At 52.7% G+C, this 55,736-nt stretch carries 44 protein-coding genes, 1 tRNA gene and 2 pseudogenes; 24 read left to right on the plus strand and 23 right to left on the minus strand.

What is annotated here, in order from left to right; all coding sequences use genetic code 11:
- Positions 1–248 (minus strand): transposase (locus BR04_RS14225; protein WP_496356691.1); only part of this gene is annotated, 248 nt, incomplete at its 3' end.
- 252 nt (positions 249–500) lie between these two features.
- A tRNA-Sec gene (locus tag BR04_RS14230) sits at positions 501–598 on the minus strand.
- 88 nt (positions 599–686) lie between these two features.
- On the opposite strand from BR04_RS14230, the gene BR04_RS14235 reads away from it, so the two are divergent.
- The 3 genes from BR04_RS14235 to BR04_RS14245 are packed head-to-tail and all read left to right on the plus strand — an operon-like array spanning position 687 to position 2,951.
- Positions 687–1,841 (plus strand): M20/M25/M40 family metallo-hydrolase, encoded by a 1,155-nt coding sequence (locus BR04_RS14235; RefSeq protein WP_496356692.1) that lies wholly within the window; start codon positions 687–689, stop codon positions 1,839–1,841.
- Positions 1,838–2,320 (plus strand): phosphatidylglycerophosphatase A family protein, encoded by a 483-nt coding sequence (locus BR04_RS14240; protein WP_496356693.1) that lies wholly within the window; start codon positions 1,838–1,840, stop codon positions 2,318–2,320. The genes BR04_RS14235 and BR04_RS14240 overlap by 4 nt, the downstream gene beginning before the upstream one ends.
- A 34-nt stretch (positions 2,321–2,354) precedes the next feature.
- Entirely contained in the window at positions 2,355–2,951 is a 597-nt protein-coding gene (locus tag BR04_RS14245; RefSeq protein WP_496356694.1) for an NF038143 family protein, read from the plus strand.
- 75 nt (positions 2,952–3,026) lie between these two features.
- Here the strand turns inward: BR04_RS14245 and BR04_RS14250 are convergent, their stop codons facing one another.
- Both BR04_RS14250 and BR04_RS14255 read right to left on the minus strand, forming a co-directional pair.
- On the minus strand, positions 3,027–3,269 hold the full coding sequence (locus tag BR04_RS14250) for a hypothetical protein (RefSeq protein ID WP_496356695.1): 243 nt from the start codon (positions 3,267–3,269) through the stop codon (positions 3,027–3,029).
- A gap of 125 nt (positions 3,270–3,394) precedes the next feature.
- Positions 3,395–5,137, minus strand: a complete 1,743-nt coding sequence (locus tag BR04_RS14255) for a YeiH family protein (RefSeq protein WP_496356696.1) — start codon at positions 5,135–5,137, stop codon at positions 3,395–3,397.
- Between the two features lie 526 nt (positions 5,138–5,663).
- Between BR04_RS14255 and recA the strand changes: the two genes are divergently transcribed.
- The 5 genes from recA to BR04_RS14280 all read left to right on the plus strand — a co-directional run bounded on the left by recA (position 5,664) and on the right by BR04_RS14280 (position 14,331).
- Positions 5,664–6,797 carry a recombinase RecA gene (gene recA, locus BR04_RS14260; RefSeq protein ID WP_496356697.1) on the plus strand — a complete coding sequence of 378 codons (1,134 nt, stop codon included), beginning with the start codon at positions 5,664–5,666 and terminating at the stop codon, positions 6,795–6,797.
- Positions 6,798–6,962: 165 nt separating this feature from the next.
- On the plus strand, positions 6,963–9,593 hold the full coding sequence (alaS, locus tag BR04_RS14265) for an alanine--tRNA ligase (RefSeq protein ID WP_496356731.1): 2,631 nt from the start codon (positions 6,963–6,965) through the stop codon (positions 9,591–9,593).
- 220 nt (positions 9,594–9,813) lie between these two features.
- Positions 9,814–12,465, plus strand: a complete 2,652-nt coding sequence (locus BR04_RS14270) for a TrlF family AAA-like ATPase (protein ID WP_496356698.1) — start codon at positions 9,814–9,816, stop codon at positions 12,463–12,465.
- On the plus strand, positions 12,453–13,607 hold the full coding sequence (locus BR04_RS14275) for an RNA/DNA-binding domain-containing protein (RefSeq protein WP_496356699.1): 1,155 nt from the start codon (positions 12,453–12,455) through the stop codon (positions 13,605–13,607). Before BR04_RS14270 ends, BR04_RS14275 begins: the two co-directional genes overlap by 13 nt.
- Before the next feature lie 91 nt (positions 13,608–13,698).
- Positions 13,699–14,331: a DUF599 domain-containing protein gene (locus BR04_RS14280; RefSeq protein WP_496356700.1), complete on the plus strand. Its 633-nt coding sequence runs from the start codon at positions 13,699–13,701 to the stop codon at positions 14,329–14,331.
- 6 nt (positions 14,332–14,337) lie between these two features.
- Here the strand turns inward: BR04_RS14280 and BR04_RS14285 are convergent, their stop codons facing one another.
- The 5 genes from BR04_RS14285 to BR04_RS14305 form a co-directional block, all read right to left on the minus strand.
- On the minus strand, positions 14,338–17,496 hold the full coding sequence (locus BR04_RS14285; RefSeq protein WP_496356701.1) for a cache domain-containing protein: 3,159 nt from the start codon (positions 17,494–17,496) through the stop codon (positions 14,338–14,340).
- A 21-nt stretch (positions 17,497–17,517) separates the two neighbouring features.
- Positions 17,518–19,305 (minus strand): YgiQ family radical SAM protein, encoded by a 1,788-nt coding sequence (locus BR04_RS14290; RefSeq protein ID WP_496356702.1) that lies wholly within the window; start codon positions 19,303–19,305, stop codon positions 17,518–17,520.
- A gap of 65 nt (positions 19,306–19,370) precedes the next feature.
- The gene (locus BR04_RS14295; RefSeq protein ID WP_496356703.1) at positions 19,371–20,591 is read right to left on the minus strand and encodes a D-alanyl-D-alanine carboxypeptidase; all 1,221 of its coding nucleotides are present in this window, start codon (positions 20,589–20,591) and stop codon (positions 19,371–19,373) included.
- Between the two features lie 355 nt (positions 20,592–20,946).
- Positions 20,947–21,354: a pentapeptide repeat-containing protein gene (locus tag BR04_RS14300; RefSeq protein WP_496356704.1), complete on the minus strand. Its 408-nt coding sequence runs from the start codon at positions 21,352–21,354 to the stop codon at positions 20,947–20,949.
- 69 nt (positions 21,355–21,423) lie between these two features.
- Positions 21,424–22,512 carry a glycerol dehydrogenase gene (locus BR04_RS14305; RefSeq protein WP_496356705.1) on the minus strand — a complete coding sequence of 363 codons (1,089 nt, stop codon included), beginning with the start codon at positions 22,510–22,512 and terminating at the stop codon, positions 21,424–21,426.
- A gap of 608 nt (positions 22,513–23,120) precedes the next feature.
- Between BR04_RS14305 and BR04_RS14310 the strand changes: the two genes are divergently transcribed.
- From BR04_RS14310 to BR04_RS14325, 4 genes are all read left to right on the plus strand, one after another.
- Entirely contained in the window at positions 23,121–24,854 is a 1,734-nt protein-coding gene (locus tag BR04_RS14310) for a uracil-xanthine permease family protein (RefSeq protein WP_496356706.1), read from the plus strand.
- A 340-nt stretch (positions 24,855–25,194) separates the two neighbouring features.
- Positions 25,195–26,472 (plus strand): glycerophosphodiester phosphodiesterase family protein, encoded by a 1,278-nt coding sequence (locus BR04_RS14315; protein WP_496356707.1) that lies wholly within the window; start codon positions 25,195–25,197, stop codon positions 26,470–26,472.
- 157 nt (positions 26,473–26,629) lie between these two features.
- Positions 26,630–26,866, plus strand: coding sequence for an AbrB family transcriptional regulator (locus BR04_RS14320; RefSeq protein ID WP_496356732.1), 237 nt, complete (start codon positions 26,630–26,632; stop codon positions 26,864–26,866).
- A 148-nt stretch (positions 26,867–27,014) separates the two neighbouring features.
- Entirely contained in the window at positions 27,015–28,571 is a 1,557-nt protein-coding gene (locus BR04_RS14325; RefSeq protein ID WP_496356708.1) for an ATP-binding protein, read from the plus strand.
- A 34-nt stretch (positions 28,572–28,605) separates the two neighbouring features.
- Here the strand turns inward: BR04_RS14325 and BR04_RS14330 are convergent, their stop codons facing one another.
- The 5 genes from BR04_RS14330 to BR04_RS14350 all read right to left on the minus strand — a co-directional run bounded on the left by BR04_RS14330 (position 28,606) and on the right by BR04_RS14350 (position 32,842).
- Complete coding sequence (locus BR04_RS14330; protein WP_496356709.1) at positions 28,606–29,508, minus strand: cation diffusion facilitator family transporter; 903 nt, start codon at positions 29,506–29,508, stop codon at positions 28,606–28,608.
- A 284-nt stretch (positions 29,509–29,792) separates the two neighbouring features.
- Complete coding sequence (locus BR04_RS14335; RefSeq protein ID WP_496356710.1) at positions 29,793–31,145, minus strand: SH3 domain-containing protein; 1,353 nt, start codon at positions 31,143–31,145, stop codon at positions 29,793–29,795.
- A gap of 343 nt (positions 31,146–31,488) precedes the next feature.
- Positions 31,489–31,881 (minus strand): hypothetical protein, encoded by a 393-nt coding sequence (locus BR04_RS14340; RefSeq protein ID WP_496356711.1) that lies wholly within the window; start codon positions 31,879–31,881, stop codon positions 31,489–31,491.
- Between the two features lie 46 nt (positions 31,882–31,927).
- Positions 31,928–32,335 carry a hypothetical protein gene (locus BR04_RS14345; protein WP_496356712.1) on the minus strand — a complete coding sequence of 136 codons (408 nt, stop codon included), beginning with the start codon at positions 32,333–32,335 and terminating at the stop codon, positions 31,928–31,930.
- Positions 32,336–32,461: 126 nt separating this feature from the next.
- Positions 32,462–32,842 carry a hypothetical protein gene (locus BR04_RS14350; protein WP_496356713.1) on the minus strand — a complete coding sequence of 127 codons (381 nt, stop codon included), beginning with the start codon at positions 32,840–32,842 and terminating at the stop codon, positions 32,462–32,464.
- A 714-nt stretch (positions 32,843–33,556) separates the two neighbouring features.
- On the opposite strand from BR04_RS14350, the gene BR04_RS14355 reads away from it, so the two are divergent.
- Complete coding sequence (locus BR04_RS14355; protein WP_496356714.1) at positions 33,557–34,045, plus strand: Lcl C-terminal domain-containing protein; 489 nt, start codon at positions 33,557–33,559, stop codon at positions 34,043–34,045.
- A gap of 105 nt (positions 34,046–34,150) precedes the next feature.
- Here BR04_RS14355 and BR04_RS14360 read toward each other — a convergent pair whose 3' ends face one another.
- The gene (locus BR04_RS14360) at positions 34,151–34,522 is read right to left on the minus strand and encodes a hypothetical protein (protein WP_496356715.1); all 372 of its coding nucleotides are present in this window, start codon (positions 34,520–34,522) and stop codon (positions 34,151–34,153) included.
- A gap of 373 nt (positions 34,523–34,895) precedes the next feature.
- Here BR04_RS14360 and BR04_RS14365 point away from each other — a divergent pair.
- From BR04_RS14365 to BR04_RS14400, 8 genes and pseudogenes are all read left to right on the plus strand, one after another.
- A pseudogene (locus BR04_RS14365) lies at positions 34,896–35,330 on the plus strand (IS3 family transposase); the annotation flags it as partial.
- 158 nt (positions 35,331–35,488) lie between these two features.
- Positions 35,489–36,853 carry a PP2C family protein-serine/threonine phosphatase gene (locus BR04_RS14370; RefSeq protein WP_496356716.1) on the plus strand — a complete coding sequence of 455 codons (1,365 nt, stop codon included), beginning with the start codon at positions 35,489–35,491 and terminating at the stop codon, positions 36,851–36,853.
- Between the two features lie 87 nt (positions 36,854–36,940).
- Positions 36,941–38,770 carry an MBL fold metallo-hydrolase gene (locus tag BR04_RS14375; protein ID WP_496356717.1) on the plus strand — a complete coding sequence of 610 codons (1,830 nt, stop codon included), beginning with the start codon at positions 36,941–36,943 and terminating at the stop codon, positions 38,768–38,770.
- A 361-nt stretch (positions 38,771–39,131) separates the two neighbouring features.
- Complete coding sequence (locus tag BR04_RS14380) at positions 39,132–39,650, plus strand: Lcl C-terminal domain-containing protein (RefSeq protein ID WP_496356718.1); 519 nt, start codon at positions 39,132–39,134, stop codon at positions 39,648–39,650.
- 48 nt (positions 39,651–39,698) lie between these two features.
- Positions 39,699–40,217 carry an Lcl C-terminal domain-containing protein gene (locus BR04_RS14385; RefSeq protein WP_496356719.1) on the plus strand — a complete coding sequence of 173 codons (519 nt, stop codon included), beginning with the start codon at positions 39,699–39,701 and terminating at the stop codon, positions 40,215–40,217.
- A 93-nt stretch (positions 40,218–40,310) separates the two neighbouring features.
- A complete protein-coding gene (locus tag BR04_RS14390) occupies positions 40,311–40,595 on the plus strand; it encodes a hypothetical protein (RefSeq protein ID WP_496356734.1) in 285 nt (94 codons plus the stop codon).
- Complete coding sequence (locus tag BR04_RS14395) at positions 40,477–40,779, plus strand: Lcl C-terminal domain-containing protein (RefSeq protein ID WP_496356733.1); 303 nt, start codon at positions 40,477–40,479, stop codon at positions 40,777–40,779. Before BR04_RS14390 ends, BR04_RS14395 begins: the two co-directional genes overlap by 119 nt.
- Positions 40,780–41,187: 408 nt before the next feature.
- Positions 41,188–41,634: an Lcl C-terminal domain-containing protein gene (locus BR04_RS14400; protein ID WP_496356720.1), complete on the plus strand. Its 447-nt coding sequence runs from the start codon at positions 41,188–41,190 to the stop codon at positions 41,632–41,634.
- Positions 41,635–41,919: 285 nt separating this feature from the next.
- Here BR04_RS14400 and BR04_RS14405 read toward each other — a convergent pair whose 3' ends face one another.
- From BR04_RS14405 to BR04_RS14415, 3 genes are read right to left on the minus strand one after another with little or no spacing between them, the layout of a single operon-like run.
- Positions 41,920–42,732: an ABC transporter ATP-binding protein gene (locus BR04_RS14405; protein WP_496356721.1), complete on the minus strand. Its 813-nt coding sequence runs from the start codon at positions 42,730–42,732 to the stop codon at positions 41,920–41,922.
- A complete protein-coding gene (locus BR04_RS14410) occupies positions 42,725–43,663 on the minus strand; it encodes an ABC transporter permease (protein WP_496356722.1) in 939 nt (312 codons plus the stop codon). The genes BR04_RS14405 and BR04_RS14410 overlap by 8 nt, the downstream gene beginning before the upstream one ends.
- On the minus strand, positions 43,660–44,910 hold the full coding sequence (locus tag BR04_RS14415) for an STAS domain-containing protein (protein WP_496356723.1): 1,251 nt from the start codon (positions 44,908–44,910) through the stop codon (positions 43,660–43,662). Before BR04_RS14415 ends, BR04_RS14410 begins: the two co-directional genes overlap by 4 nt.
- A gap of 407 nt (positions 44,911–45,317) precedes the next feature.
- On the opposite strand from BR04_RS14415, the gene BR04_RS14420 reads away from it, so the two are divergent.
- Together BR04_RS14420 and BR04_RS14425 are read left to right on the plus strand one after the other, a co-directional pair.
- A complete protein-coding gene (locus BR04_RS14420) occupies positions 45,318–45,674 on the plus strand; it encodes a hypothetical protein (RefSeq protein ID WP_496356724.1) in 357 nt (118 codons plus the stop codon).
- Positions 45,675–45,813: 139 nt separating this feature from the next.
- Entirely contained in the window at positions 45,814–46,293 is a 480-nt protein-coding gene (locus tag BR04_RS14425; RefSeq protein WP_496356725.1) for an Lcl C-terminal domain-containing protein, read from the plus strand.
- Between the two features lie 104 nt (positions 46,294–46,397).
- Here BR04_RS14425 and BR04_RS14430 read toward each other — a convergent pair whose 3' ends face one another.
- From BR04_RS14430 to lnt, 5 genes are all read right to left on the minus strand, one after another.
- Positions 46,398–47,426: a ParA family protein gene (locus BR04_RS14430; RefSeq protein WP_496356726.1), complete on the minus strand. Its 1,029-nt coding sequence runs from the start codon at positions 47,424–47,426 to the stop codon at positions 46,398–46,400.
- The gene (locus tag BR04_RS14435; RefSeq protein ID WP_496356727.1) at positions 47,423–48,631 is read right to left on the minus strand and encodes an ATP-binding protein; all 1,209 of its coding nucleotides are present in this window, start codon (positions 48,629–48,631) and stop codon (positions 47,423–47,425) included. Before BR04_RS14435 ends, BR04_RS14430 begins: the two co-directional genes overlap by 4 nt.
- Positions 48,628–51,420: a DNA methyltransferase gene (locus tag BR04_RS14440; RefSeq protein WP_496356728.1), complete on the minus strand. Its 2,793-nt coding sequence runs from the start codon at positions 51,418–51,420 to the stop codon at positions 48,628–48,630. Before BR04_RS14440 ends, BR04_RS14435 begins: the two co-directional genes overlap by 4 nt.
- Positions 51,421–51,498: 78 nt before the next feature.
- Positions 51,499–53,478, minus strand: a complete 1,980-nt coding sequence (locus tag BR04_RS14445; RefSeq protein ID WP_496356729.1) for an ABC transporter substrate-binding protein — start codon at positions 53,476–53,478, stop codon at positions 51,499–51,501.
- Positions 53,479–53,607: 129 nt separating this feature from the next.
- Positions 53,608–55,293, minus strand: a complete 1,686-nt coding sequence (gene lnt / locus BR04_RS14450) for an apolipoprotein N-acyltransferase (RefSeq protein ID WP_496356730.1) — start codon at positions 55,291–55,293, stop codon at positions 53,608–53,610.
- A 180-nt stretch (positions 55,294–55,473) separates the two neighbouring features.
- On the opposite strand from lnt, the pseudogene BR04_RS14455 reads away from it, so the two are divergent.
- Positions 55,474–55,736, plus strand: a pseudogene (locus BR04_RS14455) (hypothetical protein); the annotation flags it as partial.

Raw genomic sequence — 55,736 nt, forward strand, 5'->3', positions numbered from 1 at the left:
GCCAGATGCTCGAAAACCTTTTTCCATACTCCGCTTCGGCTCCAGCGCATATGACGGGTATGAATTACGCGGAAGTCACCGAATCGCTCCGGAAGGTCCCGCCACGGGATGCCCGCGCGGTACCGGTAAAGAACCGCCTCCACAAACAAGCGATTATCCCTGGCCGTACACCCGACATGGCCTTCCCGGCCTGGAAGCAAATCCCTGATCCGATCCCACTGATCATCTCTTAATCCATAACGTCTTATCATTGAAGGGTCCTCCCACAGCCCATCAACAGAAAAGCACAAAACCACCTCATTGTGAATCCGGAAAATTCTCAGCCGCACAATTGATGACACACCCTAGCCACTAAAAACCATTTTCCACAAGGCTTTTTTCGGGGTTTTTGCCCTTTTCGGTTATCACCTCAAATATTGCTAAAAATAGCCCAAAAGCCGCGTCAATACTGAGCCGGAAGCAACAAAAAAGGCCCCCCGAAGGAGGCCTTAACTGTTTTGTGGCGGAAGTGCATGGGAATCGAACCCACCCGGGACGTTTTTAGCGCCCCACACCGGATTTGAAGTCCGGGAGCCTCACCAGTAAGCTGCGCACTTCCGAAATACGAGAAGGGATGATATAGAAAAAGGCATTTTTGTCAACCGCTTTTGCGGTATGCCCCTTTACCCTTGCACCGGAGAGCTTTCATGGTTCAGCCCCAGCGCCTCAGTGATACTTTTTTGCAACTGGTTCGTATCGATTCTCCTTCCCGTGAGGAACAGGAGATTGCAGATTTTCTCAAAAACCAGCTTCTGGATCTTGGGGCCGAGGTGGCCTTTGACAAGGCAGATGAGAGTGTCGGTGGGACAGTGGGCAACCTGATTGCCTGGTTTCCGGGAAAGGTGGATGTGGCTCCGCTGCTTCTCTCTGCCCATATGGATACGGTGGAGCCGGGTCGGGGGATACGGCCTGTGTTTGAAGACGGTATTTTCCGGAGCAGCGGGGATACCATTCTCGGTTCTGACGATAAGTCCGGCATTGCCATTATTCTGGAGGTGCTGCGTACCCTCAAGGAGACGGATATTGCCCATGGGCCTGTGGAAGTGGTGTTTTCCGTCTGTGAGGAGATTGGTCTTCTCGGTGCCAAGCATCTCGATAAAAACCGTTTGAAATCCCGTTTCGGCTATGTGCTGGATGCCTGGGATGTTCACGCGGTGGTGACCCGTGCGCCTGCGGCCAATCGTTTCACCTTTGTTGTTCATGGCAAGGAATCCCATGCAGGAGCGGAGCCGGAAAAGGGGATCAATGCCATCGTGCTGGCGGCAAAGGCGATGGCCCGTTGTCCAGATGGCCGGATTGATTCGGAAACCACCTGCAATATTGGAAGGATTGAAGGCGGAGTGGCTACCAACATTGTGCCGGGTTCGGTCACCGTACTGGCCGAAGCCCGCAGCCATAACCCCGAAAAACTGAAAAAACTGACGGGTGAAATGGTTGCAGCCTTTGAAAATGCAGTAGCAGAGGCCGGAGGCGGGGAGGGAATTGCCTTTCCCCGCCTTGAGGTGCATGTGGAAGAGGATTTTCCCCATACCTGCATCCCCGAGGATGCACCAGTGGTGAGTCTTGCCAAAAAAGCAGGAGAGGCCCTTGGCCGGGTTATAACCACCCGTTCTGTTGGTGGTGGATCGGACGCCAATATTTTTTTCAACCATGGTATTGATGCCTGTGCTATCGGTACCGGTATGCGGGAAGTGCATACGGTGCGGGAACATGTGGCTCTGGCGGACATGGTGGATTGTGCAACGCTTTTTGTGGAAATTATCCGGGAGCATGGACAGACTGGAAGAAAGGAGGGGCTGTGATTTCCTTTCCAAAAGATCCTGTTCTCTTTCTGGCGACCATGGCTGGCACGGGAAATGCTTCGAAAGCTCCCGGCACGTTGGGAACTCTGGCGGGGCTTCCCTTCTGTGCCCTGCTTCTGCTTATTCCTGCCAGAATACAGGTGGTGGTGGTTCTGGGTTCCATCCTGATGGGTATTCTCATCTGTGATGCCGCAGCCCGGCGTCTGGGAGAAAAGGATCCTTCTTCTGTGGTTCTGGACGAGGGGGTGGGGCTTGCCGTAACCCTGATGCTTTTTCCTTTATCCCTCCCTACCCTGGTGCTTGGTTTTCTGCTTTTTCGTCTTTTTGATATTGTAAAACCCTGGCCCGTTTCCTTTTTTGACAGGGAAGTTCCCGGAGGTGCCGGGATCATGCTGGATGATGTGGCCGCAGGTTTTTGTGCCCACCTCTGCCTGACCCTTCTGACTTCTTTTTCCTGGATGGGTATGGGCGTTTCCTGAAACTGCAAGAGCTTTTCCAAAGAGGAGCAATGCCTTGACCGTTTCTTTTCATGAAAAATACGAAACGATTCTCAGCAAGGAAAGACAAATGGCCTATGCCCTGGCCAAACAGGTGATTTCCAAGCCGGAAACCTCGGTATGGATGATTTTTCTGCCCGTTCTTTTTGTCCACCATGCCTTTAATATCCAACGGTATAAGAAAAGTATCCATGGCTTTGCGGATTATTACATCCAAATCAAGATAAAGGCCCTGAATTTGGCTTTGAATGCTGTGGAAGAGGGGAGGGGGATCTGCATTGACCTTGAAACCTGCTTTCCTTCCCTGGAGCCTGGAGATGAAAAGAATGCAAAGGTCTGTGAAAAGCAGCTGGGAGAAATCCGTCTGCTTTTTCACCATTATCAGGGCTTGCTGAGAACTCGTGGTAAGACCTGGAAGGAGCTGGTAAAGGAAGCCTATGGTGAGGCTGGAAAATACAGAATTTTTCTCAATGCGCTGGGAAAGGCGGAAAAAGAAGTGACCCGCTATGTGACCCGTGTCTTTGAGACCAGCGAGACAGCCCGGGAGGTGGCTGTGAAGATGGAAAAAATTGTGGATCAGCTTCGGGAAGAGGATGTAAAAGCTGTTTTTTGATGCGATGCATGAGCCTGAAAGCGCCCTCAAGGGAGAAAATTTCCCGGAGGGCGTTTGGTTTTTGGGGAGGGAACTTTATCGGGTTGCCCTTTCCAGACTGTCCCGGACATAGGACTGCGCCATGAAGGTTTCCTCGGACTGGGTGTAAAAGTACTGGTTGGCATCCAGATCTGCCGCGCTGATAATGTCCATTACGGGTCGGATGGCAGGCAGGGTCTGCAACCAGGGCAGAAGAAAGGCCGCAAGAAGCCACAGGCCCAAAAGTCCTGCCAGAAGTTTCCAGATATTTTTTGCCGGATTGAGCCTGTTTTCAGCCATGATTTTACCTTTCGAGCTTTCGGAACCCGGGAGATCCCCGGCATCCCCCTCAGGGGAGTACCGGGGAGTGGGGAAATCAGGTAGACGGCCTCCATATGCTGAAGCCGTTTTTATCCCGCATCGTATCAGAGAGAAGCCGTGATATCGGGGAATACCAGAAAGAACATCACATAGGCCATGAGCAGGGTCAGAATCAGGTTAAAGCTCTGGCCTGTCACATAGAGGATTACCGGTTTACCGCCCTTAAAGTGTTTTGCCATTTCTCTGAAGTTGGATGTAAGTCCGATGGAGGCAAAGGCCAGAATAAAGAACCACTCACGACAGGGACGGCTGAAGCCCCTCAGAACCCCCTGATCCAGCATGACGTCCCCGCGTCCGCCCATGGCTTCGATGAGAATGGAGAAGACGACGGAAGCGGCGATGAAGCCCAGAACAAATTTGGGAAAACGGTACCAGATTTCCATTTTCCTTACGGTCTGACCTGCCACACAGTCCACTTTGGCGCACCAGTAAACCGCCACGCCAAAGGCAATGACACCAATCATGATGTTCTGAATCATCTTGATGGTGGCAGCCACGAACATGCCCGTTTCACCTAAAAAGGCACCTGCCGCCACAACCGCTCCGGTGGAGTCGATGGTGCCGCCGATCCATGCCCCTCCCAGTACGGGATGCATCCCCATGGAGACAATAAAGGTGGGGAGGGCAATCATCATGATGGCCGTAAAGAGCATGGACATGCCGATGGAAATGGTCAGTTCTTCCTTGGTGGCCCGGCAGGCTGCGGCTGTGGCAATGGCCGCTGAAACCCCGCACACGCACATATCGGCCGATACGGTGATGTTCAGGGTTTTGGACTCCATCTTCAGCACTTTCTGGCCGAAGGCGTAGGTGGTAACGAGAACGATGGGGGTCACCACCCAGGCCACAAAGATACCGGGAAGGCCAATGGCCAGAATTTTACCAAAGAGAATTTCTGCACCGAGGAGGACAAGGCCGGTTTTGATGAAGTATTCGGTCTGGGCTGCATCCTTGATAAACTGGGGAGTTCCTACGGTATTGGCAATGAGCATGCCTCCCAGAATGGCCCAGATCAGGGAGCCAAAACCCCACTCACTGAGGGTTTTGTTGCCGCCAATGATTTCGGATACCACGGCCAGAAGAAAGACAAAGCCAAAGCCTTTGATGAAGTTGACCGTGTTGATAGACATCACCGTTGTGGCTGCGGCGAAAAAGAGCATGAAGACCAGGCAGATGCCGATGAGGTAGGGAATTTTGTTGTAGGCCTGGGTTCCAGCCTTGGCTTTGGCTTTGCTTTCCGCATTTTTGGCGGAGCGCCACTGCGCAATGGCATTTTCGGCCTTTTGATTCAGGGTTTCATCCTGAAATCCTGCATTTGCCGCTGCGGCCTGATCCAGTTCTGCCTGGGCCATGGCGGCTTTGGTTTTTTCCTGGGCTCTCGCATAGCCCTCTTTGGCATCTTCACGGATTTTTGCGGCTTGAGACTCCGTAAGAATCAGAGATTCCATGGGGCTGGAAGACCATTTGGAAGGCGTGGCCAGCCATTTGCTGAGGAGTTTGCCAACAGGTTCATTGCGGGCGCGAAGACCGGAGAAGGTGTCATTGGCCTTGTGCCATTCTACGGTATGAAAGGGGGCTTTATCCTGTTCCGCTTTCATGATGGCTTGGGATTGCTGGATTTTTTTATCCATGTCTGCCGGAGGACGGGGAAGAAAAATAATGAGTCCTATGATCAGAATAAGGAAACCCAGCCAGATGGCCCACCAGTCTTCTTTTTTGTACAGTTCAGACCATTCCCATCTAGCCTGATCGACAACGATTTCCGGTTGCTGGCTTTTTACGGACATGTTTAACTCCTTGATCAAAGGGTTTTTGGGTATTGTTTCCATGAATCAACAGGATCCGCCTGCCCGGCCCCGGGCTTCTACTGGGGAGGGCATATTCGGGTACGTTTTTTTCGACACATGGAGGCTTTCCGGATCAATTCATCACGGAACAGCGTGATGGATCGGTAATCCGTTCAGAAGTTAGCAAGATAGGTACCAAGGCTTTTTAAATTTTATTTTTAAAAAATTGTATTGTTTTAAGATGTTTATATATCCTGCTGCTACAGGCGGGGGGTGTCTGCATCTTTCAGGATGCAGTTTTCCGAAAAGGGGGTGCATCCTGAAAGATGCAGGTACCCAGGTATGGCGGGAAGAGTATCTATTATGGTTTTCTTTCGTTCTGGAAAAGGCTATGTATGGCCCTTGATCCGGAGAGCATCCGGAACGTATGAAAGAAAATCCGTTGAAAATTTTATGGAACCTGCTTTCAGTTTTTTAAATGGTTTTGATTTCATCATTACAGATATTCCGGAATAAGGGAGGCTGCATGAGCATTGCAGGGGACAAGGGAAAGGCCATTGAATCGGCCATGGGGCAGATAGAACGCCAGTTCGGTAAAGGGGCCATCATGCGGCTGGGCAGCAAGGAAGTGATCGCTGTTCCGACCATTTCCACCGGTTCTCTGGCCCTGGATCGGGCTTTGGGTATCGGGGGACTGCCTAAAGGACGGGTCATCGAAATATACGGGCCTGAATCTTCGGGGAAGACCACCCTGGCTCTGCACGCTGTGGCCGAATGTCAGAGTGCTGGCGGCATTGCGGCTTTTATTGATGCAGAACACGCCCTGGACACCGCCTATGCCCGAAGGCTCGGAGTCAATGTGGATGAACTGCTGGTCTCTCAGCCGGATACCGGAGAGCAGGCCCTTGAAATTGCCGACATGCTGGTGCGCAGCGGGGCTGTGGATATTCTCGTCATTGATTCCGTGGCCGCCCTTGTACCCCGTGCGGAAATTGAGGGAGAAATGGGAGATGCCCACATGGGGCTTCAGGCCCGTCTCATGAGTCAGGCCCTGCGCAAGCTTACGGCCACCATCGGCAAAACCATGACCACGGTGATCTTCATCAACCAGATCCGCATGAAGCTTGGGGTGGTCTTCGGCAATCCGGAAACCACCACCGGCGGCAATGCCCTTAAATTTTACGCCTCCGTGCGTCTCGATGTCCGCAGGGCCGCAGCCATCAAGGAAGGTCAGGATGTGATGGGCAATCGCACCCGGGTCAAGGTGGTGAAGAACAAACTGGCTCCTCCCTTCAAGGAAGCGGAATTCGACCTCATGTATGGAGAGGGCATTTCCAGGATCGGGGATCTTCTGGATCTTGGGGTGGAAGCGGGGATTATCGAAAAAAGCGGGGCCTGGTATGCCTATGAGGGCGAACGCATCGGGCAGGGCCGGGAGAATGTGAAAAAGTATCTCAAGGAAAACGAGGCGCTTTTTGCCACCCTGTATATGAAGGTCAGGGAAAGCCTTGGTATCGCGGCCCCACCAGTTGCGGAAAAGACGGAGAAGGTGGTGACAAAGGCGGAAAAGCCTGTCCGTGCACCCAGGGAAAAAAAGGGGGAAACCCCTTCCATGTTCGAGGATGAAACCCCGCCCCTCGAAAGCTTTGATGATCAGTAGGTCAGGATGAGAACGGGGCAGAACAGGACGTCGGCAGGCCAAGGTTGTTTTTGGCCGCCAGTTTGAAATAAACGATCTGGAAGCAGGCGGGGCGGAAGATACGCTGCCGCCTGTTTCCGGTCAGCCATAGCGACTTTTACACGCAGGAGAAATGAAGCGATTATGATGACGGGAAGCGAGATCCGGCAGACCTTTCTGGAATACTTTAAAAAACACGGGCATCGTCTGGTGCGCAGCTCCTCCCTCGTGCCCTCCGATGACCCCACCCTGCTCTTTACCAATGCAGGCATGGTGCAGTTCAAGCGCGTTTTCATTGGCGAGGAAAAGCGGGATTATGTGACGGCCACCACCTCCCAGAAGTGCGTGCGTGCGGGCGGCAAGCACAACGACCTGGAGAACGTGGGCTATACGGCGCGGCACCACACCTTCTTTGAAATGCTGGGTAACTTCAGCTTCGGGGATTATTTCAAGGACGAGGCCATCCATTTTGCCTGGGATCTGCTCACCAGGGGCTACGGTCTGCCCGCAGACAAGCTCTGGGTCTCCATTTTCCTGGACGATGACGAGGCCTTTGAAATCTGGAACAGGAAAATCGGGGTTCCCAAGGAGCGCATTGTGCGCCTCGGGGAAAAGGACAATTTCTGGGCCATGGGCGATACCGGCCCCTGCGGTCCCTGTTCCGAAATCCACATCGACCGGGGGATTCCCTGCAGTCTCAACAATCCGGACTGCGGTGTGGACTGCGACTGTGACCGCTTCCTTGAGATCTGGAACCTCGTTTTCATGCAGTTCAACCGCTCCCAGGACGGTACCCTCACGCCGCTGCCCAAGCCCAGCATCGACACAGGTATGGGCCTTGAACGCATCGCCTCGGTGATTCAGGGGGTCAGTACCAACTACGATACCGATCTTTTCCGGCCCATCATGGAAAAGGTGGCGACCATGTCGGGAAAACCCCTCGGACAAAGCCCCGAATCCGATGTGGCCATGAAGGTCATCGCCGACCACAGCCGGGCCGCAGCCTTTCTCGTGGGGGACGGGGTGCTTCCCTCCAACGAGGGCCGGGGCTATGTGCTGCGCCGCATCCTGCGCCGGGCCATCCGCTATGGCCGGAACATCGGTCTGACCCGTCCTTTTCTGAAAGATACGGTGCGGGTGGTTTTTGAGATTATGGAAAGCGCCTATCCGGAGCTGAAAAGCCAGGAAAGCTTCATCACCAATGTTATTGAAAACGAGGAAATCCGGTTCTCCGAAACCCTGGACAACGGTCTTAAACTCCTTGAGGAAACCCTCGAAGGCCTGGCAGCGAGAGGCAGCCGGGAAATCCCCGGCGATGTGATCTTCCGGTTGTACGATACCTATGGTTTTCCTGTGGATATTTTAAGGGATGTGACCAAGGGCAGTGATATCGTTCTCGATATCAAAGGGTTTGAAACCGCCATGGCCGAACGGCGGGAAATGAGCCGCAGCAAGGTGAAGTTTGACGCCATGGGCGAGGCCTACCTCTCCCTCACCAGTGCCGGGGTGCAGACGGTCTTTACGGGCTATGAGCAGACCGAAGATAAGGGGAAGGTGCTGCTTCTTGTGCGGGAGGGCAAGGCCTGCGACCGGGTGGAAGGGGCTGGTGCTCTGGAGCTTGTCACGGACAGAACGTCCTTTTACGCCGAATCCGGTGGTCAGGTGGGCGATACGGGTTTTATCCGCAGCCAGAATTTTGAGATGGAAGTCCTTGAAACCGTAAAAGATCCCACGGGGCTTTTCATTCATAAGGGAAAACTTCTCTCCGGAAGCCCCGGCAAGGGGGATACGGTGCAGCTTCTCGTGAATGCGGCCCGCAGAGCGGATACGGCGAGGAACCATACCGCGACCCATCTGCTGCACGCGGCCCTGAGGGAGGTGGTGGGGGATCATGTGAAGCAGTCCGGCTCCATGGTGAGCGCGGAGCGGCTTCGCTTCGACTTCACCCATTTTTCCGGCATAGACAGGGACAGCCTCAATGCCGTGGAAAGCTGGGTGAATGACAAGATCCGGGAGAACGTGCCCGTCAGTTCGGAAACCATGAGTGCGGAAGCTGCCTTCAAAACCGGGGCTACGGCTCTTTTTGAGGAAAAGTACGGAGACGAGGTGCGGGTCATCACCCTTTCCTCCTTCAGCAAGGAGTTCTGCGGCGGCACCCACACGGCCTATACCGGTGACATCGGTCTTTTTGTTCTTGTCTCCGAGGGCAGTGTTGCGGCAGGTGTGCGCCGCATCGAGGCCCTTACCGGTCAGGCGGCCCTTGGCTTCATGCAGGAGCGCAGCCGTATTCTCCAGCAGGTGGCCGGGCTTCTCAAGGACAAGCCCGACACCCTGGTGAGCCGGGTGGAACGTCTGCTTGGCGATCTGCGAACCCAGGAAAAAACCATTGAATCCCTGAAGAACAGGATGGCGGAAATGAGCGCCGGGGACATCACCGAAGGGGTGGTGGAGATTCAGGGGGTCAAGGTGCTGGCCAAAAAGGTGATGGTGGACAATCCCGCTTCCCTAAGGGACCTTGCTGACCGTATGAAGGACAAACTCGGCTCCGGCCTTGTGCTGCTGGGTACGGAATCCGAAGGCAAGGTGCTGCTTATCTCTGTGGTGAGCAAGGATCTGGTGGGGCGTTTCCATGCGGGGGAAATCGTCAAGGCTGCGGCCAAGGTGGTGGGCGGCGGGGGCGGCGGTCGTCCGGACATGGCTCAGGCGGGGGGAACCCAGCCCGAGAATCTGGATGCGGCTTTAAAAACCCTTCTCGACCGGGTTCAGCAGGGCGCATAGACCGTGAAAGGGCAGGCCCTGGGGCCTGCCCGGCAGGCAGTCCTGCAAAGTGATCTATGGCGTGGGTATTTTTGAGTCATTGGCCTCTTTGAAGTATTGTGAGAGATCTTTTTGGCAGTGTGGGCTATGTCTCTACACTTACCGGATTGATTCCTTGCGAGGTTCTCAATGCAGGCCAGTTCAAAAACTACCTCAACGCGGACGGCCAGGGAGAGCGAATATGCCAACAGAACAAAAAGAATATGAAGTTTTCCGTTCTGGGGCCACGTGGCTCAGGGCTGATTTTCATCTTCACACCAGGGCGGATAAGGAATTCAGGTATTCTGACGGCGAAGATTTCTATTTCTCACACTATGTCGATGGCTTGGAAAAGGCAAAGATCAGACTCGGCATAATTGCCAACCATAACAAGTTTGATGCTTCTGAATTCAAGGCCCTGAAGAAGACAGCTTCCAAAAAGGAAATCTGCCTGCTTCCGGGGGTTGAATTGTCCGTAAATGATGGTTCAAACGGCGTTCATACCGTGATTGTCTTTAGTGATCAATGGCTGGAAAGGGGTAATGACTACATATCTCCTTTCATTACAACCATGTTTCCTGGGAAAGCTGAATCGGAATACCAAAATGAAAATGGCAGAAGTGATAAGAATGTACTTCAGGTTGTTGAAGAGTTGGAAAAAACAGGCCGTGACTACTTTTTGATTTTTGCTCATGTTGAGCAAAAAAGTGGCCTGTGGACTGAAATGGGCGGTGGGAAAATCAGTGATTTTAAAGACAGGCGATATGAAACGGTACGCCGTAAGACTCTTGGATTTCAGAAGGTCAGAACTCACGACACATCCGATAAGGCTTGCAGAACCAAAGTAAAAAGCTTGCTTGGTGGTTGGTATCCGGCCGAAGTAGAAGGTTCCGACTGTAAGTCCATCGCTGACATAGGCAAGGGAAAGTCGTGCTACCTCAAGCTCGGCGCATTCTCCTTTGATGCCGTTAAATTCGCTCTGATGGACAGAAATAACCGGGTATCCGTAGAACCCGTTGAGCATAAACACTCGCATATACGCTCTGTTCGCTTTACGGGTGGTACCCTGAAAGACCAGGAACTGCATTTTTCTCCCGAACTGAATACGCTTATCGGTATCAGAGGCAGCGGAAAATCTTCTGTACTTGAGGTGCTGCGCTATGCTCTGGAGATTCCTTTCGGTGAAAAGGCCGGAGATCAAAAGTATAAACAGGATCTGGTTGGGTTTACGCTTGGAAGCGGCGGTAAGGTAGAAATTGAGGCCATGGATCGTTACGGGCAGCCCTATCTCATACGCAGAGTCTGGAAAGAGAACTGTTCTGAGGTATTGAGTGACGGCAAGTTGCAACCAGGGGTGTCGATTCGGGAAACTGTTTTGCGCAAGCCCATCTATTTTGGGCAAAAAGATTTATCCAGTACTGGGGAAGGTTTTGAAAAAGATCTGGTGGATAAGCTGCTTGGCTCAAAGCTAGATGATGTTCGGATGGGTATATGCCAGCAAAAACAAATAGTTGTTGACGCAGTAGATCGTCTGATGAAGGTAAGCAATGTCCAGGATCAGATTGACGAGCAAAAGCATATTAAACAAGATATTGAACATCATCTGAATTTCTACAGAGAACATGGTGTGGAAGAAAAGCTTCAGAAGCGTCTTGATTTCGACAATGACGTTCGGATGATGCATAAAGGGGTTCAGCTTACTGTAAATTTTGTATCTGACCTGGAGAGTTTGCTCGCGCAGCATGAAGATGACATCAGAAATTTCCGTGGATACCTGTCCAGGCACAACGAGAATTTATTCAAGAAATTCTATCAGCAATATGAATTTTATATATCTTTTGTTAACACGGCAAAGGCATGGCTGACAAACGAGAAAGCTGCAAAACAGGTATTGACTGCCACCCAGACAGAGCTGACTGCTATCCGTAAAGGAATGGTGGAAGAGTTCGCTGAAATTGAACGAAAACTGGCGGCAGAACTGAAAAGCAACGGTACTCAAAACATCAGCTCAGATGAGTTTCTGAATCTGAAAAAGAAATTGACCACTGCAACCCAGCTCATATCCGCACTTGAAAAGCAGATTGGCCAGAAAAATTCACTTCAAAATCAGCTGTTTGTTGAGTTACAGAAATTGAACGCGCTATGGCTTGAGGAATTTACTTTGATCAAGGACGAACTGGACAAGGTTGGGACTGGCAGTTCATCCATATCAATCACTTCTGAGTATAAAGAAGATAAATCATCGTTTTTGTCCTTCATGAAAGACATCTTTAAAGGGAGTGGAATTCGAGAAACAACATACCATGGAATTATTAAGAAATACGTTGACTTCATCGCAATATACAAAGATTTTGAAAATGCACAAAAGCTGTTTGGTAGCAATCCCCATACGTTCGCAGAGCTTTTTATGAAAAACTTAAAGGTATTGCTCACCTATCAGACTCCAAATAAGTTTACGATCTGTTACAGAGGTAAAGAACTTCAGCATCATTCATTGGGTCAACGCGCATCCGCACTGATTCTTTTTATTCTCAGCCAAAAGGAAAATGATGTCATCATCATTGACCAGCCTGAAGATGACCTCGATAACCAGACGATCTACGAAGATGTTATTAAACTGATCCGGCAAATGAAGCCAGAAGTTCAGTTTATTTTTGCCACGCACAATCCTAACATTCCAGTGCTTGGCGATGCTGAGTTTGTGCATGCATGCTCTTTCAAGGATGATAAGATAACGGTTAGCAGTGGCAGTGTTGATAACCAAAATACTCAGAATACAATTATCAATATCATGGAAGGTGGCAAAGAAGCCTTTGATCGTCGTAAGGAAATTTACCAGATATGGAAATCGTAGAGATATTAAAGATCCTTGCCCAGGGTGAAGACAGCCGAAATCAATTCAAGAAAGACATCAATAACGCTGATTCATTGGCTCAGGAACTTATCGCTTTCAGTAATACACTTGGTGGCAGGATTTTTGTTGGTGTCGGCGATGAGGGTTCGATAACAGGGCTACATGCTGAAGACATTCATAGAATCAACCAGCTCCTTTCCAATGTCGCCAGTCAAAATGTGAAACCGTCAATCAACCCGCTGACAGAAATAGTGACATTGGAACAGGGACGAATTCTTGTCATAGATGTAGCTAAGGGAATGAATAAGCCATATCAGGACAAGAATGGAACGATATGGGTGAAGAGTGGTGCAGATAAGAGAAAGGCAACAGCCCGGGAGGAAATTCAGCGTTTATTTCAGGAATCAGGAATGGTTCATGCGGACATCATTCCTGCCCAGGGTATGACAGTTGCGGATCTGGATATGCCATACTTCAGTTCATTTTTTCAGAAAAGATATGGAGAATCATTGGAGCAGCAGCTGTTGCCTCTGGAACAGACCATAAGTAATCTAAATCTGGGGATGAACGGTAATCTGAATATAACAGGCGCAATGCTGTTTGCTCAGAGTCCTTCAAACAGACTGCCGTCTTATATTGTAAAAGCGGCAGCATTTCCGGGAAACTCAATAACTACGGAGTTCTATATTGACAGCCGGGACATCACCGGAAAACTTTCAGATATTTTCCAGCAGACGGTTGGCTTTATACTCGCTAACACGAGGCAGATTCAGGGTGAACAGGGAATAAACAGTATAGGGAAACCAGAGATTCCCAAAATAGTTTTGGAAGAGCTCATTGTAAATGCTTTGGTTCATCGTGACTATTTTATTCTTGCACCAGTACGGGTATTCGTATTCTCCGATCGTATTGAAATTATAAGCCCGGGACATTTGCCTAATAATCTTACTGTTGCCAATATTAAAGCTGGGAATTCGAATACCCGCAACCCTGTTTTAGCTTCTTTTGCTTATCAGATATTACCATATCGTGGATTTGGCTCAGGTATTTTGCGTGCCCTGGAGAACTATCCAGATATTGACTTCATTGATGACCGTGAGGGAAATCTGTTCAAGTGCATTATCAAACGAACAATCCTATGATTGATAAATGCTTTCATGCAGATTTGAAGTCAATCCTTGAAAAAAACCTCATTGCCGTTTTTTTTGATGATGTCTGTCAAAAGGAGGCGAGATGCTGATGCAGGATGGGCTTGTGAGCCTTGGGGCCTTTGGGCTGCTCCTTTTTTACCATCTTTTTCTTGCCTGGAAAATTCGTAAAGATCCCGCTGCCACCTCCCTGGGGCTGGCCCACATCATCCGCAGGGAGTGGGTGCAGGAGATTCTCAAGGAAGGCCGGGATCTTCTGGGGGTCCACACCTTAAGAAATCAGGTCATGGCCTCAAGTTTTCTGGCTTCCACCGCCATCCTTATCAGCCTCGGTGTGCTGGGTCTTGCGGCCAATCCGTCATTTTATACGGGTTTCCTTGTGGTTCTGGGAAAAGGAAGCCCGGACAGCAGCACAGCTCTGGCCAAGCTTGTGCTGATTTCCGCCAATTTTTTCGTGGCTTTTTTCAACTTTACCCTCTGCATTCGTTACTATAACCATGCAAGTTTTGGTGTGGGGCTGAAAAGTTTTGAAAACCTTCCTTTTCCACCGGAGTTCATCCTCACCATCATGGAAAGGGGCAGCCGTCATTACTTCATCGGTATGCGGGGCTACTACCTTTCCGTCCCCCTTCTTCTCTGGATACTGGGGCCCCTATGGCTGCTGTTTGGAACCTTGGGGCTTCTGGTGATTCTTTTTTTTCTGGATCGCATGGTCTGAGACCCTTTACCCTCCGAGGGCTTCCCTTACCCTGGCGGCAAAGGCTTTAAGCTGAAAGGGTTTCTGGATGAAGGCCATATCCTCTTCCAGAACACCATGACGGGCGATGACATTGGCCGTGTATCCGGACATGAAAAGGGTACGCAGATCAGGGAAGCGTTCTTTCAGTTGTGCGGCAAGATCCCTGCCGTTCATCCCAGGCATGATGACATCGGTGATAAGCAGGTGAATGTCGCCATTGTGCCCGCTGACGGCATCCAGAGCCTCCTGGGGCTGGGAGAAGGCCAGTACCTTGTACCCCAGCTCTTTCAGCAGGGTCTGGGCGATTTCCAGAATGGCGGGCTCATCCTCCACCAGCAGAATGCTTTCATGCCCTCCCTTGAGGGACTGGATTCTGGCTGTCTGCTCAGCGGGTTTTTCTTCGTTTTCCCCAAATTTTGGAAAATAGACGGAAAAGGTGCTGCCCCGCCCCGGCTCGGTGTACACATTGATGAAGCCGTTGTTCTGTTTCACAATGCCGTAGATGGTGGCAAGCCCCAGGCCTGTACCTTCGCCTAAGGATTTTGTGGTGAAAAAGGGCTCAAAGATATGGGCCAGGGTGTCCGCATCCATACCGCAGCCATTGTCACTGACGGAAAGTTTTACAAATTCTCCGGGGATAAAGCCGGGGTGGCCGTCACAGTAGCTCTCCTCCAGCCGGATATTTTCCGTTTCCACGGTGAGCATCCCCACACCGCTGATGGCGTCTCTGGCGTTGACGCAGAGATTGGCAAGGATCTGATCCAGCTGGGAAGGATCCATCCGGACGGTCCAGAGAGGGCTTCCCGGTTTCCACACAAGCTCGATATTTTCTCCGATGAGTCTGCGCATCATGTGCAGCATGCCTTCGAGGGAGGCATTGAGATCCAGCACCTCGGGGGAAATGGTCTGTTTTCTGGCAAAGGCCAGAAGCTGGCGGGTCAGGTTCGCGGAACGCATGGCCGCCCTGTGCACTTCTTCCAGTTCCTCGGTAACGGACTGGCCCTTTTCTGCCCTGGCTTTGGCAATTTCCGTATAACCCAGAACAATGCTCAGCATATTATTGAAATCATGGGCAACACCTCCTGCAAGACGGCCCACGGATTCCATTTTCTGGGCCTGCTGCAACTGGGCTTCCAGTTTTTTGTTTTCCTTTTCCGCATACCAGCGTTCTGAGATGTCCTCAAAGATCCCCAAACCTCCAAGAAGACTGCCATTTTTGATGGCTGGGGCAAAAAAGCCCCGTATGGGTGTGGTTTTGTGGCCGGTGACGGAGGTGTAAAGCCCCTCATACAGGCCCTTTTCACCGGAAAGCGCTGTTTTTACGGCCGTCACCACCTCCTGATCCGGAAGAAGGAGCATATTCAGCCCCACAAGAACACGGTGGGAGGAGCCGATGAGCTGAACGAAGTTTTCGTTGCAGTCGAGAATTTTTCCCTGCTCATCAAAATACAGTAGTCCCAGGGGAGAGTTATCAAAGATCAGGTGATATTTTTCTTCACTTTTCTGAAGAGCTTCTTCCGTTTTTTTTCGTTCTGAGATGTCTTCAAACATGCCGATACCGCCCTGAACCTTCCCGTCCTTCAAGACGGGAGCAAGGATGGCCCTCAGCCAGGTCTTTTTGTTGGAGGTGACTGCGGTGTACAGCCCCTCATAGGAGCTGATACTGCCTTTGAGAGCGATCCCGATGGCCAGTGCGGCATGGGAATCCGGAAGCTTTGCCATGTTGAGTCCCTGAAGAACTTCCCTGGAGGCACCTGCAATGCCTACAAATCTGTCATTGCAGGCCATGATGACCCCTCTTTGGTCAAAATAGGCCAGTCCCAGAGGAGAATGTTCAAAGATGAGGCGGTAGCGGTCTTCCGTATCTTTCAGGACGTTTCGGATGGACGCGGTTTCCTTCAGCACTTTGTTCATGTTGAGGGCAAGAAGACGCAGTTCCGAAAAGCCGATATTTTCCGTTTCCATGGGAGTCTGTTCCGAGGCCGCCCGTTTGAAGAAGCCCATGAAGGTGTCAAAGCTTTTCTGGATAGCGTTTACAAGGTTACGGATCCAGAAAAAGGCCAGCAGGGAGAGGAGGGCCAGGAAGGTAAAACTGAATCCTGCCTTGTGCAGCAGCTCCCGGAAGAGGGTCTCTTTTTTTCTGCGGATTTCCTCCTCAATGGTATCGAGATAGACACCTGCCCCCACGATCCAGTGCCACTCGTTAATGGCCGTTACAAAAGAGATCTTCGGCGATGGGTTGGTGCTGTGGGGCTTTCTCCAGGCATAGCGGACAAAGCCGCTGCCCTCCCGCATGGCCACATCCTGATACGCTTCAATGATACGCACGCCGTCCGGATCCGTGAGATCGAGAAGGTTTTTGCCTCCACGGGTAATCTGCCCATTGGTGAAGAGGGGGGCACCGCCCTGTATGCTGCCGAAAAAATACCCTTCTTCTTCAAAGGTGAGGGGCACAATATGGGCAAGAACCTCGTCCTGAAGCCGCAGACGAACATCTTCGAGGTAGGAGCCTGTTCCGATGATCCAGCCCAAGGGTTCAAAGGCACGGACAAAGGCCGTTTTCTGAAAGTCTTTTTCTGCTTTTCCCGGTCGTGTCCAGGTATAGGTGTAAAAGCCTTCCCCCTTTTCCCGGACAAGGGCCAGCATGTCCCGTACCACATACTCTCCTTTGGCCCCCTGAATGGAAAGCATGTTCCGGCCCTCCATTTCAGGTCTGTCCGCAAAGAGGATTTCTTTTCCGTCCATGTCAAAGATGAAATAGTAGCCAAGGCCGTCATCAAAGCGCAGAGGGCGCAGGGCTTCCCGGATCATGGCGGCGATGTCTTCTTTTTTCAGGATTCCCTGATAGGTATGGAAGAGGTGGGAGGCCAGGGCATGGGCCTCATTGACCCTTTTCTGTGCATTGGTTCTGAGGATCTGATCTGTTTTGCGGATTTTGGAATGGATAAAGTCGGAAAGGGCCAGCACCTCCCGCTGCAACATGGCTTTCCGGGAGCTTTCATAGGTCTCCCGGGTCTTTTCCGCATCGTTGAGAAAACTGAGGTAGGCCACAGACATCCACAGAAAAAAGAGCATTCCCGTGGAAAAGACCGCTATGTACATCATGCGTGTCAGTATGGTGGTGCGGAGGCTTTTTGGGGTCATACGTTTTTTCCTGAAAACGCCTTAGGATCTGTTTCGCTGCTTTTTCCCCCCGTCCGGCTGGGGTCTTCGGGGTCTGGAAGGGCCTGGTGCGATTCTGGAACCTCCCGTAAGTACATCCTTTTGTCTTTTTTTTCCAGCTTCTTCTTTTTCCACAAAAAGGGGAGCACCTGTCACGGGATCCCTTTCCGTCCAGTACATGGCGGCCGACCAGGTGGAGGGGGTGGGGGTAAATATCTGTACCTGTTCCGGATGGATTTTCAGCATTTTTTCGGAGAAGGCTGCCAGTTCCTTCATGTCGGTCTGGGTGCAGCCGGGGTGGGCAGCTATGAAATAGTAGGTGAGAAACTGGGCTTTTCCCGCTTCACGGGTCAGGGAAAAGAAAAGATCCCGGAAACGTAAAAGACTTTCCGGGCCGGGCTTGCCCATATGCTTAAGGACAGAGGGAGAGATATGCTCCGGTGCAAGTTTCATCTGGCCGGACACATGGTGGGCCACCAGCTCCTTTAAGTATGCAGGGCCTTCCTTCTGATCCGCCAGCAGAAGATCATGGCGTACACCGGAGGCCACAAAGACCTTGCGTACTCCTTCGAGGCTGCGGATTTTTTTGAGAAGCCGCCGCTGGGGACCATGATCGGGCTTCAGGGCGGGGCAGACTTCCGGGAAGAGGCAGCGCCGGTCAGTACACGGCCCCTTGTTCAGCTTTTTGCGGCATTCAAAGCCATACATATTGGCCGTAGGCCCGCCAACATCGGGAAGAATCCCCTTGAAATCCCTGCGTCGGATGAGGTTTTTTGCCTCTTCCAGAAGGGAGTTTTCGCTGCGGGAGCGTACTGTCCTGCCCTGATGCACGGCAATGGCGCAGAAATTACATTCTCCATAGCAGCCATAGTGGGAGGTGATGCTGTGGCGGATGGTTTCCAGTGCCCGGACAGGGCCTTTTTTCGCATCTTCAGGATGCAGCTCCCGGGTGAAGGGCAGGGCATGGAGGGCATCCAGTTCCGGGGTCTCCGTATAGGGAAAGGGCGGGTTCTGGATGAGAAAACGGTCTCCGTGGGCCTGAGCCAGTCCCTTTGCCGTGAGGGGGTCGTTATTGGCATAAAAGCTTGCAAACATGGATAAAAAGGCATTTTTATCCATGCTCGTCTCCTCAAAGGAGGGCAGTTCCAGATAGCCTTCGGGAATGTCCTTTCCGATGTGGCAGAGACCCCGGATGGCAGAAGGGTCTTTGTTTTCCGCAAGGGCATGGGCAAAGGCCAGTACACTGGATTCCGCCATGCCGTAAAGCAGGTAGTCTGCCTTGGCATCAAAGAGGATGGAACGCCGGATTTTATTGTCCCAGAAATCGTAGTGGCTGACACGGCGGAGACTGGCTTCGATCCCCCCCAGAAGAATGGGCTTTTTTTCCTCTCCCTTGCCGTACCTGCGGATCCGGTTGGCATAGACAATACAGGCCCTGTCCGGTCTGCGGTTGTTGATGCCGCCTGGGGTATAGTCGTCAGACTGCCTCCGTTTTCTGGAGGCCGTGTAATTGGCCACCATGGAGTCCACACTGCCAGCGGAAACTCCCCAGAACAGCCGGGGCTGGCCTAAGCGTGTGAAGTCTTCCGCCTTTTCAGGATCGGGCTGGGCGATGATTCCCACCCGGAAGCCTGCGGCCTCCAGCACCCGTCCGATGATGGCAATGCCCATGGAAGGCGCATCAATGCAGGCATCTCCTGTGATAAGGATGACATCAAGGTTTGCCCATCCCCTGAGAACCATATCTTCAGGGGTGGCAGGGAGAAACGTATTGCGGGCCGAAGGGGGCACGGTCAGACCTCTGTATGATGTTGTTGTGTGGCGAGCCCTTTTCTGGGATCAGGGGCGCAGGCCTGTCACCTGTGCTGGGATTTTACCATTTTTTTCAGAAATTCAAGATGTTTGGGATAAATATCATTTTCCATTTCCGTCATGAGCACATAGGGATACCAGCCTCCTGCACCCTGGAGGTATCCTGCCCGTGTACGAACCTGGGAAAGGGTTCCGGTTTTGTACCAGCCTTCTTTTTCCCTGCGCATGAGACTCATATAGGGCGCAAAGGCATGAAGAATTTTCATCATATCCCGGGGAGAAATATCGTTACGCAGCGATAGCCCTGAGCCTTCCTCAAGGTTCAGGTTCCGGATTTTAAGATGTTTTTCCGCAAAGGCAGAGAGAGCCTTACGGGCTTCTTCCAGGCCTACGGGTTCCAGACTGCTGCGGTTCCGGGATACGGTGAAGAGAAGCAGCTGATTGGCCACCACATTGTTGGAGTAGGCCATGAGCTGATGCACGATGTCTCCGATGGTGAAGGGAGAGGGGATTTCCAGCAGAAGGGTTTCCGAAATTTCCGAAGGGCTTGTTCGCAGGATATGATCCTTTTTTTTGAAAGAAAATCCTGCTTCTTCCAGAAAGTGCCGGGTGAGGGCCGCTGCGTAGTGCATGGGAAAATCTTCTTCCTCGGGCAGGGCGATACGTCCTGAAGCCATACGGGAGGCCTGAATGGGGCCGAGTACCATGGGCAAAAGCGGGGTTTCCTCTTCTCCGGAAACGAGTTTTCCCTTTTCATTTTTAAAGGAAACAGAGTTGAAGTTTACGGCAAAGGCACTCAGGGGCGCATTGTAACTGCGCAGGGAGCTGGAAGACCTGCCATCCACAGGCAGTTTTTTTTCAAAGCGGGAAACATCCACGACAAACCCCGTAAAATTCCTGTGGGGAATTTCATCCGCCAGCCGGGCAACCATGGCCTTCAGGGGAATGGAGGTCAGCAGGGGGTCTGCCTTTGCCGTAAAAACCAGGCAGCCTTCCGCATCCAGAGTCCAGGGAGTGGCAATGCGGTATTCGATCCCCAGGGTTTCCAGAGCATAGAGGGACGTGAGAATTTTTAATATGGAAGCCGGGATCATGTTTTCGTCGGCGTTCAGGGCAGCAAGGATCTTACCGTCCGGATTTTCCAGCAGCCAGGCATGACGTCCCCCGGTCTCCGCAGCAGCGGGGAGGGGCAGCAACAGAAAAAAAAGGCAGCAGACTATTCTGCTCAGGCGCAGGGGAAGGGTGTCCATTTTTTTTCGGTTCATTGGGTTTACCCATCCTTATTTTAAGGGCCGGTAATAAAAAATGGTAAACCCCCGGTTTTGCAGGGGGAGGGACTCTCAGATTCTGACAATTTTGAGGATAAAAAGGAAGTCTCCCCTTAGAACCGCTCAAAGTTCTGCAAAGGGGAGACTTTCATGCACAGCCACCAGAGCCTAAGTCATACGCGCAGGGATTGCAAGCATCACCCTGGTTGGATTCCAGCCAGCCGCAAGTAAAATATTTGCGGCTGACTTCGTTCATTGCCCCGGGGAAAAAATCTGATTCTGTACCTTCCGGAGCGTCCGTTTTTTTCCATTCGTTTTATGCCAGGTGAATCCGGGCGGCATGTTGTGACGGTCAGTAGCATGTGCTTCCAGGGCGACATTCGTCAAAACAGCCTCCTATGGAAGGGGTGGCACATTTCAAATCCGGATTGAACCAGGAATGGGCACCACTGAAATTCGTCCCGTTCAGGATGGCACCATCCAGGGTCGCTCCCCTCAGGTCTGCCTCGACAAAACTGGCATTTATCAGGATGGCATTGTTCAGAAAAGCACCTTTCAGGTTGGCTTTATAAAAGTTGTATCCGCTCAGATTTTTCCCCTTGAGATCGGCACCACTCAGATCACACCGGGGGCAAGCTCTCAACTTCAGCAGTTGATCCAGGTGATTTGGATTCCACGCCTGGGCCTGCCCCATGGAGATCAGGTAAACCAGCGTTGCCATGATTGTGATTCCAGGCAGATGTTTTATCCCTGTCTTCATGATGTGTCTCCTTTTCAGCAAGGCTAATGTGTTGCAGGGAGGGATCTGGCGCAAGGCAGGGGGCAGTGTCTATCCTTTTTTGCGTGTTTCTCCTCTGGCACTTGCGCTCAGCATGGCATGGAGAACCCTTTCCGGCGTGATGAGTCCTGCCTCGTTGTGAATGGACTCTTCCGGAGCGCAGGCCTTTTCCGCTGCCTGCATGAGACGTGTCCGGTCGCAGCTTCCAAGGCCCAGATCCCCGAGGGTGGTGGGCAGGCCCACGTCCTCACAGAAGGCGAAAACGCTTTCCGTTTCTTCCGGTGGTGCGTCCGTGAGAATGAGACCCGTCAGCACGCCAAAGGCCACCTTTTCTCCGTGGTAGAAGGCATGGGTTTCTTCCAGTGCGGTGAGGCCGTTGTGGATGGCGTGGGCAGCGGCCAGCCCTCCGCTTTCAAAGCCGATGCCGCTTAAAAGGATATTGGCCTCCACCACATGCTCCAAAGCTGGTGTGAGGAGTTCTTTTTCTGCGGCAATTCGGGCCATGGGGCCGTACTGCCGGAGAATGTCGTGGCAGAGTCTGGCGATGGCAAGGCCCGCCTGGGTGGCAAGGCCGCCGCAGACATTGGCCGCACGGCTCTGGTGGCAGGACCGGGCCTCAAACCAGGTGGCAAGCCCGTCGCCCATGCCGGCCACAAGAAAGCGGGCAGGTGCCTTCACGATGATTTCCGTGTCCACGAGAACGACGGCGGGGCTGGATTTCTGGTAATGCACGGACTCAAAGACCCCGGCCTCTGAATACACCACGGCGCAGCCGCTGCACGGAGCATCCGTGGAAGCGATGGTGGGGACGATGAGGACGGGAATACCCGCTCGATCTGCTGCAATTTTTGCGGTATCAATGGCTTTTCCGCCACCCATGCCCACCAGTACGTCGGCCTGTTTTTCCTTAAGGATTTCCGCCAGTCGCTGAAGCTCCTTTTCGGAACACTCTCCGGAAAAGGGTTCAATCCAGACATCGGGGAGGTTCGCCATCAGGCCTTTTTCCGTCATAATACGGCGGGCGGATGCGGATGCGAGAACAAACCCCCGTTTTCCTTTGTTCCGGATGAGGAGGGGAAGCTGTTCCAGGGCTTTTGGCCCCTGAATGTACTGGCCGGGAAAAAATGCTTTTTTCAGCATGTAAACTCCTTGTAAAAGGCAGCGGGAGGCCGTCTGCGGATGCGTGTTATCAATCAATCAATGGATGGATGTCCCGGATGCAGGTATCCCCCTCTGGGTTCCTGTGCATGGCAGCCGCTTCCGGACAGGTAATGTTCCAGCCTTCTGCATTGCTTTCCATGCATCGTTTGAGGACAGCGATCTGACTCAGCGTATATCTGAGAGCACCCTGGAGATAACCGGAGCAGGCTCTGATCCGAAAGGCGGCCTGCTCCTCGGTGCTTGCGGATGGGAGAGGCAGAGGTCTGGTGAAAATCATCGTCACTATATCCGGACTTTTTTATAGCTGCAAGGTTATGGTGAGGGCCTGCTGACCAGCCTGGACGGACAGCCCTGCTGTGATTTTTCAATGATGAAGCAAGCCCCCATGAAACGCGGCGAGCAAGGAGTCGTTTCGGTGTGGAACGGGAGCCTTCAGGGAATTCCTGGCAATCCGGGGTAAAATGCCTCATGGAAGAAAAAAGGATTTGATCTGCGGGTCAGGTTCAGACTATCTGGGGTTTCGTTCAGAGGAATGGCCTGATTTTTTTTGTACCGGTATGACAGAAAGCATGAAGGAGAGGTTTGGGATGAAAGGCTTTTGTGAAAGCGGGAAAGACGGCAGTTCAGGAACGGCAGAGCCGGGATGGGCGCTCTCTTTTTTTCTTGGACTCGTTCATGTCTCCCTTATTTTTGACGGCATTATTTTTCTGCCCAACATGATCGGCAAGGCCACCGGAACACCTGCGGATCAGGTGGCCTTTGTCACCTTCGCCACCCTGCTGGTGGCCGCCTTTGGTACCTTTCTTCAGGCCTTCCGGCCGGGCAGTCTGGGCTGCGGTCATGTGCTGTTCATGGGTTCCTACTCCGCCTTTCTCGCCTGCACCCTCATGGCGGTGGACATGGGAGGCCTGCCGCTCCTTGCCACCATGACCCTTCTCTCTGCGCCTGTGGTGTTTCTGTACGCCTATTTTCTGCGTTTTTTGCGTCACATCGTCACACCGGCGGTGGGAGGGGTGCTGATTGTCCTCGTGGCCTTAAGCCTCATGCCCATTGCCATTGAGCTCTGGCAGGGAGGCGATCCCGCCCAGCCCCATTTCGGTTCTTCCCAGAACTACCTTGTGGGGCTTGTGACCATGGGGGTTCTTGTGATGTTCATGCTTTTCGGCAGCCACAGGCTTCGCCTCTGGACGCCGCTTCTGGGTATTGGGGCTGGCTGCCTTACGGCTTCTTTTCTGGGGCTTCTCACCTTAGAGCATGTTCGCCATGCGCCCTGGTTCGGACTGCCTGAGGCCCGGTGGCCGGGTCTGGCACTGGACTTTCAGATGGCCTGGCTGCCCCTCGCAGGTGCTTTTTTCATTGCGGCTCTGGTCAGTGCCATGGAGGGAACGGGCAATATCATGCTCTTGCAGCAGATTTCCGTAAAAGGCTTCAGAAAGGTCGATTACACCTGTATTCAGAACGGGCTGTATGCCGACGGACTGGCCAAGGGACTCTCCGGCCTTGTCGGAGGCACACCTGTGGCAACCTTCTGCGACAATATTCCGCTTCTTAAAATGACCCGTGTAACCTCAGCACGGGTAGGCCTCATGGGGGCTTTGATTCTTTTTGCGCTGGCCTTCATGCCCAAGGTGTCGGGTTTTCTTCTGGATGCTCCTTCCGCCGTGATCGGTGGTATGCTTGTACCCATCTGCGCCATGCTGTTTTATGCGGGCTTCGGGCTGGTCATGCGCTCAGGTCTTTCCTTTCAGATGGGCCTCATTCTGGGGATTTCCCTTTGTGCGGGACTGATGGCGGAGACACGGAATTTTTTCCCCTCCATCATGCCCGTGGATCTTTCGCCCATTCTTCAGAACGGGGTGGCCATGGGCGGGTTCGTTGCCATTTTTTTCAGTACCCTGCTGTATCTTTTTCCCAGACCGGGTATGGCTCTGCACCTGACACCTGTACCCGCAGCCATGACGACACTTTTAGAAAAGCTGGAGCCACTGAAAGCCCGTTTTCGAATGGGGGATGAGGCCTTTCTGCGTCTGCGGCTCTGCTGTGAAGAGACCTTTTCCCACCTCATCGAATATGCGGGGGACTCGGACAAAAAGTGCCTGTTTTCCGTCCGGCTCTGGGAGGAGGGAGTTTTTGTGGAGGTGATTATCGGTGAAACCGTGGAGGAGATCGATCAGGGGATGCGGCCCTTTACAGGCATCAATGCCACGGAAGCGGAGCTGGATCGGATCGGCCTTCTGATTCTTTCCAGAATGGCAAAGGAGGTGCAGCATATCCACATCTCCGGATATACTTACATCTCTTTTGTGATCGCCCTTGACTGAACAGTCCGCCGGAAGATGAGGGTCGCGATATTTTCCGCTGTGCATTGCCAGGGAGTGGTATAAAAAGAACGGCTTTTTCCTTATCCCTGCTTTTTGCTGAAAGGAGCTTTGCTGTGAATATTCTTTTGCTTCTTGTGGTTGGGCTCGTGTTTCTGGGCGACGCTTATCTGTTTTACGGTAGATGATTGCCGTGTTTTTAATGAGAAGGATCAGAATCCCACTCCGGCAATCACCATGGAGGATGGACGGGATTATGTTCCGATTGATAAGTATATTTCAGCATGTTTCGTTCTTCCCCTCAGTGAAATTTTTGATTTCTTGAAAAACGAGGAGTGTATCCATGAAAAGAGTGTCACAGGTCGTGTCTTTTTTTATTGCCGCAGCGCTTCTGGTGACGGGCTGCATGGGAAGCAGGGAAACCGCCGGTACAAAGGCATTGCAGGATACGGTAATGACAGGAAGAGGAGAAATTCTCACGAGCAAGGCCGTCATTGCCCACAGAGGCGCTTCGTATTACGCCCCGGAATCTACGGAACAGGCCTATATCCTTGCCCGGCAGATGGGAGCGGAATATCTGGAGATTGATCTCCAGAGAACCAGAGACGGCGTTTTGATTGCTTCCCATTGCAATGATCTTTCCCAGAAATCCAATATTCTGGATGTCTTTCCTGACAGAGCCAAAAATCGGATGAGCGACTTTACCCTTGAAGAAGTGAAGCGTCTTGACGCTGGCTCCTGGTTTAATGCCAGGTTTCCCGGCAGAGCCAGAAGCTCCTTTGTGAACGCAAAAATTTCCACCCTGGAGGAGGTCATGAACATTGCAGAGGGAAAGCTTGCCAATGGCCAGCCGGATCCCAATGACAATGGCAACAGGCCCGGACTTTACATCGAAACAAAGGTGGCCACCTTTTTTCCCGGCATCGAAAAGGATCTTTACGAACTTCTCAAAAAAAGGGGCTGGCTGGCCACCTCCGTGAAAGAGGCCCCCGCCGGATTTGACCCTGCCAAAAAGATTGGCGTGCAGTTCACCACTGGCAGAACCATCCTTCAGACCTTTGAGCCGGAAAGTCTGCCGCTTCTTACCCAATACATGCCGGAAACCCCCAAATGCTTCCTGCTCTGGCTGTACACAAAACAGGAGGCCCTGGACTGGGGCAGCGAAAAGGTGGATCAGTCTGTTCCCGGAGCAGATCTTGCCAAAACCTATGGCCCCTTGCGAAAGGATGAACCTCTGGCCCAGGCGGAAGGGGAAAGCTATGCGCAGTTCAGTGCAAAATGGGAAATGCTTTCCGAAGAAAATTACAGGATGTGGCTGCAATGGGCAAAGAATAACGGCGCTTTGGCCGTTGGACCCGGAACCCGGCTTGCCGGATACAATGATCCGGAAAAGGGGGATCAGAGCTACATGGATCTCATCGACCCCTGGTTCAATGACCTTGCCCACGGCATGGGCCTGCTGGTTCATGCCTATACCCTTGATGAAACAGTGGATATGGCCAGAGCTGAGGCCAACGGGGTGGATGGTATGTTCACCAACAGGCCTGATGTACTCATCCGGTTTTATGGGAAAACCCTCCATGCAGGGCTGGAAGAGGTTTTCAGTATCTATGGGTGGTAAAGAGGAAAGAAGCTGTCTTGCAGCATGAACCCACGGTGCAGAGGGCCTGTGTCTGAATCTTCATCGGTCAGAACGATTCTTTTGGAAAAGGGAGCGGCTCCGGTCGCAGGAAAGCCATGTGTGACCTGGCCGTAAAACTGTTGTCTGGGCTGTTCTGATCTTCGTATCCGCTGTTGTGGCGCTGGTTTTGCAATGGGCTTCGCATCAGGCCCCTGCCTTGTCGTCGGGTCTGGATGCCCCCCTCATCCCGCTGCTCCAGCCCCTTGGCCTGGTGGCTGCGGGTGTTTTTGTCGGCCGCATGGGCCGTATTCCCGCAGGTGCCCTTTTTCTGCCTATGGTCGTGGGGGCTGTGCTCAATTCTCTTGGGGTGATGCACATTCCCCTGCCGCCCTGACCCTTCTGGTGCGGAGTCCGATCCCAGACAGGAGGAAACCATGATCCGGATGATCGTGAATGTTCCCACTCCGGAACAGGCGAAGCATCTTTAGTGGATGAACCTTGCCATGAAAGAAATTTTAGTTTTTTAAAAACGGGAGCTTGAAATGTCGCATGAGCATGCAGCACTCGAATCGGTTAAATTAACGATTCCCGCCAAGATGTCGTTTTTATATATCGCCACCGAGACGGCCAGGCATTACGCCCTGATGGCTGGTTTTTCCGAGGAAGACACGTATAAAATTCAGTTATCATTGGAAGAAACAATCGGTATTATTGTTTATAACGGCTTTGCGGAATGGGAAATTGCCCCATCCCTGGATATCTTTTTTTCCATCAGCGATCCCTACGGCATCGTTATCAGAATTGAAGACAAAGGCATGCCATTTGATCCTTTAACGGTGCCACATCATGATACAAACCAGGCGATGGAGGATATGCAGCTTGTTGGTTTCGGTTTGAAACTTGTGAAAGGTATGGTGGACAGGGTTGAATATCTGAATCTGGGAAAAGACGGCAAGTCAACCCTTTTGACCAGATATTGCCAGCCACCTGTGCATATCCCGGAACCTGCCGACCATTTGGGAGCCGGCAGCGGGGAGAGTCATGAGGATCTGAAAGCGCCGCTGGAATTTATTGTCCGCAGATTGAAGCGGGAGGAAGCTATTGAGGTCAGCCGCTGTGCGTACAAATCCCACGGCTACACTTTTTTTAATGATGTTATATACTATCCTGAAAAAATTTGGGATTTGAATGAAAAAGATCTCATGATATCCGCCGTTGCCGTCACACGCCGCAACGAATTCATGGGACACTGTGCCCTGATGCTGTCTGAGCCCGGTGCACGGATTGGTGAAGCCACCTTTGGTTTCGTAGATGGCAAATTCCGTCAGCACAACTGCATGGATCGAATAGCGGAATTTCTCATCAAAACGGCCAGTGAAAAGAATTTCACCGGCATTTACTGCTATGCCGTAATGATCCACGTAATAACCCAGAAAGTGAATGTAAAAGCGGGTCTCCATCCCCTGGCCATTTTACTGGCCACGGCCCCGAAGACCTGGGTATTCAAAGGAATTACCGAAAATATGACTCAAAGAATCAGCGATATGCTGTTTTTTCAATACTTACATCGTCCAAAACCACGCCGTATCTATTCTCCGGAGCGTCATGTTCAGATCATTCGAAAGCTCTACGCAACGATTGGTGCATCACATACGATCGAAAAAACGTCAGACAACATGGCGGAAATTCTTGAAGGAAAATCCGTTATCACTACGAAAACAGACGAGATGACAAACTGTGCCGAACTTTGGATACTCCGTGCCGGGCCTGACATCGACAGGGAATTGAAGAATACCCTGCGCAAACTCTGTACAGAAGGCATCGCTTCGGTCGCGCTGTTTGTAAGTATGGAAGACCAAACCGCACAGCGTTATACGGAAACATTTGAAGGCATGGGATTCTTTTTTTCTGGAATTCTCCCGGAAACGGCCATCGGCGACGCCCTGATCCTGCAATATCTCAACAACATCGACCTTGACTATACAGCTATTAATATTCTGCCTGGCGAGCCGGAAAGGCTTCTCAGCTACATCCGTTCCTGTGATCCGAATCTGGGAAACAGGTTTCATGGACGGATGTCACCGGCTCCGGATTTCTGAACCGGTTCACTACGCCCGAAAGGACCGGGGCCGTTCAGCGCATCGGTCTGGTTGCCAGCACAATACTGAGGGTGCTGTTTTCTATCTTGCTTTCAAGCGATGACTGCATCTTGATAACAGCCTCTCGAACCTCTCCCATTCGCTGATCCGCATCAAACTCCAGAAAGATATCGATGAAAATCTTTCCGCCAGCCCGTCGTGAACGGACGCCGTGAAACTGCGTATAAGCGTCGTAAAATGAAACGAGTTCGCGGGTAATGATGAGCTGATAACGTTCATCGAGCGTCTTGTCGATCAGATCGAACAGGGATGATTTGATCAGTCCGAAAAATGTGTAAATCACATAACCGCACATGATAATCGATACGATGGGGTCAATGTATGCCGACCATGAATATTTCTTCAAGAGAACCATAAGCAGAAGCGTCAATAGAATACCCAGGGAAATTACGGCGTTTGACATAGGAACCCGCCATTGAATTTCCGTGACAGGCGAGGGAAAGACTTTAAAAATTCGATAATTTCTAAGCCAGAGATACGCAAAAGCCGCAGTGGCGATCAGCATGAGCGCAGCACCCATCAGGGTTGTTTCGGTTTCAAGGCGGATCGGTGAAATCAGTCGCTCGATGGAGGTATAAACAATATATCCCAGTGAAAGAACCAGTGCGAATGCACCCATCACTGTGATCAGATTTTCAATCTTTCCAGTTCCGAAATCGTACTGGGCACCCATGCCTTTTCGAACCCTGTACAGAACCAGCCAAAGCATGAAGTTGGTAAAAAATACGTTAAAGTCCCCCAGCAGATCCGCATACAGGGTCATCGAATTGGCAAAAAAGGCTACAATAATCGATGGTATAAGAAAAGCTATATCCGCAATCAAGGAAATTACGGCCGTTCGTTCTTTTGTCGCCTCAGCGTTTATGTCATTTTTCATTGTTGGTGCCTGCCTGTTCTCTTTCCATTGTCAGGGAGGAAACTGTAAGACTGTTGATGACCATGTCCTTCTGGTACGTTCCATACGATGATTTTCGGGCTTAAGATCTTTCATGAACCCTGGGGAAATTATGGGCTCGTGGAACAAAAACAGCATCTGTGAAACCGGTACAGCTCCCGACAGGAATCGGGATGTACCGGTTTTCTGTCCACCTGCTGTGCAAATGGGTCTGGACTACCTGTTGTCCCGCTCAGTACCATGATTTCCCGAAGGGTTTAGGCTTTTCAGGGCATGTGGATCTGGCCCATACCCGTGATCCGTTCCAGCATCAGTCCATCGGGCCGGGCGAGGTGGGGCAGCTCTTCCCCCGGTTTCAGGGAGGTGATGACGGTTCTGCCAATGATCCATCTTCCCGTCTGGCCGGAAACACGGGTGCGCAATCCCCAGAGGCTGTGGAGCACCACAGGTTTTCCGGATGCGGGATCCTGCCCCAGATATAGCATCACATGACCGGGCATGAAAAGCAGTGTTCCGAGGGGACGGGCTTCTTCGAGGATGCGTTTTTCCTTTTCTTCGGCGGAAAGGTCGGCAAGGGCAGTCCACTGTCCGGCCTGGGCCTGCTGGCTGGAGTTTCTGGGGAGGGGCAGGCCGAAAGCCGCATAGAGATCCTGAATGAGGGCCGAGCAGTCCCGGTTTTCATAATGGCCGCCCCATCCGTAGTTGTTTCCGACAAGTCTGTCTGCCATACCTTTAAAATTTTCATGTGTGGCGGGGATGGGCCAGGAATGGGCAAGGGCCTTGGAAACCCGTCCCCTGCCAAAGACGGCCCGGCCATCGGTTCCGCGCAGGGGAAGACCGACGGAAAGGTTTTCTTCCCCTTCGCCTTCTTTCGACGGATGGCGGGGCAGTCTCATTCCCACACGGCCATATAGGGCAAAGGCTCCGTCTTCGGTGAAAACGGGAACCTCATCCTCCATAAAGGTGATTTTTTCAGAAGAATGGAAGGCCTTCATGAAATTTTCATCCACCCAGGCAATTTCCTGAGACCGCACCCACCCGGAAAGCCAGGGTGCTTTGACAAAATACCAGTCTCCGTTCACGGAGGCGTGGCGTACAAGGAGAGGGGTTCCTGCAGGGATCAGGGAATCCTGCTGATAGTCAAAGGGAAAACCTTCTCCGGGATCTGAGGGATTGTAAAAGAGGGGGCTTACTGTGGGCAGCATTCTGAGGGATGTCGCGGTCACGCTGATGGCGGGTTTTTCCATGGAAGGCCAGTTGTCCGGAGCCATACGGCCTTTCATGGCCTCAAACCAGCCGTCTGGCCGGGGAAGCAGGTTTTCTCCGTAAAGTATTTTGCCTTCAAATCGCTGGATTTTAGCAAAAGGATTTTCTTTTTCCGGGAGGATGGGGTTCTCCCAGGGAGAAAAATAGCGGGCTTCATAGGCGGCAGCAAGATCGGGCTGGGTATCTTTGGAAAGAAAGAAGCCTTCCGGGGGGAGATGGGCGATATAAGGGCCTACATGCTGGGGAAGGGTGTCAAGATCCGCGATCCGTCCGGGAGCCGGAAGCTTTTGGCTGCAGGCGGCGAGAAACAGAAAAAGAAGGGGCAGAAAGCAGGATCGTCTGAATGCGGACATGGGGTTTCCTTTTTTTAAATCTGGTTTTTCTGTTAACTTTTTAATATCAAATGGCTGTATATCTGAAAATCGTTTGAAGCCGGTATTTCCCGAGGTGGATGGGGAGTACCGGCTTTCTGTTTCTTTCTTTCTGTTGAGGATCAGGGCTGGGTGATTTTCCAGGGCAGCATGCCCGGTTGGACGTTAGGGGAAACGGAAAACCAGCCCTGATCCCTTGACGAAGCCATGAAGGATTGCAGGATGTATTCTTTTGAAAACATATACGAAAATACCTGTTTTTCTTCCCATGGGAGAGGGGCCGGGGTGAGGGTAAAAAGGACTCAGGAACATCCTTATTTTGGATTCAGAACGGAGGATACTTTGCAAAAACCTCATATTCCTTGATTTTATAATCGGATTTTAAGTGCTCGATTCTTTTTGCAAAGCGCTTCTCGCATTCCCGGTTCCAGTAATCGGGACGGGTTTCCCGGTTGTCACCCTGACATCCCCAGGGCCGGCATCCGAAATCCGTCAGGGAAAAACATGTGGAGACATGGAACTCTCCAAGAGGTTTGAAGCGGTTTTTCATTCTTTCCTCATAGCTCATCAGAGGGCTGTTAAAGGCTGTGATTTTTATGCGGCACTGGACAGTATCCCAGCAGCCATTAAAGGGTGAGAAGGCGTGGGAGATTCCGGGCAGGGCAAGACAGATCAGGAGAAGAAAAGGTATGTGGATGCGGTGCGGTGCTGTTTTCATCGGACGGATCCTTTCCCGTATGTTTTCCGTAAGGGAAGCCTGCATGTCAGTAAGGACGGATGGAGCCGGATTCTTTCAGACTGAACTGGGCCAGCTCATAGATTTTCGCACAGACCTTGTGGGGTGCATCAGCGGTGCCCGGTATCAGATTGAACTGGATGTGTTTTTTTTCGGATTGTAAGCCTCCCTCAATATAACTTTGCTGGCAGACTCTTTCATCCAGCCAGGGATTTCCTGAGCAGGAGAACCCTGCTCTTGCCATTCCGCTTTCAAAGCGGACATTAAAGCTCTTCCAGATACCGAGAAAATTTTTCTGGATATCGCTGACCGTGCAGGTAAGAGCGCGACCCCTGATTTCTCCGGACCAGTCACTGGAAAAGGCCGTTGGGGTCAAGATCAGGCTTAAGAGCAGAAGACAGATAAAGGGCAGAATGCAGGATTTTTGTTTTTTCATGGCAGCACCTCTTATATTCAAATCCGTAATGAATCGTGTTGTTTTTATCGGAGGACTCCCCTGACACAGCCTTGGATCCAGCGTTCCCACGCTGGCGCATGGGAACGTTCGCTGAAGTGAGAGCGCCTATTTTCTGTCTCCGGATGTGTAGAGAAAGGAAGAGGCTGCCATATGCACAGAGCTTTCCGGAACGGGTCGGATACAGTCCACAGGCAAGGTACCAGCCTGCTGGTTATCGGGAAGAAGCACTACACAGAATTTTTCCTGTTTCGGGCAGACGACAGCCATGCGGAAGACGTTTTTGGGTGCACCGCCTGCCCGGAAAAGATCGTAGCGTTGCAGACTGCATCCGGACTGCTGGAGGATGCCGTCCGTCTTTTTCCAGTACATCGGAGGCATGGAATGATTGACCCATACCTTTTCAGGAAGTTCCCAGGCGAGGGCCGAAGAGGAACAGGCAAGTACCCAAAGAAAAAGGGTTCTGGAAAAAAGGGTCTGCATGGACATGACTTTCTCCTTTTTTGATCGGATTATGGATGCTGGCCCGTCACCCTCTGTGCCGTTTTATCAGGGGTCAGGGCGGTTCTGCGTGTGAAGAAACGGGAGAACCTGCTTTGTCTCCGTTACCTGTGAAAACCTGTGGCTGGCCTCCGCTACTCGGCGATTGGAGGGAGGAACGCTATCACAGAAATAATATTCAAGTCCCTGGGAATTCTTGTAAAATTTTATGCCAAAAGAATCCGTACAGCAGGTGTACTTGGGATGAGAGGCTGTCACGCATCGGAAGGTCTGTTTATGTGTGACAAGGCCTCGTTTGTTGAATATTCAGCAATATATGTGCCGTGTGCTTGTGTTTATGGTATTCGCAGATTTTTTTCTCCATATAGCTGCCTGATGTTTTCAGAACTGTAGTGCAAAGCCGGAGAGGGTTTTTAAGCGCATACCATTTCAGGGTCTCTTTCGTGACAAGGGGGGCGGTTTTTTTGAATGCCAAATCCATTGGCATATGACAGTTTTGTTGTCAGTTGTGGATGGTAGTTTTAATTCCATTGAAAAGCTGTTCCCAATATAAATGCGTTATGATTTTTGGTATCTTTTTTGCAATCTTTTGAAGCTTGCCAGAGCCTACTGTTCATGGAACCGTTCCGTAGAAATTCAGAGTCAAAATGCCTTATCATGAATGGAAGAGATTGCGGAAACATTTTAAGGAGGAAAAAAGCAATGAAAGAAAAATGGGTTCAGAGAAAGGTGCATGTGAAAAAGAATCGGGTGTTTTCTCTGGGATTGCTGGTGCTTTTCTGTATTACAGGAAGCGTACAGGCGGCACAGCAGCCTTCCCGCTTTCAGGAGGTCGCCGGAAGCGGCGGCACGATCCTTCGGGATACTACCACGGGGCTTGAATGGCAGCGCTGTCCCTATGCGCAGATTTGGACGGGTTCCGGGTGCGGTGGAACAAGCTGGAGGGGAACCTGGCATGATGCCGTAATGCTGAGAGTTCCGGGTGGATTCCGACTCCCCACCATTGATGAACTGAAATCTCTTGCTCCATATGACAGAAGGGATTTTCCTGGTGACTATTGGTTCTGGTCGTCTTCATCCTCTGTCGATAATGGAGCCAATGTATGGGGCATGAATTTCCTCAGCGGTAAGGCTGGTTCCATAAGTAAGAACAATGCCAATAAAGTTCGTTTCGTGCGTACGGGACAGTGATTTTTATTTTTTTGGGGCCTGTCGTGAGAGGGCCAAAAAAGGGGGCGCTTCAGGCCCCTTTTTTGGCTGTTTCCACCAATTTTTCAGGGAACCTTCCAGAAAATTCTAAAATGATAATTTGATAAAATCATCACTGTTTTCATAATATTTTCCTTCTTTTTTCAGCACATCCAGTCTTTGGCTGAACTGGTTTTTGCATTCATTTCTCCAGTGCTCTGTATTCGTTCCTTTGTTTTCATTGTCGCAATTCCATGGACGGCACCCCAGATCCATCAGGGAAAAACAGGTCGATACTCTTATCGTTCCCAGATAATGGTAAATTATATGGTCACGACTTCCAAAATCATACACCTCGGCGGCCCTGCATCGTATCTCGTCCGGACAGCCTTTGAACATATCGGCAAGAAAAGCCTGTGAGCTGTGAGGGACGGTGATAATGAGTGCGATTATGATGGCTGTTGTTGAGGTTTTTTTCATATCCATTTCTCCTTTTTTTGATGTTTTTGTTCAAAAAAGATCTGATTACTACCCGGATTCAGTCATCAGCCAGGTCTTGTACGTGCTTCCATGTCCTTGCCCTGAAAGCTGAAAACAGGCGAAGGATTTAGAACTCACCGTTCCCATGCCGGAGTATGGGGACGATGGCTGAGGCAAGGCGGTAATCCGCCAAAAGTATAACAATTAAAGAACGTTCAGACTTTTAGCTAGCAAAATATATGCCATTATTTTTGTATTTTTAGTTTTTAGGATAGCCCAGCTACGATTAAAAAAGACATATTTATCTGATATGGACGGACGTTTGCAATTGGAAAAAGTCAGATATTTTTTGTGCGGCAACTTTATGGGTATGTGGCAGTTTTGTGGGGGCATTTTTTGCAAGGATGTTGTCAGTAACGTAGGCTACGTGATGGGAGAGCCTATGACAAAAAACCTGGTCTCCCGGTCACGGTTTCGCGCCGTCGCCGCCAAAAGACCCGCAGCTGGCCTGATTCATCATTCCGACAGTGGCAGCGCAGTACAGCGCCGCAGACTACCGAAAACTCTTTGACCAGTTCAAAATGCGGGCATCCATGAGCCGCAGGGGAAACTGCTACGACAACGCTCCCATTGAAAGCTTCTGGGGGGTACTGAAAAACGAACTTGTTCATCATCAGCGTTACGAAACCCGGCAGGAAGCCCCATACGCCAGATCACAACCTACATAGAAATCTTTTATCATCGGCAACGACGGCAGAAGAGGCTTGGCTATCTCTCTCCTGCAGCCTATGAGAGGCAATTTTTTTAAAAGCAGCAGGCGGCTTAAATATTTTGGTGCCCGCTATTGACGACCGACCCCATATCGATAAAAATACCACCCCAGTCTCGCTTCAGGCATGAAACGCACTCCCCCTCCCGGACTGAAGCCACCAATGCAGACAATACGTCCATGGAGAAAAACCACTTGTGAACCCAACGGTTATGGATCTCTTTTTTTCCTTGATGAAAGACACCTGTGTCATCATTGTCCTTGCCTACATCCTGCTTCGCTCCCAATCCTTCTCCGAGGTGATTTCCCGTAAAGTCACCGTAAACAACCAGATTTTCTTCATCCTTGTCTTCGGCACATTTTCCATCTACGGCACCTTGAACGGTATCCGCGTCATGGGCGGTGCTCCCGCCAATATCCGTGACCTGGGCCCGATGATTGCGGGCCTCATGGCAGGGCCCGCAGCGGGTATCGGGGCGGGGATGATAGGGGGCATCCACCGCTATTTCGAGGGGGGGGGCACGGCAATTCCGTGTGCAGTCGCAACGGTTGTGGCGGGGGCCATCGGCGGCGGGGTTCGTCAATTAAGGCGCGGAAAACTGCCGGATGCCCTGGGGGCCAGCCTTCTGATGGCGGCCATGGAAGCCCTCCACATGGGAATCGTCCTGCTGCTCGCAAAACCTTATCCCCTGGCTCTGGATATCGTGAAGCAGGTGGGAATCCCCATGATTGTCACCAACGCGGCGGGGATGGGGATCTTCATCTTCATCGTGACCAATCGCATCCGGGAACAGGCCACCGAAGCGGAAAAAAAGGTGATGGAAGGGGAACTGGCGGCGGCGCGGGAAATCCAGATGAGCATTCTTCCCAAGATTTTTCCGGCCTTTCCCAACAGCAGGGAATTTGATCTCCACGCCCTGCTGGTACCTGCCCGGGAAGTGGGCGGTGATTTGTATGATTTCTATATGCTGGACGATGAACGACTTTTTTTTGTCATTGGCGATGTTTCCGGCAAGGGGGTGCCGGCCTCACTTTTCATGGCCATTACGATGACCCTTTTCAAGGTGAACGCCGAGGCGTGCGCGCTACCGAACGAGGTGACCAACCGGGTGAATGACCAGCTCAGCAAGGGCAATGACGCCACCATGTTTGTCACCACGGTCTGCGGTATTCTGCATATCCCCACAGGCAGACTGACCTTGACCAACGGCGGCCACAATCCGCCCCTGATTGTTGGAGAAGACGGTATCCGGACGATTGCCGGTACCCCTTCCATGGTTGTGGGCGCCATGGAAGGCATCCTCTATTCCCTTCTTGAAGAGCGGCTGTTACCGGGGGAAACCCTGGTGCTTTTCACCGATGGGGTCACCGAAGCCATGAACGGAACCTATGAACCCTATGGGGATAAACGATTTCAAGGCGAGCTGCTCAAGGTCTGTGACCGGCCCGTAGATGAAATCACCCGGGCCATCCTTGACGATATTCATGCCTTTGTCGGTGACACCCCGCAATCCGATGATATTACGATTCTTGCAATGCGCTACAAAGGGTCTTCCACCTGATCCGGTTGTCGCGTGTGTGCCCACCCCGCAGTGATGGAGAGGGCTTCTGCCCCTTGCGTCGGCGTACCCGCCCCCCCCGAAACCCGCTTGATTCAGAGTATCCTGCCGATGGTGCATTCGTCCATCGGGCGTTATTTCCTTTTTTTATTGAGAGATCCAGCCATGGTCAACGCGCCCTTTTTCCTGCCCGTCCGGGCCTGGAGCCCCATCCCCGGCGCTGCCGGTTGTGCAATCTATCCCCTGGTGGATGAACCCAACATCCGCAGCAGCAATGTTTATCTGATCCACACGCCGTTTTGCTTCGTGGTCATTGACACCGGGGCAAATCCAGACCATCTGGCCCAGGCCCGTCAGGCCGCCCGGGAAAAGACCGGCGACACCCTTCTTCCCGTGCTGGTGCTGATCACCCATTGCCACTATGACCACTGCGGCCATTTCATCCAGGGACAAACCGACTTGCTTCAACAGGGGCCCCAGGCCACGGCCATCCACTGGGAGGGGGCCCAGTCCCTGGCCAGCGCCGATGATCAGGCCACCGCCGCCGAGCTGGGCGAGATAAAGATGACTTCCTACCAGGCCGATGTGCCCCTGTTTTCTCCCAAAACCATGGCGGGTCACACCTTTGAGCTGGCGGGGAGCTTCTTCAGCCTGCGGCCAGAGCCTTGGGAACCGGTTCTGGGCGGGCCCGCCCTTTGCCAGGTGCTCACACTGCCCCATGGCGGGGAGATAAGCATTTTCTCCACGCCGGGCCACTCGCCAGACTCCTGCTGCTTTCTTCTGGGGCAGCTGATGTTTATCGGCGATATCCCCTTGGCGACCGCCCCCTTTACCGCCGGTATCCACGGCTGGCATGCCGAACGCCTGGGCAATTCCCTTGAGCGGCTGATATCCCTGGCCCGGCAAGAAGACAGGGTACTCTTGTACCTGCCCGGCCACGGCGGGTTATTGACCCATGACAAGGCCTTGGCCGTTTTTTCCAGGCTGGCCGGGCAATGCAGGGAGCTGGTTTCGCTGGAGCGGTGCGACCGGAAGCGTATCGCCTATTTCAGCGACTATGGCGGCGCTCTCATGGAGCAGATTAACCAGAAATTCGACCTGGTGGCCGCCAGGCTGGCGAGGCTTTCCGCCAAGCTGGAGGCATTAGAGGAATCCGGCGCGGCGCAAAGATGCCGCCAGCTCCTCGACCAGTCGGCCGCCAGACGTTTTCTGGAGCAATATGAGCTGATGCAGGTGGCCTATCGCTCCGGCCGTCACAGCAAGGTGGAGATGTCGATGGGCGCCCTGAAGACCATCCTGAATCTGGGGCGTCTGCTGGATTACGAGCTTCTGGGGCAGGTTGTGGATCCGTTTATTCTGGGACGGCTGCGCCAGCTTCTGACCGATTTCGCCAGAGCCGCCCAGGGCCTGCGTTTTCCCGAGACCGCCAGGGAAGCCGACCTTAACCAGGAGACCCTGCGGGTTGTACGCCAAAGCCTGAGCCCCCTGGGACCCCAGCCCTCATCTCTGGACGATCTGCCCGTTGAGGAGGATGCGTTCCGGGATTACCTGGTGAGGCGTCTGGCCCATGAGCCGGTCTTTGCCGAAGGCCAGCTGGTGTGCCAGCTGGAGGAGACGAGGCCGCTCATGGTGCCTTTGCTTTTGCCCCGCTTCGACCACTGTCTGAATATGCTTTTGGTGCGTCTGGCCGAGCAGGGCGCCAGGCGGATTTTGGTGAGTACCCGGGACGGTCAGGAGAGTCCCGCCAGGCTGGTTCTGGAGGCTTTTTTTGATCAGCCGCCAACGACTTCCCAGCTGCTGGTCATTGTGGGTGTCAGGCGCTGGTTGCCCACGGCGGCGATGGATAGCGATTTGCGTCTGGATGGAACCACGCTCTCCATGGGTCTTCACTTTAATCAGGAATCTTCGTTGCCCTATTAAGGCCGTTTTTGAGCTATTCGGGCCGGGTGGACATAAAACGATGGAGACAACTGCCCTGACACAGGGGGATTTTGTGGGGGCATTTTTTGTAAGGATGTTGTCAGTAAGGACACATTGTAAATATTTGGGCATCTATATTGCATGGTTTGTTTTTCAATTTGTACGTCCTATGCCATCGCTCCCACGCTCCATGTTTTGGTCTGGATCGTCCCGGCACTTCGTCAATATCCAGTTTCCAGAGAAGGGATACCCGAGGATACTGGCCCTGGGCGCAGAAGCGCCCTGTAGTGCGTTCCCACGCTGGAGCATGGGAACGATGGCTGAAGCAAGATGGTAATCAATTTTAAGAAAGGGGAAGGCAATGATGAAAAAAAAGATTGAGAAGAAGATGTGTTTGAAGAAGAATCTTTTGTTTTTTTGGGGCATGCTGGTGATTTTTTGTGTTGCAGGAATCGCACAGGCAGCACAGCCCCCCCAGCCCCCTCAGCTGCCCGTTCGGCCACCTTCCCGTTTTCGGGAAGTAGAAGGCAGCAACGGTTCCATCGTCCGGGATACGAATACAGGGCTTGAATGGCAACGCTGCGCCTATGGTGAGAGCTGGACAGGTTCAGGCTGTAGCGGAATACCTTGGAAAGGAAGCTGGGATGATGCGGTCAAACTGACTGCTTCGGGTGGTTTTCATCTTCCGACTCTTGATGAGTTGAAGTCACTTGATCCATATGATCAAAGTATTTTTCCTGGTGCTTACTGGTTTTGGTCTTCTTCACTTGATGCCAATTCTATCCATGCCTGGGGCATTAATTGGGGTCACTTCAACAGTGTTTACGGTTACCGTAAGAGCAATGACGGTCAGGCTCGCCTCGTGCGCGCCGGAAAGTGATCCTGGTTTTCTCTGCCTGCTGTGATATTTTGAAATAAGGAGAAGACAATGATGGAAAAAGGGGTTCAGAAAAAAAATCGTTTGAAGAATCGGAGGGGGTTTCTTGGCTTGCTGGTGTTTTTCTGGGCTGCAGGAGTCGTACAGGCGGCGCAGCCGCCCCAGCCGCCGAACGTACCGCAGTTACCTCAGCCGTCTTCCCGTTTTCAGGAGATCGCCGGAAGCAACGGTTCCATTGTCCGGGACAACAGCACAGGGCTTGAATGGCAGCGCTGTCCCCATGGTCAGATCTGGACGGATTCCGGATGCAGAGCCTCTGCCTGGGAAGGAAGCTGGGATGAGGCGGTAAGGCTGACGGCACCGGGGGGCTTCCGGCTGCCGACGGCGGAGGAGCTGAGGCGGATCGCTCCCTGTGATGTCAATGTCTTTCCTGGACCCTACTGGTTCTGGTCTTCTTCACCCGCCGCCAGCAATACGGCCTATGCCTGGTTCCTTTACAACGCTGATGGTTCGGTCATCAGTTACAAGAAGGTCAGGAACCACGTCCGTCTTGTACGTGGCGGTTCGTGAGAATGATTTCCGGGGCTGGCTGGCAGGATTTTTCATGGAGTTATGAGGAAGAAAAAGGCAATGAAGCAAGACACTGTTCAAAAGGAGAGGGGTTTGAAGAGGCATACGGTATTTATTCTGGGGATGCTGATGTTTTTCTTTTTTGCAGGGACCGTGCAGGCGGGGCAGAAAGCGCCCGCGCGGTTTGAGGCGGTCGCCGGAAGCGGCGGTGTCATTGTCCGGGATAACAATACGGGGCTTGAATGGCAGCGCTGTCCTTATGGTCAGAGCTGGACAGGTTCCGGATGCAGCGGAGCGGCGTGGAGGGGCGTGGAGGGGAACCTGGGACAATGCATTAAACCTGACCGTCTCGGGTGGTTTCAGGCTCCCGACCCTTGATGAGCTGAAGACCCTGGTGCCATGCGATCGCAGTGTCTTTCCGGGGCCTGACTGGTTCTGGTCTTCCACCCCGCGTGCTGACCATAAAAACAGAGCCTGGTGTCTCCATTTATATTACGGACGTATCGATGACGATTACACGAGTTATGGGCGCCTCGCCCGCCTTGTGCGCACCAGGCAGTAGTTTCCGGAACCGTTTCCCCGTAAAGGCATGGAGAAGGCGGCCTCAGGGTTTTTTCCTTGAGAACTGGAACAGGTTTGGGACGGCATGTATCATGGGTGTCGACTCCGTTGACACCAGCATTTTAAACGCCAATTAAATTGGCGTCTGGATCGTATCCATACCGTCCATTCCACCTTTCTGGTTGTTTTTTATATTTGGTATGTTTTTTGCTATTGTGTTAGAGGCCGCAGCCCACATGGGCGGCATTGCGACAAGACCCGGCGCAGTCGGGGGAAGATCTTTGGGGAATGAGTCAGATAACCTTTCGGTTGAAAACAACCAGAGCGGCAGGCGAAATCTGGCGTTAGCAAAGCGAAGCAACCGGTTTACGGCACATTTAAATACAAACAAATACAGGAGGGTACAACGATGAGCAGTCACAGCAACACCATAATGGGATTTTTTGCAGCAGCACTGTTCTGCATGATGATGGCTGCCTCGGCATGGGCCGGCGACAAGGGTACGGTGGTCATGGGCAGTCTGGTTTGGCTCAAGGATGCCAATTGTTTCGGAAAAGATAATTGGCATGCTCAAAATAACCGTATTCACCAACTTTCAAACGGTTTCTGCGGTCTTAAGGATGGTTCTGTGCAAAACGACTGGCGCATGCCCACAGTCCAGGAGCTTCAAGGCCTTCAACAGTCCGGCATGTTATCCAAGTTCCATTCCGTAAAGGAATACTACTGGTCGTCCACTCTGGCCACTGACACCAGCAGGGCCTATATCGCAGCCATGAACCGGCTTTACGGTGCGGCTTACCCAAAGACGAAAGACTTCTACGTTTTGCCTGTCCGGGCAAAGAAATCTTCGGATTAACAGTCCAAGGACAAAGAAGCGATCGCCAACAGGCCTGCGAAACCGGCAGGCCTGTTTTGCGTCATGCGCGAGGCATGGCCAAAGACCTTCTTGCCGCATCAACCCATGATGACAAGATCGAAAAAACCTTCAGGGCAATGCTGCTGATACGGTCCGCCGGATTTGCTCGCAGTTCTGAGGGTAAAGTCCGTTTGGCGCTCCTGCGCCGGGGATGCCTGTACCCATCCCTTCCCGAAAGAAGCGGGATTTTCAGTCTCTCCCCATGTTCCGCCACGGCCTTTTTCACTATACATACTGCTCTGCCACCACCTCCGCCACGGAAGCGTCGAAAAGCTCCCTTCGTCTCACCCGGTCAAAGGCCGCCATGAGATCCGGAATGCGTACCCGGCCCTTTCTTTCCCCTGCGTAATCCTCCACAATTTTTCCCTTGTGCATCATGACAATGCGGTCGGGCAGTTCCACGGACTGCTGCATGGAGTGGGTGACCATGAGGGCCGTGAGCCTTTCGCTGCGGATGATTCGCCGGGTGAGATCCGCCACCTGGGCCGCACTTTTTGGGTCAAGGGCCGCCGTATGTTCGTCGAGAAGCAGAAGCTTCGGCCTGAGCCAGGTGGCCATGAGCAGGGTCAGGGCCTGACGCTGACCGCCGGACAGGGTGCCGATGGGATTATCCAGACGGTTTTCAAGGCCCATTTTCAAAGAGGCCACCCGTTCGGCCATTTCCTCTCTCACCTGCCGGGAAAGGGCCGTGGAAAGGGGGCGCTTCAACCCCCTTCGCATGGCCATGACAAGGTTTTCCGCAAGGGTCATTTCCGCAGCCGTTCCTGCAAAGGGATTCTGGAAGACCCGGCCCATGAGGGCTGCCCGTCTGTGCTCGGGCCAGCGGGTGATGTCCTGCCCGCCCAGAAGAATTTTTCCCTGATCGGCCAGAAAAGTGCCCGCCACCGCATTGAGGAGGGTGCTTTTTCCGGAACCGTTGGTGCCGATGATGGCGGTGAAGCTTTCTTCTTCAATGTGCAGGGATACCCCCTGAAGGGCCTGAACCGCGTTGGGGGTGCCGGGAAAAAAGGTCTGGGAGAGATTCTGGATGTCAAGCACGCTTTTTTCCTCCCCGGAAGAAGGTGAGCATTTTTTCCCCGCCATGGGGAGCGACCAGGGCCAGAAAAACGAAAAGGGCGGTGACAAGTTTGAGATCATTGGGATTCATGCCCCAGCGCAGGGCAATGGCGATGAGGAGCCGGAAGAGGATGGTTCCCAGAATGACGCCGGTGATGGCCACGCCAAGGCCGCCGCGCCGCACAAGGGCCTCGCCGATGATGATGCTGGCAAGGCCCCAGACCATCATGCCGATGCCCATCTGTACATCGCCAAAGCCCTGATACTGGGCCAGCAGGCTGCCGGAAAGGGCCACAAGGGCGTTGGAAAGGGCGAGGCTCAGGATGACCATGGTATGGGGATTCACCCCCTGGGCTTTCACCATCTGGGGGTTATGGCCTGCGGCCCGGAGGGCCGTTCCGAAATGGGTGAGCAGAAAACGCCAGAGCAGAAAGCCCACCCCCGCACAGAGGCCAAGGCTTGTGAGAAAGACGGCAAGATCCTGCACAGGAATCTTCCAGCCCCACAGAAGAATACGGGAGGCGTCCGTGAGGGCGAAAAGCCCCTTTTCCACGGGATCGGAGAGGGTGCTGACATCGAGAAGGGGAATGTTGCTGCGGCCCATGACCCGGAGATTGATGGAGTAAAGGGCCGTCATCACAAGGATGCCGGAGAGGATCTGGGGAATTTTAAAGCGGGTGTGCAGCAGACCTGTCACGGTTCCGGCCAGTGCTCCGCCCACAAGGGAGGCAAGGAGGGCTGTGAGGGGCGCATGGCCCTGCATGAGCATGACAGCGGAAATGGCGGCGCCTAAGGTGATGGAGCCATCCACCGTGATGTCCGTGAAGCGGATCATGCGGAAGCTGATCAGGGTGCCGAGGGAAAGGAGGGCCAGAATCAGCCCCATGGTGAACGCGCCGATGACAAGATTCATAGGAAGTCCTCAGAATTTTCAAGTGCATGGAACCAGCAGGCACCCCGGATAAAGGCGCTTTCTCCAAGACCGGTGAGGGGACGGGCATCCTCCATGAGGTGCAGCACCGCCATGGGCGGCGGGCCGTGGAAAAAGCGGCCTGCGGATTCATGGAGTCCGATCACGCCGTTTTGCAGGGGCTGATGCGGAAAGACAAGGGCATGGGCATGGAGCGCCATGTCCGGGTGCGAGGGCAGGGGAAGGAGAAGGGCCTTTGAAGAAAGGGGAGAGGTGCTTTCCGCCACCACCCCGGTGACAAGGGCCTGATGGCCTGTATGGCAGCGTTCTCCACAGAAAGAGAGCCAGTTCCGGATTTCCGGAAAAGTCATGGGCTCGGGAAGATCCTCACGCCCCGGGGAGCGGATGAGGCTGCACCCCACAAGCCCTTCGATTTCGGCCAGCAGCACAAAGCCTGTGGCTTTTCCGGAGCTTTTTTCCAGAAGGAGGCGGAGAATCCGGGAGAGGGGAAAAAGGATGTTTTCCCTTTCCGGCGCAAAGCGCAGAAGATGGCCCATTTCCCCCCGGCAGATCAGGGCCTGGAGCACATGAAGCTCCGGGACATAGCTCCCTTCCCGGATGAGAAAATCCGGCGGGCTTTCCCCGTCCGGCGGCTGACAGGCCACAAGCCCCCCAAGGGCCGCAAATTCTCCGGAACCTTCCAGAGCCTCTTGGGCGGAGGTGGCAGGACTTCCGATGCCAAAGGCCATGACCTCCTCATCCAGGCGGATTTTTCTGAGGTCTTCCTTTACGGTTTTTTCCCAGGGTCTCCAGTCTGCAGGGATGGCAAGGCGCAGGGAGGCTTTTTCATTCAGCACAAAATGGGTGATCCCCGAAGGCCCTTCTGCGGCCTTTCTGTCCGGGGCTTCGGGGGGAGCTTGCGCTGTATCCAGAGGTAAATCCTCCGGCAGGCTGTCTTGCATCCAGTCCGCAAATCCCGAGGTTTCAAGGATCTGCCGAACAAAGGCGTTGGGAGCCGTGACTTGCCATGAACCCCGGACAGCGTGCAGGGCCTTTGCCACCTGAAGCAGGGCGCGGATGCCTGCGGAACTGAGAAAGGCCAGCCCGGAAGCGTCCAGAACGATGCGGTGTTCCCCTTTGCGGATTTCCTCCAGAAGGGTGGTGCTGAAATACTCCGACCAGGCGGCATCCAGCCTGCCTGCCGCCCGGACGAGGAGCCAGGACGTTTTCTTTTCAAAGCTCAGCTTCATGGCGGATCCTTATCTGTTCTGTCACATGCGTGGAAACCGGAAAAAGGGTTCCCGTTTCTCCTGCACCGGGAATGTCCCGGTGTTTTGGGATGCGGTACGGGGCGTTCTCTAACCTGATGTTGGGTCTTGAAGATCAGAGAATAGACGGATATACCATACACACGCGATTTCCAAGGGATAAAAGCAGGACTGGCCCGGATGTGGCAGGACAATTGCCAGAAATCTGGGCGGCAGGAAAGCAGGTTTTTTCCCATGGGGATGTCGGTGCGGGGGCAGGGTGCATCTCTGTCCGGTTTTTGTGCCCTTTTTAACGTACATGGGTTTGTGGGCATGGATTGTGCATTTATCCAAGGTGTGGTGATAAAGAAAAGGGATAGGAATTTTAACAAAAACAACGGGAGGGTATGATGAAAGGCAAAAGGTATTTTCGCGGTATTCTTGTTTTTATGGTCGGGTTTGTCTCTGCTTTTATTTTTCAGTTCATCTATCCGCCTCCAAGGGATGCTTTGGCGGATCAGTCCTGCATCCGCCAGGGCCTGAAAGCCTGGGGATATAATGGGAATATCCCTCAAGCGGTATTTTCCATCGCCTATGATGTTCCTTCCTGCTATGCGGCCAATGGCTACAGCGTCGAAAAGGTATTTATGCACGGCAACCGGGTTGCGGTAACGTATAAGAGTTCCCGTCCTGCTCCCATTGGCTCAGGGGCATTTTCAGGCAGCGGGCCTTCATCTATGGGCGACACATTCCGGCCCATTCCCTGAAAGGCGTATGGGGCAGGAGCCTGCTTTTGGCTTTAAGGCGGATGGCGGTTGCGTGGGGCGGTACTGTTTTGTTCCGGGTCAGGGAAACCGGACACAGCCCCAGGCACAGCCTGGATCTTCTTGAAGAAAGGAAAGAACCGTGGCGCAAAAAGGGATTGGGAAAATAAGGAACTTCAGGAAAGATTTCACTCTTTTCACGGGCGTTCTGATTTTGTGCTGTGCAGCAGGAAGTGTACAGGCAGAATCCCGCTTTCAGCCTGTGGCGGGGAGCGATGGGGCGGTTGTGCGGGATAACAGCACGGGGCTTGAATGGCAGCGTTGCCCCCATGGTCAGACCTGGACGGACTCCGTATGCAGCGGTGCGGCATGGCGCGGTTCCTGGTACGATGCCAGCCCCCTGACAGCACCGGGTGGTTTTCGGCTTCCGACCATAGAGGAACTGAGAAGCCTTGCGCCCTATGATCTCAAGGTCTTTCCCGGTGAGAGCTGGTTCTGGTCCGCCTCCTCCATGTCCAGTGGCAGCGGTTTTGCCTGGAACTTTTTTTTCATCAACGGCCTTGCCGGTCAGGGCAGCAAGAAGCGCATCGGCCACGCCCGGCTTGTGCGTGTCGGGCAGTGAGCTGGCATTGGACAGGATGCCTCGGTGGAAAGACCGGGCGGAAAATTCCGATGGGATGCTGGTAAAATGCCTCTTTCCAGAGATCCCTTGCCAGATCCGGGGTGTCATGGCTTGGGGGCTGGAGCCAGCCCTGTTCTTTCAGCGATTTTTTCCGCAAGGATTCTGAAGTCCCTCCGTGCGTCACTCACCGCATGGGCATGGCTGCCAATGGCCCCATCGGCGGAGGTGAGGTTGAAAATGGGCTTGCGGCGTTCCTGGGCCATGGGCACCAGGCTGCGGTAATGCCGGATGGTGGCAAGACAGAAAGGATCGTCTTCCTGCCGCAGATGCTGAACCGGGGCTTCATTCAGAACGGCTTCCCGATAAACGGCGGGAATGCGCTGCACCCACTTGTCATAGGCCTTTACCGGGCGTTCCAGAAGAACCCCATGCTGCTGACAGAGATAGCCGATGGGCTGCATCTTGCCGGAAGGCAGCCTGAAATCCGGGTAGTGCTTTTTTTCGGGGCTTTCCTCCCAGTTGCCAAGACGTTTTTGCCACAGGTTTTTCCAGCTTCTTAAGGTGGGGCCGAGGTTGCTTAACCCCTGGAGGGAAAAAAGGTCGGCCCCCAGGGGAATGGCGACGTAGTCCGTTGCCAGAAGGACAGAACGGTTGATGGCGCCAAGGTTGGGGCCGATGTCAGCAAGAAGGATCTCTGCCTGCACCTGATGCCCGGCCATCTGCATGACTTGCCAGAAGGCGCTGAGGATACGTAGGGGCCGGTAAAGGTTGCTGTCCCCCATGCTGTCCGGCCACTCTTTGGAGAGCGAATCCTCAAAGCCGGAGAGCCGGATGTCTCCCGGCAGGAGATGGAGATTTTCCGCCATGGGCTGAAGCAGGGGAGGGGCAATATCCGCCACACCGGCAAGGGGGCTGACGCACTGGTAAATGGTGCTGCCTGCACTCTCCGTATTCCAGAGCGCCTCAATGCGGTCTTCATCAAGAAAGGCTGCGGTCAGGTTGGCCTGGGGGTCCAGATCCAGAACAACTACCCGTCTGCCGAGATGGGCAAACATCCATGCCAGATGGTAAATGAGGGAGGTTTTTCCAACCCCTCCCTTGTTGTTGAAAAAGGTCAGTACGGGTGCCGTCATGCTTTTCTCCTCAATGTGCACATCACCGCACTCGGGCTGGTTTCAAATTCCGGGGGCGGATTTCCGTTTTTTTCCATCTCCCTCCGTGCAATGGCAATGCCCCTTCCAAAGGCCTGAATGAAACCAAAGGTTTTCAGCACATCCCCGATATTGGGATTACGGTAATCGGTGATTCCGGGCCTGCCGAAGTTTTCAGAGGTCACGTTTCCGTAAGGCCCGCCCGGACTGGTGATTTCGATTCTGTCATTGAACCAGTACACCCGGACAGGGGCATGGGTGTTTTCGTATGTTCGGTGAAGTACGGCGTTGTACAGAATCTGCTGCATCGCTGCTGGCGGATAGGGCATGTCCGTTCTGTGGGTCGGGCCAGAGGTGGCATCTACGCCGATGCGGTTATGGGATTTGAGTTTTTCTTCCATCCGGCGCAGCATTTCAACAAAGGCTCCGCCCATGGTTTCCGCATCCAGCACAGGGTCGGCCAGCTCTGTTCCGTCAATCCGCAAAAACTGAATACAGGCCCCCGGCAGAAAGTCCTGCGGGCTTTTGCCCAAGGTAAGGAGTCCCAGCACCGTGGGCGTTGTGGTGTCCGGGGAAACGATCATTTTGCAGCTTGACAGTCTTTCCCCATAGCTGCGGCCGTTGGATTCCAACACATCGGCGGCAAAGGCTGAAGGAAGAAATTCGCTTTCAAAAATGAGTTTTGAAAGGTCGGTGATTGTTGCTGATGGAATGGGGTGGAGATCAAAGGGCAGGTTCTTATAGCGCCTTTTTTCATTGAGGATACGCTCTTCCTGTTCGTTGGCGATGGAGCGCCGGGGGCCGGTGCGAATCCAGATACGGCCCTCATATTTGACAGGAGGCATATCGGAGGGCATCACGGTGACAACAGCCATGCCGGAACCTTTTAAAAGCCGTTTTTCCACAGAAAGAACGGGCAGGGGCAAAATGTTTCCGTCGGTTTTCATGTCCGCAAGTGAAAGCAGAAGCTGATCTGTCACCTCAAGGCCTGAGGGTTCGCCATTGTCCTTTGCGCCAATGAAAAGAATGCCCGGAGTATTGTGGTTCGGAAGGTCATTGGCAAAGGCGCAGACAGCCTGTCTGGCCTTTTTCGGAACCTCCCCCTTAAAACTTTCTTTTCGCTCCACCCGATCCGATTCCAGAGAATTGAGAAGATCCAGCAGTTCCTGATCAGAAAATCTTTTCATTCTTGTTTTCCCCCTGTTTCAGAACATGAGGCTTCTTTTTGCAGGTAGTGATCGTACAGGGAAAACAGGAATGCCACACGTTTTGCCTCGTTTGGAAAATTTTTGACCCCATAACAGGCATCCACCGCTTTATCCAAAGCCTGATGTGCCTTGCTCAGGACCGATGGCATGGTGAGGGGGTCATAGAGATCCGCAAGGGTGGAATCCGGGAATGTCTTACGGACATCGAGGATTTTCTGGCTGGCTGTACTGACAGCCTGTTTTTGTTTTTCTGTGGGATTTTCGGGCCATGGGAAGTTATTGTACACAACGCCAGCAGAATATCGATAATCACTCTTTAACCTTCCACAAACTGTGCGCATCCAGGCATTGTGCATTATTGACATTAAAACGCCAAATTCATAAAAAGACGCATTGGGAATAATTAGGCAAAGATTACTTGCAATAACATCTGCTGGCATAAAGCCAATAGGAAGATATTCTCTGCGTTCTGAAGAGACGCTTGGAACAATAATGTATTCTTTTTCCTCATGGGAAATGAAAGCAAATCGGCTAGGATTTTTAGCTAGTTCACATGTTGCTTTACGGTTACTGTTTAACCTGAATTTTTTAACAGCATCAAGCCGTAATAGAATGTCTGGATGTTTTTTTAACTCATTGGGACTTATATTGTCTAACCACAGGCAATAACGATCTCCGTTATTAATAAATTCTTTAGCGCCGATAAATTTTCTGATAAATTGATTGTAAGTAATTGCTTTGTCTGTGAGTTGTTTTTTTTCATCTTTACTCAGAGTTAAAAATCCTCCATCAATTGGCTGGTTTCCAAACTTCATTGTTGAAACCGGGCAAATTGGTTTTTTCCGGTTCTGCACCACCACATCCGGCGCATCCACCAGATAGGGGTTGATGTTTTTTGTCTGAATACATTCCGGTTCGCCCTTGATATTTTCATATTCAAAAATCTGTTTGTTGGGCAGATCACCATGGGTAAATCCCACAATGACACAGTGTACGGCAGCTTTGCCTCTGGCTTCATTACTCCACTGGAATGTCCGGTGGGCGAAAAAAATCTTCATTCCCTGATCCAGCATCCAGCTCCAAAGAACTCCGACCTGTTCCCCCTGACAGATGGAATTGGTGGATACAAAGGCACATTTCACGGGAGTTTTTTTCATTACTCTGGCCGCTTTCACATACCATGCGGCCACATAATCCAGTAGGCCGCTGTTTTTAATGTCTTTGAATACAAGGGAGACATCTTTTTTCTGGTTGGCATCCATGTATTTTGCTCCCACAAAGGGCGGATTGCCCAGAATACAATCCACCTTTGGCCACTCAAGCGTCAGTGCGTTTCCGTGCTGGATGGCCGCAGACTTCACAAGCGGAAGGCGGGTAAAGGTTCTCCCGAACAGGCTGGAAACTTCCCGGTTCATCAGGTGATCCATGAGCCACATGGCCACCTGGGCCACCTGAGCAGGGAATTCTTCCAGTTCGATGCCATAGAACTGATCCACATTAACCTTCACGATGGTGCCGATATCGAGAACAAGCTGGCGGTACCCCTGCCGGTTTTTCGGATACAGGAGATCCAGCACCTTCATCTCCAGACGACGGAGTTCGCGGTAAGCAATGATGAGAAAATTTCCGCAGCCACATGCCGGATCTAAAAACCGCAGGGAGGCCAGCCTGTCATGGAACTTCTCCAGCTTCGCCCTGTTATTTCCGCAGGCTTCCAGCCCTGCATAGAGTTCATTAAGGAACAGTGGGCGGATCAGTTTGAGAATATTGCCTTCAGAGGTGTAGTGCGCTCCAAGATTCCTGCGTTTTCCGTCCTGATCTTCTTCCATCACGGTCTGGAACAGCGATCCGAAAATTGCTGGGGAAATGGCACTCCAGTCTTCTCCGGAACATGAAAGGAGGATGTCTCGGATTTTTGCGTTGGCATAAACTGTTGAAATGGTTTTTTCAAACAGTTTTCCATTGATGTAGGGAAAACTGGCAAGATAATCCGGCAGATTTTTAAGCCGTTTGTTTTCCGGTTTGTTGAGGGTATCGAAAAAGGTGGCCAGCTCGCTGAATAAATTGCTTCCGTCGGGATGTGTTCGTTTCTGAATCAGGGTTTGAAAGGCGTGAAACTCAAAAATACCGGTATCATCTGCAAACAGGCAGAAGAGCAGCCGAACCAGCAGCACTTCAAGATCGTGGCCTTCGTAACCGCTTTCCTTGAGTTCATCGTGCAGGCTTCCCATCAGTTCCGCAGCACGGATATCCACCAGTTTTTCAGGTTCTGCATATTCTGATTCATGGTCGATGAGAAAGCCGAAAACTTTCAAATATTTGGGCAGGTCTTCAAGAGAAAATTCCAGATCATTGGCTTTGTCCAGCAGGTCATGGAGGTGAAAATGGGCAAAATCACATGTGAGGATATAGCGGGGACGCTCTTCCTGAGCCAGACCCTGATGGTAATCCAGTGCCTGAAGCAATGCCAGATTGAGATCCTTACCTGCGGATTTAAATTCTATGACCAGTTTTCCGGGTAGAAAATAGTCAATGAAACCGTATTTATTTCCTAATTTTCCGACCTGACGCTCATAATTTCCGGCCTCTATCGGGTCTATTCCATAAAGATCAACAAGAAAATCCCGGATGAAAACCTTGCTGTCTGCCTGCTCGCGGGTAGAATTTCTGTATTTCAGGACAAACTGCTCCGCCTGTTTCTGTATATGGCTCCAGGTGGGAGCGATGGTTTTCAAGGTATCATTTTTTACAGAAGGTTTTCTGGCCATTCCTGTTCTCATTTCTGTTTCAGGTTATTTTTAACGTCTTCCATGACAAATCCAGCAGATCGTTTTTTGATTTTACCCTCACTCCTGCTCTGCATGGGGATACAGAGCCGCTCTTTTCCGTATGGTATCAGGGATGGAAAGCCCGTAACGTTCGGCCTGATCCGGGTTGAGGATGAGGGCTTCCATGCTGGCGTTTCTGAAGGGAATGGCGGCAGGCTTCTCGCCGTTCAGAATCCGCACGGCCATTGCAGCAGCCTCAAGGGCCGCATCATGGTAATCCCGCGCCAGGGCAAGGGTGCCGCCTTCCTTCATCTGGGCACTGTCAAAAACATAGACGGGAAGGTTTTTCTCATCGGCCCTGCGTGCAATAAGGGCAAAGCCGGGTCGGGTGAAGTTATCCACAATCTGGGCAACGGCCCCGAGGTTCTGGCGGGTCAGCTCCTCCGCGGCCTGGGGGATGTCCGAAGGGGCAGTGACGGGTATGGAAACAAGTTCAATCCCCTGTTCCCCAAGGGCTTCCGCAAACCAGCTTCTGTAAAGTTCGCTGTTGATTTCCGCAGGGGTGAAGAGGGTGCCCACCCGCCTTGCTCCGGGCAGGGTTTCTCTGATGAGGGCCGCCATGCCCCGGAAAGGGGAGCGGGTGGTGATGCCCGTCACATGGGGGTGATGATCCGTTTCGCTTTTCCCCGCTCCGGCCCTGACCGCATCCCCGACGCCGGTGAAAACCACGGGGCTGGTGTCGGCCACCTGCCTCAGGGCCGCCTGAAGGGTGGGGGTGGAAACCACCATCACCAGATCCGGCTGATCTGCCTGAATGGAGAGCATGATGCTGGAAAGGGTGGCCATGTCGCCCTGGGCGTTGAAGATCCGCATTTCGTAGTCTTTATCCGGTTCCAGCCCCGCCCTGTGAAGACCTTCCAGATAGCCCTCTCTGGAACGTTCGGCAAATTCCGTTTCACTGTAGAGCACCATGCGGATGCGGAAGGGTGCTGTCTTTTTTTCCACCGTCGGTTCCGAAGCCTGCGGGGCGGCCTTCTGTTTTCCGGACATTTCCCGAAGCTTTTCCGTCATTTTCCATTGCGGGTAGCGGCTGCGTACCTCCTGGTTGATGTCCAGAAGCTGGGGCACCACGTTGTCGATGCGGAAGGAGGCGGGAGAGCGGCCTTCCAGCACGGCAATGGCCATGTCCGCCGTAAGATTTCCCACTGTCCCGTAGTCGGCCCCCAGCCCGAAGAGGGCTCCCTTGGCCGCGTCCAGGGGATCGTTGGTGAACACGGGAATACCCGCCTGGGTGGCCAGTTTCAGTATAAGGCCGATGGACGCCGTGGCCACCACGTCCCCCCCGATCCACAGGGCTTCCGCTCCCTTTGAGATGAGGGACTGGGTGGCCTCGTGCACTTCCGAAGTGTTGGCGGCAATGGCTTCCATGAGCCGGATGTCCAGATCCTTCACGGTCTTTCTTGCTTCGATGAGACAGGATTCGGAAGACTGTTCCGCCGGGTTCCAGACCACACCGATGCGTCTGAGGCCGGGATGCATCTCACGGGCGATGGTGATGGCTTCCCGCACCGGCTGAAAGGTGCCGATACCCGCAAGGTGGGGCGGATGCTGATCCGGCTCCGGCCCGGTAATGCCCACCCCTGTGGTGTAGGGATTGGTGACCGCACCGAAAATATGGGGCTTGCGGGTGGCGGCATTGGCATTGGCAAAGGTCTGGAGGGCCAGGGTGCTGGAGGTGATGACCACATCAAAGGGGCCGCTGGCGATGTCCCGTGCAATGGCGTTGGCCGTGGGCATATCCCCCTGGGGATTGTAGATTTTAAGATTTTTCCGGTTCGGAGCCAGCATCCCCTTTTCATCCAGCCGATCCACAATGCCTTTCACATGGGCATCGATGAGAAAGGTGGAGGTGATCTGGAAAATGGCGATGTCGGGATAGGGTTTGCTGGCCTCTCCTTCGGGGGAGCGGCGCTGACTGAGATCCGAGGCTAAGAGGAGAAGGGAAGCCATGATAATGAGCAAAACGATGAGCCACAGGGGTTTGAGGGTGTCTTTCATGGGTATCCTGTCGGGCAGCCTGCTGGGCCCCGTCTTTTAAATGAAGGTTTCAGGAGCATCGGGTTTCGGGTGTGTGATCCGGTTTTTTCTGTCCGGAGGTCTGGCTTTGTGATGCAGGCATTCTTTCTGTCATGGCTTCCCTGTGCCTGTAAAGTCATATTCCTTCTTGCCTGAGAAGAGATGCCGGATCTTTCTTCCCTTTTTTCCCATCCTCAGTGAAACGGCAGCAAGCATCAGAGCCAGCACCCCAAGCCAGGTATTGCCCATGACCTGATAAAGGGTTTGCACATTCGGAACATGCAGGCGGATCTGACGGTAAGTGGCTTGATCCATGGGAGTCCGGGTGCCGTTTTCAATGTCACCTGTGGCAAGAATGTGGGCACCCATGCCCGTATTGGTGGCACGGATCATGGGACGCCGCTGCTCCACAGCCCGGAAAAGGGCCAGCCCGAGATGAAGTTCCGCCGCTTTTTTATGCTCAAACCAGCCGTCATTGGCGACAGTGACAAAGGCATCCGTCCCCATGGCGGCACCCGTTCGGGCAATGTCCGGAAAAGCGCTTTCAAAACAGATGAGGGGCTGGATACGCAGATCCCGGACGAGAGGGAGCAGATCCGGCCCTGGGCCACGGTTGTATTCGTAGGGCCTTTCCAGATATTTTCGAAGAAGGGGCCAGCGTTTGCCTAAGGGGGTGGCTTCCCCAAAGGGAACGAGCCGTGTTTTGCGATAGATTTTTTTTATCTGTCCATTTTCCAGCAGGGCCATGCTGTTGTACATGGCGCTGAGTTCCCGCAGAGGGACACCTGTGTCTGTCGCAGTCCCGTCAGGGAGGATAAGGGATTCCTGTTTTTTTAAGCGATACTGATATTCCGTGCAGGCAAAGAAAAGGGGAGCCTGAGCGAGGGTTTCTGTCCGGGAGAGGGCCTGCATGTCGAGGTTGTCACAGGCCGGGGTTCCGGGGGCTTCCGGCCAGAGAATGAGATCCGGTGGGGCCAGATGCAGGGAGGATTCTTCGGTGAGCTGTCTTAGAACAGCATGATTGCTTTGCAGCGGATTCTTGTTCAAAGGATCTGTTTTGAAGGGGATGTTGGGCTGGATGGTGCGGACGCTGATGTGGGATTCCGGAGAAATGGCCTCCAGATTTTTCAGCTCCCTGAGGCGCAGACTGCCGTAGCCCAGCACAAGGGCGATGAGGAGAATCCAGAGGCCGGAATAGTGAATTTTTCTTTTGAAGGGGGAGGGACTCAGGATCTCTGCCAGAAGGGCATTGGAAAGGAGCATAAAAAAAAGGACGAAGTGCATTCCGCCGATGTCTGCAATCTGTATGGCCCTGACCCAGGTATAGAGACTGATGACAGGACTGCCGGGGCAGAGATCTGGCCAGATGGCAATGGCGAGGGTGAAGGTGCCTGCGGTGAAAAAGGGGCCTCCCGTTCTTCCATACCGGCTGGCAATGCCGCAGACAAGGCCCGCAAGCCCGTAGGGAAGGCCCTGATACAGGACAAAGAGCAGGGTGGCCATGAGGGAGGCTGACACAGACCAGCCCATGAGTTCCCTGCAGCCGTTCACCATCCAGAAGGCGGAAATGAGCCAGAAGAGGCTGCCGCCTGCCCATCCTGAAACATAACCCGCAGCAGGCTGACATCCCCGTAAGACCAGAAAAAAAGGAACAAGGGCCACAAGGGGCAGCCAGAAGCAAGGCCCGGAAGGAAGGGAGATGCCCAGAAGGCCCGTTGCCAGCAGCAGGCCCGAAAGGCGGAGGGCTGAAGGCTTAAAATAAAAGGGTATGGTTTTTATTTCAGGGTGTATGTTCATGCTGATGTAAGTTGAAAATATCGGATACCAAAGTTGCGATCCAGCCCAAAGGAGGTGTCTGAATGGTAAAAAACGCAACAAAGGGGCGTTGTTCGAAAGAATTTTGGTAACTACTCCAAAAGTCCGGGCATTGGTAAAAGAAGCTAAACATTCTCAGCCTGATCTGATAAAGCAAGAAGCATGTTAACACACGACGCCATAATCAAATCACTATCGGCCTCTGATCTCGAAAACCCCACGATCATGCTTTTGATCGAGATCATTCGCAATCAGCAGGAAGAAATCTCCCGGCTCAAAGATGAAATTGCCCGACTGAAGGGGCAGCCCCCGAGGCCGAAGCTCCGTCCGTCGATCCTCGAAGGAAATCAATCCGGAAAACCGGGACAGACCCCATCCAAATCGCGAAAGAAAAAACGATCTGTCTCCAGGCGGCAACTCCCGGG

The organism is Desulfobotulus sapovorans DSM 2055 (assembly GCF_059569355.1).

Bases quoted from the DNA above. Each gene is read 5' to 3' on its own strand.
- BR04_RS14315 (WP_496356707.1), top strand. From the start codon at position 25,195: ATGAAAAGAGTGTCACAGGTCGTGTCTTTTTTTATTGCCGCAGCGCTT.
- BR04_RS14400 (WP_496356720.1), top strand. From the start codon at position 41,188: ATGAGCAGTCACAGCAACACCATAATGGGATTTTTTGCAGCAGCACTG.
- BR04_RS14360 (WP_496356715.1), bottom strand. From the start codon at position 34,522: ATGAAAAAAACCTCAACAACAGCCATCATAATCGCACTCATTATCACC.
- BR04_RS14410 (WP_496356722.1), bottom strand. From the start codon at position 43,663: ATGAATCTTGTCATCGGCGCGTTCACCATGGGGCTGATTCTGGCCCTC.
- lnt (WP_496356730.1), bottom strand. From the start codon at position 55,293: ATGAACATACACCCTGAAATAAAAACCATACCCTTTTATTTTAAGCCT.
- BR04_RS14330 (WP_496356709.1), bottom strand. From the start codon at position 29,508: ATGAAAAATGACATAAACGCTGAGGCGACAAAAGAACGAACGGCCGTA.
- BR04_RS14395 (WP_496356733.1), top strand. From the start codon at position 40,477: ATGGTCAGAGCTGGACAGGTTCCGGATGCAGCGGAGCGGCGTGGAGGG.
- BR04_RS14435 (WP_496356727.1), bottom strand. From the start codon at position 48,631: ATGAAAAGATTTTCTGATCAGGAACTGCTGGATCTTCTCAATTCTCTG.
- BR04_RS14275 (WP_496356699.1), top strand. From the start codon at position 12,453: ATGGAAATCGTAGAGATATTAAAGATCCTTGCCCAGGGTGAAGACAGC.
- BR04_RS14340 (WP_496356711.1), bottom strand. From the start codon at position 31,881: ATGAAAACAGCACCGCACCGCATCCACATACCTTTTCTTCTCCTGATC.
- BR04_RS14310 (WP_496356706.1), top strand. From the start codon at position 23,121: ATGAAAGGCTTTTGTGAAAGCGGGAAAGACGGCAGTTCAGGAACGGCA.
- BR04_RS14305 (WP_496356705.1), bottom strand. From the start codon at position 22,512: ATGCTGAAAAAAGCATTTTTTCCCGGCCAGTACATTCAGGGGCCAAAA.
- BR04_RS14300 (WP_496356704.1), bottom strand. From the start codon at position 21,354: ATGAAGACAGGGATAAAACATCTGCCTGGAATCACAATCATGGCAACG.
- BR04_RS14250 (WP_496356695.1), bottom strand. From the start codon at position 3,269: ATGGCTGAAAACAGGCTCAATCCGGCAAAAAATATCTGGAAACTTCTG.
- BR04_RS14430 (WP_496356726.1), bottom strand. From the start codon at position 47,426: ATGACGGCACCCGTACTGACCTTTTTCAACAACAAGGGAGGGGTTGGA.
- BR04_RS14420 (WP_496356724.1), top strand. From the start codon at position 45,318: ATGAAAGGCAAAAGGTATTTTCGCGGTATTCTTGTTTTTATGGTCGGG.
- BR04_RS14270 (WP_496356698.1), top strand. From the start codon at position 9,814: ATGCCAACAGAACAAAAAGAATATGAAGTTTTCCGTTCTGGGGCCACG.
- BR04_RS14235 (WP_496356692.1), top strand. From the start codon at position 687: ATGGTTCAGCCCCAGCGCCTCAGTGATACTTTTTTGCAACTGGTTCGT.
- alaS (WP_496356731.1), top strand. From the start codon at position 6,963: ATGACGGGAAGCGAGATCCGGCAGACCTTTCTGGAATACTTTAAAAAA.
- BR04_RS14445 (WP_496356729.1), bottom strand. From the start codon at position 53,478: ATGAAAGACACCCTCAAACCCCTGTGGCTCATCGTTTTGCTCATTATC.
- BR04_RS14280 (WP_496356700.1), top strand. From the start codon at position 13,699: ATGCTGATGCAGGATGGGCTTGTGAGCCTTGGGGCCTTTGGGCTGCTC.
- BR04_RS14350 (WP_496356713.1), bottom strand. From the start codon at position 32,842: ATGTCCATGCAGACCCTTTTTTCCAGAACCCTTTTTCTTTGGGTACTT.
- BR04_RS14255 (WP_496356696.1), bottom strand. From the start codon at position 5,137: ATGTCCGTAAAAAGCCAGCAACCGGAAATCGTTGTCGATCAGGCTAGA.
- BR04_RS14385 (WP_496356719.1), top strand. From the start codon at position 39,699: ATGATGGAAAAAGGGGTTCAGAAAAAAAATCGTTTGAAGAATCGGAGG.
- BR04_RS14345 (WP_496356712.1), bottom strand. From the start codon at position 32,335: ATGAAAAAACAAAAATCCTGCATTCTGCCCTTTATCTGTCTTCTGCTC.
- BR04_RS14355 (WP_496356714.1), top strand. From the start codon at position 33,557: ATGAAAGAAAAATGGGTTCAGAGAAAGGTGCATGTGAAAAAGAATCGG.
- BR04_RS14440 (WP_496356728.1), bottom strand. From the start codon at position 51,420: ATGGCCAGAAAACCTTCTGTAAAAAATGATACCTTGAAAACCATCGCT.
- recA (WP_496356697.1), top strand. From the start codon at position 5,664: ATGAGCATTGCAGGGGACAAGGGAAAGGCCATTGAATCGGCCATGGGG.
- BR04_RS14415 (WP_496356723.1), bottom strand. From the start codon at position 44,910: ATGAAGCTGAGCTTTGAAAAGAAAACGTCCTGGCTCCTCGTCCGGGCG.
- BR04_RS14380 (WP_496356718.1), top strand. From the start codon at position 39,132: ATGATGAAAAAAAAGATTGAGAAGAAGATGTGTTTGAAGAAGAATCTT.
- BR04_RS14285 (WP_496356701.1), bottom strand. From the start codon at position 17,496: ATGACCCCAAAAAGCCTCCGCACCACCATACTGACACGCATGATGTAC.
- BR04_RS14325 (WP_496356708.1), top strand. From the start codon at position 27,015: ATGTCGCATGAGCATGCAGCACTCGAATCGGTTAAATTAACGATTCCC.
- BR04_RS14335 (WP_496356710.1), bottom strand. From the start codon at position 31,145: ATGTCCGCATTCAGACGATCCTGCTTTCTGCCCCTTCTTTTTCTGTTT.
- BR04_RS14295 (WP_496356703.1), bottom strand. From the start codon at position 20,591: ATGAACCGAAAAAAAATGGACACCCTTCCCCTGCGCCTGAGCAGAATA.